We start from the raw sequence: 54,121 nt of genomic DNA, 5'->3' as shown, positions 1-54,121 counted from the left end.
CCGGGGGGATGTCAGACATGGGTTGGGTTCTCTTTTAGTACGTGGATGAGGGCGGCGAAGGTGTGCGGGGTTGTCCCGAGTATGGAGTGGGTTGGGTCGCTGCTTTCGGTGAGATGGAGGGTCCCGGTGGCGTTGGCGGCGATGTGGATGCAGGAATTGCCTTCGGGGCAGTAGGACGACTTCTGCCAGATGGGCGCGGGCATCTTGGGCTCCCTCACAGGTCCTTGACGATGGTGTGGATGAAGATCTGCGACTCCTTGGGGGTGAGGGCCGCGGATTCCATACGGTCCAGCAGTACGCGGTACTTGCGCAGTTGGGCCTCGGCGTCGAGGAACACCGGGCCGTGGGACTGGTCGAGGTTTACGGTGTCCAGCTGTGGCACGGGGCCTTCGGCGTAGTAGATCGACTGCCCGGAGCCGGGAAGGGCGCCTGTGTCGAACGGGATGACCTGGACGGTGATGTGCTCTCGTTCGTTCATCTCCAGCAGGTACTTGAGCTGATCGCGGGTTACGCGAGAGCCGCCGAACTTCATACGCAGAGCAGCCTCGTGGACGATGATCTGGTGCGGAGTCGGAGGGTCTCGGAAGAGGATGGCCTGCCGTTTGAGCCGAAATGAGACTCGATGCTCGATGTCGGGTTGCGGGAGCTCCGGTACGGCCTGGCGGAAGATCTCGCGGGCGTACTCCGTGGTCTGGAAGAGGCCCGGGATGTGCACGGTCACGGCGGTGCGCAGCCGCGCGGCGTGGTGTTCGAGCTCGGCGAGGTCGAGCAGGCCGGCGGGCAGGATTTCGCGGTACTCCTCCCACCAGCCGCGTTTGCGCTCGCCGGTCATCCCCGCGATGGCTTCGACCAGGGCCTTGTCCGAGCAGTCGTAGTGACAGGCCAGGGTGCGCACCCGCTCCGCACTGACTCCGAGCCGTCCGGTCTCCATGTTGCTGACCTGCGCCTGCTTCATGCCGAGCAGCTGGGCGGCGCCCGTGGAGGTCAGGCCCGCCTGCTCGCGCAGCTTGCGCAGTTCGGCGCCGAACCGGAGTTGACGCCCCGTCGGGTTGTTCCTCACGGCCATTCCCGCCGTTCCTCCATGCTTGTCACCCACACAGGTGATTACCTTTAGTATCCGTCGGTTTTGGGTGAAGAATATATCTAGTGAGGTTACCTTGAACCTCAAGCGCCCCGCTCAGAAGTACCCCGCTCGACGGAGCGGCCGAGGTCACTGAGCAACCGTCCAACTCCCCTCCGTGATCGGAGACTTCCGATGGCAACCGTATCCCCGTCCTGGGCCTACACCCTTACGCTCCCGCACGATCCACGCGCCCCGGGCATCGCCCGCGCAACCCTTCGAACCGTCCTCGCCGCGCACGACCTCGCCCAACTCGGCCCCACCGCCGAGCTGCTGGCCTCCGAGCTGCTCACCAACGCCCACCTCCACACCAAAGGCCCGTACGCCCTGCGGCTGCGCGCCGCCGACTCCGGGCGGCTGCGCATCGGGGTGTGGGACTCCGACCCCACCGTCCCGCCTGGCTTCGACGACGTACCCACGCGAGCCGCGGCGGACGCCGAGCACGGCCGTGGTCTGCAGCTCGTGCGGGCCTGTGCGGAGACGTGGGGCGCGTACGCACTGGACGCCACCCGGGGCGGAAAGCTGCTGTGGGCCGAGTGCGGGGAGCCGGATCTCTGAGCCGGCTCACACTGGATTCTCAGGCTGGGTGGAGGATTTCTCTCACCTCGTAGGGCAAGGCTCTTTCCGATGAACCGCCCCGCCCGTCTCCTGCTCCTCGTTGCCGTCGGTCTGCTGGCCGCCGGCTCCGTTCCTGCGGCGGTCGCGCACACTCACGGACCCCTCGGCGTCACCGCCACGGCTCCCGTGACCTCCCGGAACGCCCGGGTCGGCGTACTCATCCGGGGCGGGGCGCACTACTGCACCGCCTCCGTCGTGCACAGCGCAGGGCGGGATCTCATCGTCACCGCCGCTCACTGTCTCGGAGGGGACGGGAGCGACGGGAGCATCGTCTTCGCGCCCGGTTATCGGGAAGGGCGGGCCCCGTACGGGGAGTGGGCTGTGACCAGGACGTACGTCTCCGGTGGGTGGAAGGGGCGGCAGGACGAGGACAGTGACGTGGCGTTCGCCCGGGTCGGCAAGGGAGGCAAGGACGGCAAGGAGGTTGAGGATGTCGTCGGGGCGAACAGTCTTGGTGCGGGCCGGCAAGGGGCCGGCCGGGTCGTCACCGTCGTCGGGTATCCCCACGCCCGCGAGACGCCCGTGGGCTGTACGAACAGGCCCACCGCCTACGGCGGCAGCCAGCAGCGCATCGCGTGTCCGGGTTTCAGTGGCGGTACGAGTGGGAGTCCTTGGCTGGATTCCGACGGTCGGGTGGTCGGGGTGCTGGGTGGGCATCTGGAGGGCGGGGACACCGATGACGTCTCGTACAGCGTCGTGCTCGGAGGGGAGGCCGCCGCGCTGTATCGGACCGCCGGCCGGTGATCATTCCGTGGTGGGGTGTCCGCCTCTACACTGACGGTCGGCGGACTACCGTGCGGCGAGGGGCGGTTGACGGTGCGTAAGGCCTGGATCGTGGGGACCGTCACCGCGGGGGCGGGGCTCAGCTTCGTCATGCTGCTGGTGGTCGGGGTCTACATGACCGCCGGGAACCTCGCCAACGGAGTGGGGCAGGGGGCCCGTGGCCTGGCCAAAGGTGCCGTGCCGGCGGCCTATCAGCCGCTCGTGCAGAAGTGGGGCAATCTGTGCAGCGCCATCAATCCGGCACTGCTCGCCGCGCAGCTGTACCAGGAGAGCGGGTTCAATCCCCAAGCCCAGAGTCCGGCCGCCGCGCAGGGGATAGCGCAATTCATCCCGGGGACCTGGGCCACGCACGGAGTTGACGGCGACGGGGACGGCGACCGCGACGTCTGGGACCCGAATGACGCGATTCCATCGGCCGCGAAGTACGACTGCACACTTGCGAAGTACGTGAAGGACGCGCCCGGCGACCCGACGAAGAACATGCTCGCCGCGTACAACGCGGGGGCGTACGCCGTCATCAAGTACGGGGGCGTGCCGCCGTACAAGGAAACCCAGAACTACGTGAAGACGATCACCACGCTGGAGGACAGCTTCGCCGCGCCGGTCGGCCGTGTGGAGCCCTCGCAGCAGGCCGCCGGGGCCATCAACTACGCGCAGAAGAAGCTCGGCACGCCCTACCTCTGGGGCGGCAACGGTACCGCTGACCAGGGCGGACGCTTCGACTGCTCGGGGCTGACCAAGGCCGCGTACGAGAGTGTGGGGATCACGCTGCCGCGGGTGGCCAACGACCAGTACAACGCCGGGCCGCACCCCAAGCGGGACGAGTTGCTGCCCGGGGATCTGGTGTTCTTCTCGGACGACCTCACCAACTCCCGGGCCATCCGGCACGTGGGCATCTACGTGGGCGGCGGATACATGATCGACGCGCCTCGGCCGGGGGCCGTGATCCGGTTCGACCCGATCGATACGCCCGACTACTTCGGCGCGACCCGGGTGACCGAAGATGGCGCGAAAGCGTTGCCCACCTCTGTGTGAAACCCTCCCCTGAGCTGCGGCGATGTATCTCTCTTCGATAACGTCTGAGTGATCATTCGGTGGAGAGTGGAACGTATTGAAGGGGGCCGTGCGTTCCTGTTCTCGTAGCCGACGACGGGGGTTGATGGCGCGACGCACCGGTGGTGCGTCGGGAAGATGACGACGAAGGGCCGTAGGCACCATGGCTGGACTCGCCGAATCCGGGTCGAACCCCGACGTCGATTTGCTCTACGACATCAATGGCATCGCCAAGGACGCGCCGCACTGGTTCGACCGGGGCATGGAATTCGTGGGCGAGTGGGGGCTCCTGCTCGCCATGGTCCTGCTGATCCTGTGGTGCTGGCTCTCCGTGCGGCGGCGGGGCGGGGACGAAGCCGCCTCGTCCGTGGCCGCGCTGGTCTGGGCGCCGCTCGCCGCCGGAATCGCCGTCCTGGTCAATGTGCCCATACGGGGGTTCGTGGAGCGGCCCCGGCCCTTTGTCGACCATGAAGGGCTCGAAGTCCTCATCGGCGGCAAGACCGATTACTCGTTCGTGAGCGATCACGCGACTCTCACCATGGCGATGGGGGTCGGACTTTTTGTCGCGAATCGGAAGTTCGGGCTTGCCGGGATAGCGATCGGGCTTCTTGAAGGATTCGCCCGGGTTTATATGGGCGTGCACTATCCGACCGACGTCATCGGTGGATTCGCCCTCGGGACCGCGGTCGTTCTGCTGCTTTCGCCGCTTGCCATGGCTTTGCTGACGCCGGTTGCGCAGGCGGTGGAGCGGTCTTCTCGGGTTGGGTGGTTGATCCGAGCGCGCGGCTCCGCCGGGGGGCAGGGTGAAGTGGTTGCCGGGACAGCTCGGGCGCCGGAGTCGGAAGAGCGGGATCTGGCGGCGTAGTTGGTTCGTGTGAGCCGGGGGAGTGTGGACCGTGGTGATCTGCGGGTTCGTTGGGGCTGGTCGCGCAGTTCCCCGCGCCCCTGACGGGCGCGCCAGGCTTACGTTGCTATAGAGCTTGCGGGAACTTGAAGAAGGCCGCCGGGTCGTACTGGTGCTTCAGGGTTTTCAGGCGTGGGGCCGCTGGGCCGTAGTACGCCTTGCGCCAGTTCTTGAGGGTCGGGTCTGTGTAGTTCTGGTAGGCCGCGCCCGACGCGTGAGGCTTCATCGCTGTGTGGGCCCGGGTCAGCCAGGACTGGGCCGTGGTGCCGGGGGTGCCCGGGCGCCAGGCGCCGATGTACTGGGCCAGCATGCGGGAGCGGCGGTGGACGAAGGCCGTGGCCGTGGGGTCGACCCGGTTGATCGCGCCGCCCAGGGCCGTCAGCGCGATGCTGCCCGTGCCGCCCCGGACGCCGGCGATCTGGGACAGCAGGGTCTGGATGCCCGCCGCCGATATCGAACGGTCGAAGAAGTCCGAGCGGGCCGCGTACGTCTCGCGGCCCAGGGCGCCCTCGGGGGAGCGGCCCGGTGTCGGTCCTGGCAGGTGGCACTGGGCGTCGGTGGCGAAGGACGAGCAGCCCGCGTACACCTCCATCGCCTCCTCGTAGGAGTGGCGCTTGAGGGAGACGCTGCGGGCCGAGGCGCCGATACGGGTGGCCAGGCGGTCGACGGCGTTCTGGAGCTCGCCGTACGTGCCCAGGGAGAACGCGGAGACGGAGACCGTGGGCGTGCCGCCGGCCGCGTTCGCGAGATGGCACGACGACCAGATCTCGTCGGGCTGGTCGGGGCCCCACTCCTGCCAGGCCCTGACCACGGCGGCGGCCCTGGACCACGGCCAGGACATGAACGCCGAGACGGCCTGCGGCGCCGGATGCGTCCTGAAGCGGAGCTCGGTGACGACGCCGAAGTTGCCGTTGCCCGCGCCGCGCAGGGCCCAGAAGAGGTCCTTGTTCTCGGTCGCGCTCGCGGTGAGCTGCTTTCCGGCGGCCGTGATCAGGGTGGCCCGGGTGAGGCTGTCGCAGGTCAGGCCGTACGCCCGGGACACCACCCCGTGGCCGCCGCCCAGCGTCAGGCCCGAGACGCCGACCGTCGGGCAGGAACCCGCCGGAATCGTCACGCCCTTCGCGGCCAGCGCGCGGTAGACGTCGATCAGCTTGGCGCCCGCGCCGACCATCGCCTCGCCGCCGGAGGCCCGGACCCGGGAGAGCCTGGACACGTCGACGATCAGGCGGCCGTCGCCGGAGGACCAGCCGGCGTACGAGTGGCCGCCGTTGCGGATGGCGACGGGGACCTGGTGGGCGCGGGCGTACGAGATCGCCGTACGGATGTCGTCGGCGTGGGCGACGTACGCGACGGCGCTCGGCCTCAGTGAGTCGAAGCGGGTGTTGTAGAGCTGGCGGGCGGCCGCCCAGCTGCCGTCGCCCGGGCGGACCAGTGGGCCGTCCAGGTCCTTGGCCAGCGCCTTCAGGTCGGCCGCGGCGGAGGCGCTGGTCGTCGTGAGCGGAGGGCCGGATGTACGGGACCTGGTGGCTCCCTCGGAGGACCCCGGCTCGGACCCGCCACCGGTGCACGCGGCTGTGATCGCGGTCGCCGTGATCGCGGCGCCACCGCCGATGAACGTACGCCGTCGCATGCGCGCCTCCCGTTGGTCCCGTGGAACGAGACGGGGTTCAGGGGTGGCGGGTTCCACGGGCCGGGCCCCGGGAACGCGACAGGGCCTCGCAGGACGGTGATTCCCGGCATGCGTGCGCCCGACGCAGAGCGGGGGTGGTGGCCGGGGGGCTGTGGCGGAGGATGCCGGGGACGGCTCCGGGGGCGTACCGCCGTGTTTTCGGCCATCCTCGGAAGGGTCCGGGCGGGGTCGGGCAGGGCTGAGGAACGGGCCGAGCAGGGGCGGAGGGAGGCGAGGAGCTTCCGAAAGACGGGGTTCCGTTAGTCGGGACCCGCACGTGTTCTCCCCGTGAGCATTCCGTTACCTCACCGCACTGACGGCAGGGGTTCACCCTCCGTTCACTCACGGCAGTCGGCGGCTTCACCTGTTCTGCCTAATTTCGGCCTTACCCGGTGCGTGGTGCGTACGAAAGTCCGCTCGCGTGCCACTCGATGACAAGTAGTACGACGGCAGCCTCGTGCGGACGGAGGCTGCACCACGACCTCGCACGCCGCCGAGACGAGGCGGCTCCTGGAAGGAACTCCCGAAAGTGAAGCTTCAGCGCAAGAACCGGCTTCGCGCCCTTTCCCTCGGTGCTGTCGCCGTCTCCGGCGCCCTGGCGCTGACGGCGTGCGGCTCGGACGACACCGGTGGCGACGGCGGCGACGGCGCGAGCCAGACGGCCGGCGCCAGCTCGATCAAGTGTGACGACGCCAAGGGACAGCTGCTCGCCGACGGCTCGTCCGCGCAGAAGAACGCGATGGACGCCTGGGTCAAGCAGTTCACGGCCGCCTGCAAGGGCGTGCAGATCAACTACAAGGGCGGCGGCTCGGGCGCCGGCATCACGGCGTTCACGCAGGGCCAGGTGGCCTTCGCCGGTTCCGACTCCGCGCTGAAGCCCGAAGAGGTCACCGCCTCCAAGAAGATCTGCGCCAGTGGCCAGGGCATCGACCTTCCGATGGTCGGCGGGCCGATCGCGGTCGGCTTCAACGTTCCGGGTGTCGACAAGCTCGTGCTGGACGCCCCGACCCTCGCCAAGATCTTCGACAGCAAGATCAGCAGCTGGGACGACAAGGCGATCGCGGACCTGAACCCGGAAGCGAAGCTGCCCAAGCTCAAGATCCAGGCGTTCCACCGCTCGGACGAGTCCGGCACCACGGACAACTTCACCAAGTACCTCAAGGCCGCGGCCCCCGGCGACTGGAAGTACGAGGGCGGCAAGGCCTGGGAGGCCAAGGGCGGCCAGGCCGCTCCGCAGTCCTCCGGTGTCGCCGCGCAGGTGAAGCAGACCTCCGGTGCCATCGGTTACTTCGAGCTGTCGTACGCCAAGGACGGCATCAAGCCGATCACCCTGGACACGGGCGCCAGCGCCCCGGTCGAGGCCACCGTCGAGAACGCCACCAAGGCCATCGCGGACGCCAAGGTCGTCGGCACGGGCAAGGACCTCGCGCTCGAACTGAACTACACGACCAAGGCCGAGGGTGCCTACCCGATGATCCTCGTCACCTACGAGGTCGTCTGTGACAAGGGCAACAAGGCGGACACCCTGCCCGCCACCAAGGCGTTCCTCACCTACATGGCGAGCGAGGACGGCCAGAACCTGCTGGCCGACATCGACTACGCGCCGATGCCCGCCGAGATCATCACCAAGGTTCGCGAGACCGTCGCCGGCCTGAGCTGACCTGAGTGCGCGGTCCGGTCCCCACCGCGGGGCCGGACCTCGCACCGTCCGGTGCACCGCCGCCTGGAGCCGCCCCGCAACGGCTCCGCAGACCGGAGATCCTGATGGATATATCTACTCAAGACGCACCCCCGCCTCCCTCCACCGCTCCGACCCCGACCGAGCAGAAGCGCGCGTCCCGTGGCGCCACCCGCCCTGGTGACCGGATCTTCCTCGCGTTCTCCCGCGGGTCGGGCATCTTCCTGCTGGTGGTCATGGCCGCGATCGCGGTCTTCCTCACCTACCGGGCCTCCCTCGCGATCAGCAAGAACGAGGGCAACTTCCTCACCACCTTCGAGTGGAACCCCACGGCCATCCCGCCGGACTTCGGCATCGCGGTCCTGGCCTTCGGCACGGTGGTCTCGTCGATCATCGCCATGGTCATCGCGGTTCCGATCGCCGTGGCCATCGCGCTGTTCCTCACGCACTACGCCCCACGCAGGCTCAGCGGCCCCATCTCGTACGTGATCGACCTGCTCGCCGCCGTGCCGTCCATCGTCTACGGCCTGTGGGGCGCCCTCGTCCTCGTACCGCACATGGACGGCCTCTTCAGCTGGCTGGACGCGTACTTCGGCTGGACCGGCATCTTCGAGTGGCAGCAGGGCGCCCCGCGCTCGATGCTCACGGTCGGCATCCTGCTCGCGATCATGATCCTGCCGATCGTCGTCAACGTGAGCCGCGAGGTCTTCCGGCAGTCCCCGCAGATGATCGAAGAGGCGGCACTCGCCCTCGGCGCCACGCGCTGGGAGGTCATCCGCATGGCGGTCCTGCCCTTCGGCCGCTCCGGCGTGATCTCGGCCTCGATGCTCGGCCTCGGCCGCGCGCTCGGCGAGACGATGGCCGTCGCCACGGTCCTCTCGCCGACCTTCCAGATCCAGGCCAGCCTGCTCGACCCGGGCGGCGGCACCTTCGCCCAGAACATCGCCAGCAAGTTCGGTGAGGCCACCGAGCAGGGCCGTGACGCGCTCATCGCCTCCGGTCTGGTCCTGTTCGTCATCACCTTGCTGGTCAACGGTGCGGCCCGCGCGATCATCGCCCGCCGCAAGGAGTACTCGGGGGCCAACGCATGAGCAACGTCGTCATGGACAAGCGGCCCACCCTGAGCGGCGCCAACCTCCCCGGCTGGTCCCCGTGGGCCATCGCGGCCGGCTCCGCCGCCCTCGCGATCGGCATCGGCCTGGCCGGCGGCCTGCACAGCCGCATCCAGTGGGGCCTGATCGCCGCGATCCTCTTCGTCGTCGGTACGTACGTCATCGCCGCCCAAGTCGAGGGTCGCCGCAAGGCCAAGGACCGCATCGCGACCTCCCTGGTCTGGGTCGCCTTCCTGCTCGCCGTGGTGCCGCTGGTCTCCCTGGTCTGGACGACCGTCAAGCGCGGTGTGAAGGTCCTCGACGGCTACTTCCTGAGCCACTCGATGGGCGTGGTCGCCGACTCCGAGCCGGGCGGCGGCATCTACCACGCCATCATCGGCAGCCTGGAGCAGGTCGGTCTCGCCACGGTGATCGCCGTGCCGGTCGGCGTGCTCACCGCGATCTACCTCGTGGAGTACGGGCGCGGCAACCTCGCCCGGGCGGTCACCTTCTTCGTCGACGTGATGACCGGTATCCCGTCGATCGTCGCGGGCCTGTTCATCCTCAGCCTGATGCTGCAGTTCGACATGCAGCCCTTCGGCTTCGCCGGCTCGCTCGCCCTGGCGATCCTGATGATGCCGGTCGTCGTCCGCTCCACGGAGGAGATGCTCAAGCTCGTACCGAACGAGCTGCGCGAGGCCTCTCTGGCGCTCGGCGTGCCGAAGTGGCGCACTATCCTGAAGGTGGTCCTGCCGACCTCCCTCGGCGGCATCACGACCGGCATCATGCTGTCGGTCGCCCGTATCGCGGGTGAGACCGCGCCGGTGCTGCTGCTGGTCTTCGGCAACCCCTTCATCAACACCGACCCGTTCGAGGGTGCGCAGTCCTCGCTGCCGCTGTACATCTACCAGCAGTACGGCGCCGGCTCGACCGCCGCGTACGACCGTGCCTGGGCGGCGTCGCTCACGCTGATCGCCTTCGTGATGATCCTCAACCTCGGGGCTCGCGGCATCGCCCGCTGGAAGTCCCCGAAGACCGGTCGCTGACGCGGCCATACAGCGACCAGTTCTCCCCCTCGAAAGAAGCAGTGATTGACATGGCCAAGCGAATCGACGTAAGCGGTCTGACCGCCTACTACAGCGCTCACAAGGCGATCGAAGACATCTCGATGACCGTCGAGCCGCGCTCGGTGACGGCCTTCATCGGCCCCTCCGGCTGCGGCAAGTCGACCTTCCTGCGCACGCTCAACCGCATGCACGAGGTCACGCCCGGCGGGCGGGTCGAGGGCAAGGTCCTCCTCGACGACGAGGACCTGTACGCGCACGGGGTCGACCCCGTCTCCGTACGGCAGACCATCGGCATGGTCTTCCAGCGGCCGAACCCCTTCCCGACCATGTCGATCTTCGACAACGTGGCGGCGGGGCTGAAGCTGAACGGTTCGTACAAGAAGTCCGAGCTGAGCGATGTCGTCGAGAAGTCGCTCAAGGGTGCGAATCTCTGGAACGAGGTCAAGGACCGGCTGAACAAGCCCGGGTCCGGCCTCTCCGGTGGTCAGCAGCAGCGGCTGTGCATCGCTCGGGCGATCGCTGTCGAGCCGCAGGTGCTGTTGATGGACGAGCCGTGCTCGGCGCTCGACCCGATCTCGACCCTCGCGATCGAGGATCTGATCGGGGAGCTGAAGGAGCGCTTCACGATTGTCATCGTGACGCACAACATGCAGCAGGCGGCGCGTGTGTCGGACCGGACCGCGTTCTTCAACCTCTCGGCGGTTGGGCAGCCTGGGCGGCTCATCGAGATAGACGACACGGAGCGGATCTTCTCCAATCCGTCCGTGCAGGCGACTGAGGACTACATCTCCGGTCGCTTCGGCTGAGTCGGTTCGCTGCGGCTCGGTTCATCAAGACCCCTCGCGGTGCTGCATGGCGGTGCCACCGCGGGGTCCGATAGGGCCCGCCTCCCGGTTTACGGGGGGTGGGCCCGTTGGCTTTTCCTCGCCCCCGCCGCCCCTACAGGAACATCAGGTCGACGATCCAGAAGCTGGTTGCCGCTACCAGGGCCGCTGCCGGCATCGTGATGAACCAGCCGAGGATGATGTTCTTGGCTACACCCCAGCGGACCGCGTTCACGCGCTTCGTGGCGCCGACGCCCATGATGGCGGAGGTGATGACATGCGTGGTGGAGATCGGCGCGTGGAAGAGGAACGCCGTGGTGAACATGATCGACGCGCCTGTCGTCTCCGCCGCGAAACCCTGCGGCGGGTCCAGCTCGATGATCTTCCGGCCGAGCGTACGCATGATGCGCCAGCCACCCGCGTACGTACCCAGGGACAGCATGACGGCGCACGCGATCTTGACCCACACCGGAATCGGGTCGCCGGCGTCCTCGACATCGGCGATGACCAGGGCCATGACCACGATGCCCATCGTCTTCTGCGCGTCCTGAAGGCCGTGGCCGAGCGCCATGCCGGCCGCGGACACGGTCTGCGCGATACGGAAACCGCGCTTCGCCTTGTGGGGGTTCGAGCGGCGGAAGAGCCACATGATCCCGGTCATCACCAGGTAACCGGCGATGATGCCGACGACCGGGGAGATGAACATGGGGATGACGACCTTCTCCAGGACGCCGGACCAGATGACGCCGATGCCGCCGGCGAGCGCCGCGCCCACCATGCCGCCGAACAGCGCGTGCGAGGAGGAGGACGGAAGGCCGAAGTACCAGGTGACGAGGTTCCACACGATCGCGCCCACCAGGGCGGCGAAGAGGATCCACATGCCCCGGTTGCCGTGCGGTGTTTCGATCAGGCCTTCACTGACGGTCTTGGCGACCCCGCTGCCCAGGAACGCGCCGGCCAGGTTCATCACCGCGGCCATCGCGAGCGCCGCACGCGGTGTGAGCGCACGCGTGGAGACGGACGTGGCGATGGCGTTGGCCGAGTCGTGGAAGCCGTTGGTATAGGTGAATCCGAGCGCGACGCCGATGGTCACGATCAAGGCGAAGGTGTCCATGAAGGGGTCAGGACTCCTTGACCGCGATGGTCTCCACCGTGTTGGCCACGTGCTCGAAGGCGTCGGCGGCCTCTTCCAGGACGTCCACGATCTGCTTGAGCTTCAGCACCTCGATGGCCTCGTACTTGCCGTTGAAGAGCATGGCGAGCAGCTTGCGGTGGATCTGGTCGGCCTGGTTCTCCAGGCGGTTGACCTCGATCCAGTACTCGGTGAGGTTGTCCATGGTGCGCAGGTTCGGCATGGCCTCGGCGGTCAGCTCGGCCGCTCGCGCCAGTACCTCGATCTGCTGCTCGACGCCCTTCGGCAGTTCCTCGACGTTGTAGAGGACGACCAGGTCGACGGCTTCCTCCATGAAGTCCATGATGTCGTCGAGGGACGAGGCGAGGTTGTAGATGTCCTCACGGTCGAACGGCGTGATGAACGAGGAGTTCAGCTGGTGGAAGATCGCGTGTGTGGCGTCGTCACCGGCGTGTTCGGCGGCCCGCATACGCTCTGCGATCTCGGCCCGGCCGGACGAGTCCGCCCCGAGCAGTTCCATCAGGAGTTTCGAGCCCGTGACGATGTTGTCCGCGGAGGCGGCGAACATGTCGTAGAAGCTCGTCTCCCTGGGGGTCAGACGAAATCGCACGTGGGGTCCTCGGATTGCTTCGGTTTCGGTCAGGCTGATGCTAGGCGCATCATTCGGCCACGGCTAACCGGCCGTTCCCCAGTGTCGCCCATCGGGCACAGTGATCAGCACGGGGTCCTTCCGGCGAAGCGGCCAAGGGCCCTATACCCAGCAAAGTTCGTTACCATATACCCCGCAGGGGTACCAGTCAGCAGGAGGACGCGATGACGACCACCGAGGCCGGCGCGACGGCGCCCTCCGGGGAGATCGAGGAAGCCGCCGCAGCCGCGGAAGCCGCGGAAGTCGTGACCGACCACGATCGCGGGGTGCACGGCTACCACAAGCAGAAGGACGAGCACCTCAAGCGGCTGCGGCGGATCGAGGGGCAGATCCGGGGGCTGCAGCGGATGGTCGACGAGGACGTCTACTGCATCGACATACTCACCCAGGTCTCCGCCTCGACGAAGGCGCTCCAGTCGTTCGCGCTTCAGCTGCTGGAGGAGCATCTTCGGCACTGTGTCGCTGACGCGGCGGTCAAGGGTGGGGCCGAGGTCGATGCGAAGGTTGAGGAGGCTACGAAGGCGATCGGGCGGTTGCTTCGGACGTGAGCGTTCGGGGCGTTGAGGGCCGGTGTGGTGTCTGCGGGCCGGTGGGGGCTTGTCGCGCCCACGCGGCGGAGCCGCAGAATGTCACAGCCCCGCGCCCCTGAAGGGCGCGCCCCTTACGGGGCGCTGCCCTCGTCATGGTCGCCGTGCTTCTCCAGGAAGCGTTCTTCGGCCAGTTTCAGGACCTCGTCGATGCGGTCGGGGCTGAGGCGGTCCTCGCGGGCGGCCGAGGCCGCGATGATCAGGTCGCCGCACAGCTCGATCTCGGCGAGGGCCACGTGGTCCTGAACTGCCGTACCGCGCGCCGGAGCCACGTGCATCACCTCTTCCTGCCGTCACCGACTTCCTAGAGTAGGGAGCGGTCTACGCACGGCGCATGGCACCAACGGACCATTTCCGGCCCCGCGCATTCCGGCCTGCCTACTCGGCGATCCGCCCGGCGAAGATGTCCTTCGCGGCCGGCAGCCGTACGTCGACGGGTACCCCGAAGTCGTACAGCAGCGTCGTCGAGGCGACCGCGACCGTGCCCTTGTGCTGCCCGTTCACGAAGCTGAACCGGTGGCGGATCTTGCGGATACGGCCCTGGTCGTCGAGGTAGGCGTCGAAGGGGACCGTGGCCGTGGCGAAGCCCTTCGCCGCCGCCCGCAGTGCCGCCCGGTTGCCGGGAGAGGCGTCGCGGGCGGCCGCGGTGAGGTCGGCGGTGCCGCGGTAGTGCCGTACCGGAGTGCCGGCGAACGACATCCGCCCCACGTACGTCGCCTCGCGCGCGCCCCGCAGCAGCTCGGCGGCGGCGAACGGGTCGGTCGCGCCGCCGGTGACGAGGTTCCCGTCGGAGAGCGTGGCCGTGTCGACGCGGACCCACTTGTCGGCCGGGACGCCGGCGCCGCGGTTCTTCATGTAGAGCGCGCCGGGTGCGAGGAGCTCGGTGATCGGGCGGTGCTCGTCGATGCCGGCCGGGTCCTGCGGGAGGAGCACCTTGAGGCGGCCCACCTGGGCCTCGTAGTCGTAGACGCCCTCGCCGCGGATGGTCACGCGGGTGCCGCCGGTGGCCATCTCCATCGAGGTACTCGCCTTGGAACTGCCCGCGCCGACCAGGGTCCCGGCGGCCCGGTGGAGCACCTCGACCGGATTCGCGGCGGCGCGCGCGTCATCGGCCGCGGCCCCGTCGCCCGAGCATCCGGTGGCGCCGACCATCAGCCCCGCCGCCGCGGCGGCCAGGACGACCGCCCCGTCCCGCCGCCTGCGCTGCCGCTCCACCATCGCCTGCCTACCCCCAAGCCGGGCCGTCCGTACGCGGGCCTCTTGTCGTCCGCTTAACGACGGGTGGGGGGCGTTGTCACGCCGGGGCACGCCATGAGGAAGCGTTTACTTGAGCTCTGTACCGTGGACCGCGTGGCGCAGCAGGAATTCACCGACCCTCAGGAACACCACACGACGACCGTGGAACAGGGCCGCTTCTGCCTGGCCCGCTGCACCTGCGGCTGGAGAGGCCCGGCCCGAAGAGCCCGAAGCCTGGCCCGCACGGACGCGGAGGCCCATTTATCAGCTACGGCGTGAGGGGAACGGCCCCTGAGGCGGCGCCGCCCCGCTAGGGGCGCCCCTCAGGGGCGCGGGGAACTGCGCGACAAGCCCCCACAGTCCCGCACCAAACGAACCGACCCCCGCGCGAAGCGCAAAGCCCTAAGCGTGCCGCAACACAGCCAGCAACTCGTCAACCAGCTCCTGATCCCGCACCTGAGTAACCCGCTCCCGAGCAGCAGCCACCCGAAGCCACCGAATCCGATCAACCTCACGATTCGGCACGAAGTACCCCTCACCCACCTCGGCCGCCCAGTAACTCACCTGCTTGGGCCGCCCGTTGGCCAGGTAGTGCAGCGTGGCCAGCGGGGGCCCGGGCGCGCACTCGTAGCCCGTCTCCTCCGCGACCTCCCGAACCGCACCCGCCAACGGCAACTCGCCGCGCTTCAGCTTGCCCTTCGGGTGCGACCAGTCGTCGTACTTCGGCCGGTGGACCAGGCAGATCTCCAGTTCGCCGTCGAAGGGCGAGCGGCGCCACAGTACGCAGCCCGCGGCGAGTACGGGGTCGCCGTTCATCGCGTGCACAGGGCCTCCCATCGGGTACGGGCCATCGTGTACGGGCCGGTCCCTCCGCCGGTCACGGAGTGCCGACCGTCTCCCTCAGCCAGGCCCGCTGGAAGGCGAACCTGGCCGCTTCCACCTCGTGTCGCTGGTCCGCGTGGAGCACGCCGAGCGCGTACGCCGTCGCCGGGGCGATCCGCGGGGTGCGGGCCGCCGAGGCCGCCGCCGCGGCGGCCTCCGCGGCGTCCCGGTGCCGGTTCAGGGCCTTGCCCGCGCTCAACAGGCGTACGTTCACGGGGTTTTCGTCGCCGTGCAGGACCTCCCGGGCGTACCGGTGCAGCCGCAGCAGGAGGCGGACCTGGTGCCAGGGGGCGTCCTGGGGCTGCGGGGCCGTGTCGGCGGTGAGGCCATGGACGAGGGCCTCCGCGTTGTAGGGGTGGCCCGCGGTGATCAGGGGCAGTCCGCCGACGGCGTCCCCGAGCCGGTCCTCCGCGGCGGCGGCCAGGGGCTTGAGGTCCGCCCTGGTGGCGGTCGGGGCCAGCGGCACCTCGCTGGCCAGGACGGCGACGCTGTCGGCCACCGCGTGGAAGCGTGAGGAGCCCAGCGCCTGGAGCGCGGCCGAGTGGGCGCGCGTCCGGGCGAGGGTCAGCTGGCGTTCCAGGAGGGCGCCCGCTTTCGCCGCGCCGACCGTCAAATTGCTCTTCTCCGGGGCGAGTTGGGTGGCACGCGGACCGGTGGAGGTGTCGGGGTCGGTGGCCTGGGCCGGGAACGCCGACGAGCCCGACAGGCGGTGCAGCGCCGCCAGCAGCCGCTCCAGGCGTGCCCCGTACGCGTGCTCGCGGGCCAGCGTCCCCGACAGCCAGGCCAGTTCGGGGCGCATGCCCTCGCACCAGCCCTCGTCGAGCAGCGGGCGGAACGTGTGCAGCGTGCCGCTGATGCGGCGGGCCGAGCGGCGCAGGGCGCGCGCCGCGTCCACGGCCTCCTCCGTGCCGTTGGCCGCGGCGCCGCCTGTCTCGCGGTGCTGGCGCAGCGCGCGGAGGAACTCCGTGGCCTGGGCCTGGAGGTAGGCCGCCAGGGCGTCCCCGGCCACGGGGCCTGCCATGGGGTCAAGGTGTCGCTGTGCCACGCCGGCGCCTCCGGGCGTCTATGAGCATCTCCTGGACATTGCGCAGCGGCTGTCCGTCGGCGTCGTTCGCGTGCCGGGTCCATTCGCCGTCGGGGCCGAGGTGCCAGGAGGAGGTGGTATCGGACATGCCCGTCTCGAACAGCCGGTTGAGGGCTGCCCGGTGGGCCGGGTCGGTGATCCTGACCAGGGCTTCGATGCGCCGGTCGAGGTTGCGGTGCATCATGTCGGCGCTGCCGATCCACACCTCGGGCTCGCCTCCGTTGCCGAAGCCGAAGACCCGGGAGTGTTCGAGGAAGCGGCCGAGGATGGACCGTACGCGGATGTTCTCGGACAGGCCCGGAACTCCCGGCCGTACGGCGCAGATTCCGCGCACCCACACGTCCACCGTCACGCCCGCCTGGGACGCGCGGTAGAGGGAGTCGATGAGCGCCTCGTCCACCATCGAGTTGACCTTGATGCGGATGTACGCGGGACGTCCGGCGCGGTGGTGCTGGACCTCCTTGTTGATCCGGGCTATCAGGCCGTCGCGCAGGGACTTGGGGGCGACGAGGAGCCGGCGGTAGGTCTCGCGGCGGGAGTAGCCGGAGAGCCGGTTGAAGAGGTCGGAGAGGTCCGCGCCGACCTGCGGGTCGGCGGTGAGGAGCCCCAGGTCCTCGTACAGGCGGGCGGTCTTCGGGTGGTAGTTGCCGGTGCCCACGTGGGAGTAGCGGCGCAGGACGTCGCCCTCCTGGCGGACCACCAGCGACAGCTTGCAGTGGGTCTTCAGTCCGACCAGGCCGTAGACGACATGGCAGCCGGCCTCTTCGAGCTTCTTGGCCCACTTGATGTTGGCCTGCTCGTCGAAGCGCGCCTTGATCTCGACCAGGACGAGGACCTGCTTGCCGGACTCGGCCGCGTCTATCAGCGCGTCGACGATCGGCGAGTCGCCCGAGGTCCGGTACAGGGTCTGCTTGATGGCCAGTACGTCCGGGTCGTCCGCCGCCTGCTCCAGGAAGGCCTGGACGGAGGTGGAGAAGGAGTCGTACGGGTGGTGCAGCAGGACGTCCCGCTCGTTGAGCGCGGCGAAGATGTCGGGCGCGGACGCCGACTCGACCTCGGCGAGGTCGCGGTGGGTGCCCGCGATGAACCTCGGGTACTTCAGCTCGGGCCGGTCAAGGGCCCCTATGCCGAAGAGGCCCGTGAGGTCCAGCGGCCCCGGCAGCGGGTACACCTCGGCCTCGCTGATCTTCAGCTCGCGGACCAGCAGGTCGAGTACGTACCGGTCGATGGACTCCTCGACCTCCAGCCGCACCGGCGGTCCGAAGCGGCGCCGCATGAGCTCCTTCTCCAGGGCCTGGAGCAGGTTCTCGGCGTCGTCCTCCTCGACCTCCAGGTCCTCGTTCCTGGTGAGGCGGAACGTGTGGTGCTGGAGGACCTCCATGCCCGGGAAGAGCTCTTCCAGGTGGGCCGCGATGACGTCCTCGATGGGGACGTAGCGGTCCGGGGAGGCCTCCAGGAAGCGGGAGAGCAGCGGCGGGACCTTGACGCGCGCGAAGTGGCGGTGGCCGGAGACCGGGTTCCGTACGACCACGGCGAGGTTCAGGGAGAGGCCCGAGATGTACGGGAAGGGGTGCGCGGGGTCGACGGCCAGCGGGGTCAGGACCGGGAAGATCTGGTGGCGGAAGAGCGTGAAGAGGCGGGCCTGCTCCTTCTCGGACAGCTCGCTCCAGCGGACCAGGTGGATGCCCTCCTCGCCGAGCTGGGGGGCCACGTCCTCCTGGTAGCAGGCGGCGTGCCGGGCCATGAGCTCGCGGGAGCGGGCCCAGATCATCTCCAGCACCTCGCGGGGCTGCAGGCCCGAGGCGGACCTGGTGGCCACACCGGTCGCGATGCGGCGCTTCAGGCCGGCCACCCGGACCATGAAGAACTCGTCCAGGTTGCTGGCGAAGATCGCCAGGAACTTCGCCCGTTCGAGGAGGGGCGTGCTCGGATCCTCGGCGAGTTCGAGGACGCGCTCGTTGAACGCGAGCCAGCTGCGCTCCCGGTCGAGGAAGCGGCCCTGCGGGAGCTGGACGCCGTCCTGCACCGAGTCCTCGTACGCGTCGAGGTCGGCGTCGAGGTCGGGCTCCAGGTCGGAGACGTTGGCCGCCACCGTGTGCGGGCGGTGGGCGGCTATGGAACCGACGGAGGGCTGCGCGTGCTGTACCTGCGCCTGTGCGTTGGGCTGGCTCATGAACCCATTCTTCCGCGCCGGAGCGAATACGGGCGCGTCGGAAGGAGCGGGCGGGAGCGCGGCGGGGACGGTCGGACTCCCGTTCTCGCTCACGGATGAGGGCTCGTGCTCCGGCGGAGGCGGGGGCTCGGGCGCGGCGGGGTTCATTGACCGAGCCTCGCAAGCCTGTCTGAATCGCCGGTTACGGGGACATGACGTGCGGGATAGCGGGGGGCGGCCCCCGGACGTCCACCTGTCCGGTGTGCGTTCGGGGGCCGGGTACGTCCATACCCCCGTAAGGGGCGTACGGGACAGGGGGTGCGGAGGGTGCGAGGGGCCTCAGGGGGTTCGGCGGCGGAGGATCCAGAAGGCGGCGGCGGTGGCGAGGGCGGCGACGGCGAGTGCGATGCCGGCCTCGACGAACTGGAGCGGCCAGAAGTGGGACTCGGGGTGGTGGACGGAGTAGAACCCGGCGACCTCGGTGTCCGGAACGCAGCCGGGGCCGGGCGGGGAGTCGCCGCAGGGGACGTCCTGGGTTCGCTCGCCGGAGGTGAGCAGTACCCCGTTCTCCACCTGGAAGGCGGAGCGCGGCAGCTCGTAGTGGGGTACGCCCGTCCTGAACACGGTGGGCCACAGGTTTTCCCGGTAGTGGTCCAGGGCGTTGTAGAGGGCCAGCGTGGCGGCGAAACCGAGGCCGACGGCGGGCAGGGCCCGGCGGGTGAGCAGCCCGGCGAGCGCGCCGAGGGTCAGTCCGGCGAGGACGTAGGCGACGGCCGCCGGGCCGGTGGAGACGAAGACGTCGGTCAGGTACCAGTCGCCGACCAGGTTGGGGTCGTCGTCCCGCCGGGCCCAGACGTAGAGCAGCACCGCCGCCGTGGTGCCGGCGGTCAGCAGCAGCGCCGGGACGGCGAGCTTGGCGGCGAGCCAGCGCAACGGCGTGACGGACTGCGTCCAGGCCAGCTGGGCGGTGCCGTTCTCCAACTCGCGCCCGATCAGCGCGCCGCCCGCCCAGGCGGCGACCGGGAACATCAGGTAGGACAGGGCGGTGCCGGTGAGGCCGATGCCTTGCTGGTAGATCTCGTGGACGGTGCTCTCGGTCACCGCCTCATAGCAGGACGGCAGCCCTGTTTCCGGCGACAGGCTGCAGGCGCCCGCACCGGCGCGGGCGTCGTCCCCGATGACGTACATCCAGACCAGGACCGCCACGGCGGCGAGCAGTCCGGCGCCCCAAGTGATCAGCGCCGCGCGGTGCAGGCGCAGGACGGTCCACGGGAGACCCTTGACGGCGCCTTCGACGGCGCTTTGGGCGGTGCTTTTGACGGTCAGAGTGCTCATACGGCGGCCTCCTGGCGGTCGGCACCCGCGGCGGTGGCGGTTGCGGCCGGGGTCAGCAGGACCGGCGCGTCGGGGCTCCGGAGGTGGGCGAGGATCAGTTCCTCCAGGGTGGGCTGGGCGCGCTGCCAGGCAGGGTCGGTCGGGCCCTCGGGGCGGACCAGCGCGGTGTGGCCGCGTCCGACGGCGCGCCGCTCGATCACCGTGTGCGGGGCGAAGTCGGCGGCCGTGCCGGTGAGCAGGGCGTGCGCGGTGAGCAGGTCCTCGCTCTCGCCGCCCAGCCGTATCTGGCCGTCCTGGAGCAGCAGCAGGTAGTCGCAGGAGCCCTCCAGCTCGGCGACGACGTGGGACGACATCACGATGGTGGTGCCGTTCTCCAGGGCCTCGGCCATCAGGGCGCCGGTCAGCTGGTGGCGGGCCAGCGGGTCGAGGTCGGCCATCGGTTCGTCCAGGAGCAGCAGGTCGGGCCGCTTGCCGAAGGCGAGGGCGAGGGCCACCCGGGTGCGCTGGCCGCCGGAGAGCGAACGGACCCTGGCCGTCGGCTCCACACCGCCGGCCCCGTACGCGATCCGCTCGGCGGCCTCCTGGTCCCAGCGCCCGTGCCGGTTGAACTCGGCGCCGAGCCGCAGTGTGGCGGCGACGGTGAGGTGCGGGTGCAGGGGCTTGTCCTGGGCGACGTAGGCGACGCGGGAGCGGGCGGCGGTGGGCGCCAGGCCCAGGACCGTGACCGTGCCCGCGGTGGGGCGGAGCAGTCCCGTGGCGATGCCGAGCAGGGTGGACTTGCCGGCGCCGTTCGGGCCGACGAGTGCGCAGATCCGGCCCCGCGGGAGCCGGAAGGAGCAGTCCGCGAGGACGTTCCCCTTCCTGCGCCCGTACCGCATGCCGAGCCCGGCCGCCTCGATGGCGGTGTCGGTCATTCCTGGTCCCCCTTGGAGTGTGCGGACTGTGCGTCGAACCGGTCGTCGAGCGTGAACTGCTCGTCGAGTACGGAGGTGAGGAGCGCGGCCACGTCCTCCCGGTCGAGGCCCGCCGCGCGGGCACGGGATGCCCACACGGTCAGCTCGGCCCGGAGCGGGGAGTCGGCCGGAGTGGCTCCCAGCGAGCGCTGTACGAAGGTGCCGAGGCCGCGTCTGGCCTCGACCAGGCCCTCCCGCTCCAGCTCGCGGTAGGCCTTCAGGACGGTGTTCGGATTGATCGCGGTGGCCTCCACGACCTCGCGGGCCGTGGGGAGTTTGTCGCCCGGTTCGAGCAGGCCCAGGCGCAGGGCCTGCTTCGTCTGCTGGACGATCTGGACGTACGTGGCGACACCGCTGCGCCGGTCGATGCGGTACTCGACCACTCGACAACACCCTTTCACTAATTGAGTAGTGAAAGGGTGGTGCAAGGTGCGGGTGCATGTCAAGCGAAGGGTGGGACGGACGGGTGCCAAAGTTTCTCCGGATGCCGTGAACCGATCGGCGGGGCTCGTCCGATGAAGGGGCGTGAGGGAAACGAGAAGCGACGGGGAGCTGCTGCGGGTCATCGCGGCGGACGGTGACCGGCGCGCCTTCGAAGAGCTGTACCGGCGGTACGCGCCCTGGCTCGCCGCGCGGCTGCGCGGCCGGTGCTCGGACGCCGGGATCGTCGACGACGTCGTACAGGAGACCTTCCTCGCGGTGTGGCGGGGCAACGCCAAGTACCGCGAGGAAGGCGATGTGGCCGGCTGGCTGTGGCGGATCGGGTCGCGGCGGCTCATCGACGCCCTGCGGGGCGACGGCGCGCGGGGCCGGCTGCGGCAGACGCTCGCACGGCTGCGGCACCGGGACGAGGCGTCCGCGGAGGAACGCGTGCTCGCGGGGGTGGAGCACGGAGACCTCGCGGGCGCACTCGTCCGGCTGTCGCCGGAACTGCGGGCGGTCCTCCAGGCCACCGTCATCGACGGACTGACCACCCGGGAGGCGGCCGTCCTGCTCGGCATTCCGCCGGGGACGGTCAAGACACGAGCCCTGCGGGCCCGGAAGCAGCTGCGGGAGGCGCTGGCATGAGCGACACCAACGACGTGAGCGGAACAAGCGGAACAAGTGAGACAGGCGGCATGACCTGGCATGTGGCCAAGGACGACCTCCGCGCCTATGTGCGGGGCGAGTTGGCGGCGCCCGTGCTCTGGGCGGCCGACACGCATCTCGTCGCCTGCGCGACCTGCCGGGCGGCGCTCGCCGAAGTGAGCGACCCGGTCGCCCTGGACGAGGGCTGGGAGCGGCTCGACGCCGAACTGGACGCGCCGCGGCCCGGGTTCCTGGAGTCGCTGCTCGTCCGGATCGGGGTCCCCGACCACACGGCACGGCTGCTCGCCGCGACCCCCGTGCTGCGGCTGTCCTGGCTGGGCGCGGTCGCCGCCGTGCTGGTCATGACGGTGGTGGCCGCCAACTCCGTACGGGCCTCGGAGACCTTCACGCTCTTCCTCGCCCTCGCCCCGCTACTGCCCCTGGCCGGGGTCGCGTTGTCCTACGGGCCCGCGCTGGACCCGACGTACGAGATGACCGTCGTCGCCCCGATGCACGGGTTCCGGCTGCTGATGATCCGCACGCTCGCCGTGCTGGCGGTCGGGCTCGGCCTCAACGGCCTGGCGACGCTGGCGCTCCCCTCGTACGGACTGCGGGCGCTGGCCTGGCTGCTGCCCGCGCTCGCCCTCACCGCGACCGGGCTCGCGCTGACCCCCCGGCTGGGGCCGGTCCTCGCTCCCGGGCTGGTCGCCGGGGGGTGGGTCGCGGTGCTGGTGATCGCGGACGCGCAGACCGAGGGGACCCTCGCGCCGTACACGGTGCCCGGGCAGGGGGTGGCGGCCGCGGTCGCCGTGTTCGCCGTCGGGCTCCTCTACCTCGGCCGCGACCGTTTCGACTCGACCTCCGCGCGCACACCGTTCGCGGGCTTTCAGGACGGAGGTACGGCGTGATGTCCGACGCCAACCGCAGGAGGCTCAAGCTGCTCAAGGCCGCCGCGCTGATGGTCGCCTCGGCCGTCGTCTGGCTGCTGCACGCCGTAGCCGTCGTCCTCTCGCAGACATCCCGCCGCCAGGGATCTTCCTCCTCCTCGTCCTCCTCCGACGGCGGAGGCGACGGATGAGAGCCGCCGCTGCCGCTCTCCGGCGCCGCCTGCCGGCCGCCGCCGTCCCCACGCCTCCGCTCTCTTCCACAGGAGTCCACGCATGACCGACCTGCCCACGCCGCCCACGGTGTCCGCCGCCGGGCTGACCCTCCACTACGGCAGCACGGCCGCCCTCGACGACGTGTCGCTGCGGCTCGGCTCGGGTGTCACCGGGCTCCTCGGGCCGAACGGAGCGGGGAAGACCACTTTGCTGCGGGTACTGGCCACCGCCGTGCCCGCCGACCGGGGTGCCTTCACCGTGCTCGGGCACGACCCGGCGACCTCGGCCGGCCGGCAGGACGTGCGCAGGGCGCTCGGATACCTGCCGCAGACGCCCGGCTTCCACCCGGACTTCACGGCCTTCGCGTTCGTCGACTACGTGGCGATCCTGAAGGAGATGACCGACCGGACGGCCCGGCACCGCGAGGTGCGGCGGGTGCTCGACGAGGTCGACCTCGGGGACGTACGCGGCAAGCGCATCCGCAGGCTGTCCGGCGGGATGAAGCAGCGGGTCGCGCTGGCGGCCGCGCTCGTCGGCGACCCCGGCTTCCTCGTCCTGGACGAACCGACGGTCGGGCTCGACCCCGAACAGCGCATGCGGTTCCGGGAGTTGATCGCGTCGGCGGGCGAGGGGCGGACGGTCCTTCTCTCCACGCACCAGACCGAGGACGTGGCCATGCTCTGCCACCGGGTGATCGTCATGGCCGGCGGTGTCGTCCGCTTCGAGGGGACACCGGCCGAGCTGACCGCGCGGGCGGACGGACGGGTCTGGAGCAGCGCGGAACGGGACCCTGGCGCGAGAGCCGGCTGGCGTACGGGCACCGGGTCCTTCCGCAACGTCGGGCATCCGCCGGAGGGCGCCACCCTCGTCGAACCCACCCTGGAGGACGGCTACTTGCTCACCCTGGACGCCTCGGACGCCGCCTCGGGGGTGACCGCGTGAGCACGCTCACCGAAGCCCGTCCCCTGCCGGCCGTGGCATCCGCCGAACCCCGGCGCTGGGCGGCCGTGTTCGCCCTCGCCCGCTTCGAGGCACGCGAACTGCTGCTGCAGATCCCGGTGTTGTTCTTCTCCCTCCTCTACGTCGGCTACCTGGGCTGGCAGGTGTGGACGTCCGACCGCGAGGGCATGAACGAGTTTCCCGTGCTCCACGAGGCGGACCGCGCCACCCAGACGCCCCCGATGCTCATCGCGGTCGCCATGCTCGTCTGCGCCAACCGGGCCGTGCTGCGCTCCCGGCGGCGCGGCACCGACCGGCACTTCGACGTACTGGTCATGGAGCCGTGGCGGCGCACGGTGGCACACGCCCTGTCGGTCGTGCCGTTCGCCGTCGCCGTCGGGCTGGCCGTGGCCGGACACTTCACCTGGCAGGCCCTGAAGCCGGGCGCGATGGGGCACGGCTCGTTCGCCGAACTGGTCGTGGCCCCGCTGGCGGTGCTGCTCCTGGGCGTCCTCGGGGTCCTGCTCGCCCGGCTGATCCCGTCCTCCTTCGCCGTACCGCTCCTGGCACTCGGCGCCTTCGTCGGCACCATGCTGCTGGCCTCGGGCCTGGGCGACCCGCTCTGGTTGCGCTGGATGTGGCCGGTCGTCGCCGAGAACGAGTCCGATCCGGTGCCCTCCGACCTGATCGGCCGTCCCGCCGCCTGGCATGTGCTGTACCTGGTGGGGCTGACCGTGCTGCTGCTCTGCCTCGCGGTCCTGCTCAGCGGGGGGAGGGCGCGGCTGGTCATGGCGGTCGCCGTCGGCTCGGCGGCGCTGACCCTGACGGGTGCGGTGGCCCAGTCCGCGGGTGACTCGCCCGCGCTGACCGCGGCCCGGGTGCGGGCCTCCGTGACCCCCGAGAAGGACCAGACGTGCATACGGCACGACCGGTCGACGTACTGCGCGTTCCCCGAGTGGACCGAGCGCACCGAGGACTGGGCCGGCGCCGTCCGGCGCGTGCAGTCCCTCGCGGGCGGCGCCGCCGGCGGGACCCGGCTCACGGTCCGCCAGCGCGTCGAGGCCCGCTACGGCCCCGGCACGGACTCGTCGTTCGCCCCCTCCCGCACGCCGGGGCAGGTCACCGTCGGCACGAATTGGGGCGGCAACCGGATCCCCGAGTTCGCCGTCGGCGTCGCCTCCGTGCTGGTCGCGGGCGACGAGGAGGCGGGCGGCGAGGTGTGCGACGCCCGGACTGTCGTGGTGATGTGGCTGGCGCTCGGCACCGAGCCCGACCCGATGGCGTCGTTGCGGAACGTCCGCCTGGACGACAGCGTCTCCGGCTCCGCGATCGCCCTCACTCCGACGCACCCGCTCTCCATGACGGCCCAACAGACCGATGTCGTACGGGAGATGCTGGAGCGTCCGCGGTACAGCATCACGGCCAAGGTGAAGGCCCACTGGACGGAACTGACGTCACCGAAGACGTCCACGGCCCGGGCGGCCGAACTGCTGGACGTGCCGGTGCCGAAGGGGAAGGAAGAGAAGAACGAGGAGGACGAGTGCGGGGCGTGACGGCGGGCGCCGGCGGGGGAGTCGTCGGCCGGCGCGGCTCCGGTGGTCGCGGTCCCGGCGTGGGCTCCGGCGCGGGTGACGGGCGGCACGACCGCCGTGGCCGGGGGAGCCTGGGACGTGGGAGCAGCCGACCGGCGCCGGTCGGTGAGCCCGTGACTCGGCAGGCGCAGGCACAGGAGCAGGCGCCGGGTCCGGCGTCCCGCCCCCGGCCCACTCCCTCCACGGCCGGTATCGTCCGCGCCCTGGTCCTGCCCGTGGCCCGTACCCTCCCCTGGCTGCCGCTCGCCGCGGGCGCCACCGTCGGGCTGCTGCTCGTCGGGGTGCCGCGGCTGTTGTCGGGGGAGACCGCGGACGGGGTCGCCCTCTTGCTGCTGCGGGGCGCGGCGCTCGCCTTCGGGCTCGGGCTCGCGTTCCTGATGGACGACCCGGCCCGGCACACCACCGCGGGGGTGCCGGTCCGGCGGGCGGTGCGGGCGGGGCTGCGGGTGGCCCTCGTCGCCCCGGTCGCCGTCGGCTGGTGGACGGCCGCGCTGCTCCTCGTACCGCGGGAGGTGCGGCCGCCGGTGGGGGACCTGACCCTGGAGGCCGCCGCCACCGCCGTGCTCGCGCTCGCCGCGGGCGCCGCGGCGGTACGGCTGCGGGACGAGCCAGAGCCGGGTCAGGGCGCCGCGGCCGCGCTCCTGTTCACGGGACTGGTCGCACCACTGCTGATGTCCGACCGCTGGACGCTCTTCGTCGAGCTGGACGAGGACCGCTGGGACGAGGCCCACCAGTGGTGGGCCTGGCTCCTCGTCGGCGCCGCGCTCGTCTGGGCCGCCTGTCTGCCGGAACCCGTACGCAGGCGCCGGCTCCGGGCGGCCTTCACGGCCCGTTCCTGAGGCTCAGCGGTCCCGGGAGACCGGGCTCACGACTCCGTGCGGTACATCAGGTCCGTCTCGTACGTGGTGAACCCGAGCCGCTCGTAGACGGTCACCGCCGCCTTGTTGTCGGCGTCGACGTACAGCATCGCCGTCGGGGCGCCCTGTGCCGCCAGATGCCGGAGGCCGATCGTGGTGAGGGCCTTGCCCAGGCCGCCGCCCTGGGCGCCGGGGCGAACCCCGACGACGTACACCTCGCCGAGCCCTTCCGCCGCGTGCACCTTCGTCCAGTGGAAGCCGACGAGCTCGCCGCCGCGGAAGGCGAGGAAGAAGCCGGCCGGGTCGAACCACGGCTGGGCCTTGCGGTCGTCGAGGTCGCGCTGGGTGAGGGAGCCCTGCTCGGGGTGGTGGGCGAAGGCGGCGGCGTTCGCGGCGAGCCAGGCCGCGTCGTCCTCGCCGGGCACGAAGGTACGTACGGTGACGCCCGCGGGAAGCTTCGGCTCGGGCAGGTCGAGTGCGGTCAACGGCCGCCGCATCTGGCGCAGTTCGCGGAAGAGCGTGAGCCCGAGGACCTGGGCGAGATGCCGGGCCGCCGCGTGGCCGCCGTGCGCCCAGACCCGCAGGCGCTTGCCGGACTCCGCCAGCAGTGCGCCGCCGAGCGCCCGCCCGTGCCCGTGCCCGCGGTGCCCCGGATGGACGACCAGCTCGGCGGCCGGTGCCTCGACGGGGTCGGTGTCCTCCAGCTGCGCGTAGCCGACGAGCCGGTCCTGGACCGTCAGCAGCAGATGCCGGACTCCGGGCCGCGCGCCGCCGCTCAGCTGCAGCCGTCCCTGCTCGGACACCGCCTGCTGTCCGTCGGCCCTGGCTGCCTCGGCGAGCAGCGAGAGCACACTCTCGGTCTGCTCGGGGCGCAGCGCGGCGAGAATGTCGATCGTGCGGCCGGGGACAGCCGGTGCGGTGTCGTCGCTGGTCATGGGTACGAGGGTACGGCCTGTCCGGTTCATGGCGAAGTGCCCCGACGGGCGAGAAACCGACCTGTCCGGTTCGCGGTGAAGTGTCCTCTGCGGCAACCAGTCCGTAACCCTGAACCCCCTGTCGCGCTACGCGCGTTGACCCTAGGCTGCGCCGGGACGGGGCCCAGATCTCAGCCGACCCACAGGGGGGCACATGTCAGCCACACCTCATCCGCAACGCCGCAGACGCCGGACCACCCGGTTGCTCGCGGCCGCCGCGGGCATCGCCACCGTCGGCGCCCTGGTCGCCGCCCTGCCGGCGACGGCGGGCGAGACGGCGAAGAAGCCCGGCCACCCGCGGCCGACCCGCTACCAGGACGTCCAGCTGCTCTCCTTCAACGACCTGCACGGCAACCTGGAGCCGCCGTCGGGCTCCGCAGGACGGGTCACCGAGGTGCACGAGGACGGTCACACCGAGACCGTCGACGCGGGCGGTGTCGAGTACCTGGCGACGCACCTGCGCGACGCCCGCAAGGGCAACAAGTACTCCGTCACCGCGGCCGGCGGCGACATGGTCGGCGCCTCTCCGCTGATCTCCGGGCTCTTCCACGACGAGCCCACCATCGAGGCGCTGAACAAGCTGAAGCTCGATGTGACGAGCGTCGGCAACCACGAGTTCGACGAGGGCGCCAAGGAACTGGCCCGGCTGCAGAAGGGCGGCTGTCACCCCGTCGCCGGCTGCTACGTGGACGGCGAGACCTTCGAGGGCGCGAACTTCCCGTACCTCGCGGCGAACGTCCTCGACGAGAAGACCAAGAAGCCGATCCTCAAGCCCTACTGGGTGTGGAAGAAGAACGGCGTCAAGGTCGGCTTCATCGGCGTGACCCTGGAGGACACCCCCGGTGTCGTCTCCGCCGAGGGTGTGAAGGGCCTCAAGTTCAAGGACGAGGTCGAGACGATCAACAAGTACGCCAAGGAGCTGGAGAGGCAGGGCGTCAAGTCGGTCGTCGCGCTGATCCACGAGGGCGGCCTGCCCGCCTCGGCCGCGTACAACTACGACTGCGACTCGCCGGGCGCCGGTGACGGCATATCCGGCCCGATCGTCGACATCGCCAAGAACATCACGCCGAAGGTCGACGCGCTGGTCACCGGCCACACCCACGCCGCGTACGCGTGCACGATCGACGACCCGGCGGGCAACCCGCGCACGGTCACCTCGGCCGCGTCCTTCGGTCGCCTCTACACGGACACCACGCTGACGTACGACCGCTGGACCGGCGACATCGCCCGGACCGCCGTCGGCTCCACGAACCACGTGGTGACGCGTACCGTGCCCAAGGCGCCGGACATGACCGACCTGATCGCCAAGTGGAACACCCTCGCCGCCCCGATCGGGAACAAGGCGATCGGGTACATCTCCGGTGACATCTCCAACGTCGGCACCGAGTCCCCGATCGGCGACCTGATCGCCGACGCGCAGCTCGCGTACGGCAAGGAGCTGGACCCGGAGACGGACCTCGCGCTGATGAACCCGGGCGGTGTCCGGGCGCCCCTCACCTACGCGGCCAAGGGCAGCGAGGGCGACGGCGTGGTGACCTACGCCGAGGGCTTCACCGTCCAGCCCTTCGCCAACACGGTCAACCTCCAGGACTTCACCGGCACCCAGCTCGTCCAGGTGCTCAAGGAGCAGGTGACCGGCACGAACACGGCCGCGCCGAAGGTGCTCCAGGTGTCCGCCGGGCTGACGTACACGCTGGACCTGACCAAGACCGGCGCCGACCGTGTCGTCACCGACTCGATCAGGCTGAACGGCGCCGCCATCGACCCGGCCGCCACCTACCGTGTCGCGACGAACAGCTTCCTCGCGGGCGGCGGCGACGGCTTCACCACCCTCGGCCAGGGCACGAACGACCTGGTGGGCGGCGACGACCTGGCGGCCCTGGAGAAGTACCTGCTGGCCAACTCGACGGCCGCGACCCCGATCGCGCCGCCCGCGGCGGACCGGATCACGGTCGTCAAGTAGCCGGGTGGCGGGCCGGCGGTGACCGTGAGGTGAACAGCCGGTCGATCGTGAGGTAAGTCGCAAACCCCGGGGACGAGTTGCGGGTGGGGCCGGTGCGCATGGTCGAATCAGTCGATGCGTACCCCCCACCCGATAGCCGCGCATTCCCCGAACCCCCCGAACCAGTACAACCCGCCCAACCCCCAGAACCCACCGAACCCCTACGACGATCTCGCCGCCCTCGACGACGGACCGCTGGAGGACTTCCTCCACGACGAGCCCGACGCGGTCCAGGGCGCCGAAGAGGAAGCAGGGGAGTGGGCGCCGCCCAACCACCGCCAGGGCGGCCGCAGGACCCGTCGGCGCCGCCGAAGTCCCTTCGCCGGACTGTCACTTGCCGTGAAGGCCGTCATCGCGGTCCTCGTCCTCGTCGCCTTCGCGGGCGTCGGCGACCGCTGGGCGCTCCTGTACGCCGAGCGCACGGCGGCCGACAAGGTCAAGGACCAGCTGAAACTGAGCGCGGCACCCGAGGTCGAGATCGACGGCTTCCCCTTCGTCACCCAGCTCTTCGACAGCCGCATCGACTCCGTGTCGGTCACCGTCCCGGACATGGCGGCGGACCGGGTCTCCCTGGCGAAGGTCTCCGCCACGGCCACGGGCATCCGGATCGACGGCGGCCCGACGTCCATCCGCGGCGCCCGTATCCCGGAGCTGCACGGCGAGGTGCTGCTCTCCTTCGAGGACCTGAACCGTGAACTCGGCGCCTCCCAGGTCACGTTCACCGGTCACGGCGGCGACGAGGTGCGGGCGCGCGGCACGCTGCCCGTCGCCGGATACGACCTGAAGCTGCGGGCCGACGCGCGGATCCGGCGGGACGGCGAGCGCGGCATCTCGACCGAGGTCGGCGGAATGCGCCTGGACATCGGCGACCTGGCCACCTTCCGTCCCGGCACCCGCGAGTCCGACGGCCTGCACCTGACCCGCAAGTCCTCCGAGCGTCTCGCCAAGGAGCAGGCGAAGGGGAAGGCGCTGCTGGCCGTGCCGGCGATCGCGAAGCGGCTCGGCGTACCGGACTCCGCGATCCAGCTGGCGCTCAGCGACGACACCGAGCTCGCCGAACTCACCGGCTCCCCGCGTTTCGTCCGCGAGGTCATGAAGGTCAACCTCATCGACCTGGCCGTGGACAACCCGGAGATCCTCAAGCGCCTCGGCTTCGACCTCGCCCTCCTCGACGGCCTCTCCCGCCTCACCCGCCCCGCCCTCGTCGACCGCCTCTCCATCGGCTTCCGCCTCCCGAAGCCGCCGAAGGGCGAGCTGCGGCTGCGGGACGTACGCGTGCAGAAGGACGGGATCAGGGTGCGGGTGACGGGGCAGGACCTCGCCATCGGCAGGTAAGAAGTCCGGCAGGCGTTCAGTCGTTCGCGCGGTTGTGGCCGCTCTTCCGAGGGCGGCTCCAGCGCGTCGCCATCGCCCGCGCGATGCTCCGGTCCGGCCTAGCTCCGCGGTATGTCCTTGACGAACACGATGCCGTCGCTGTCCGCGAGGTGGGCCGGGTCGAGTGCGGCGTAACCGAACCAGGTGGACACGCGCGGGGCGGGCCGCGTGTCGCCGAGGGCGGTGGCCAGCCGCTGGGCGTCGATGACGCAGCGGTCCTCCGGGAGCGCGTACAGGAGCCCTTCGACGGTGTCCGGTGACGGGGCGTCCACTCCCCGGTGCCGGATCGTGCCGAGGGCCGTGGCCACGAAGGCGTACGCCTCGCCGAGCCGGGCGCTCACGATCGCGCCGGCGCTCCACCACTCCACCGGCGGCAGGTCCCACATCCGCATCGAGCTCTTGTCCCGCTGGAGATGGGAGTTGTGGGCGTGGACGAGTGCCGGGCCCCGTTCTGCCACGGCGAGGAGGTTGTCGGCCATCATCTGGTCCCGCAGGCCCACCAGCCGGGTCATGCGGGCCGGTGAGGCATCGGCCATCCAGTGGTGGTAGCGCAGCAGGCCGGCGGCGGTGCGCCCGTACAGGCGCGCCCGGTCCAAGTCGTCCCGCGAGGTCGCCGTGACCAGGTGCGGTGCCTGCGCGTCGAGCAGTGCCACCAGATCGTCGGCCAGCAGCCGCAGCTCCCCGGCCTCGGCCGACTGGCCCACGGACTGGGACGGGTTCATCATCACGGCAGGGTCGGTCCACCGGCCGTCGTCGCCGAGCAGGCGGTCGAGAGTGTCCGCGGTGCAGGGGAGCAGGCCCGCGTCCACCCGGGCCGAGAGGTAGGCGTGGAGTGCGGTGAGGGCCTGCCGGGGGCTCGCGGCGTGGGTGATCTCCAGCGGGCCGTCGAAGCCGGCGAAGCGGAGCCGCTCGGACGCGGGCCGGCCGTCGTTGTACTCCCTTGCCCAGCGCACGAGTTCGCGGTTGGCCGCCGAGGTGCCCAACCCCAGGTCGGGGTGGCTGAATCCGTGCTCCATGACCTCGTCGAGAGTGCCCGTGCCCGAGGTGACGTAGTCGTCCACGACCAGGCCCGTCATGCAGTCGCTCTCGATCGCGATCGTCCGGTAGCCCTCCTGCTCGACGAGTTGTCGGAAGAGCTCGTTGCGCAGGTCGAGCAGCGTGTCCTCGCCGTGGGTGGGCTCGCCCAGGGCGAGCAGCCGCGGCCGGGCCGGAAGCAGCCTCATGACGGCGGCAGCCTCGAAGGCATGGACGGTGTCCTTGATATCAGCGATGTCAGCAACCATGCCTTCAACGGTATCGTTGAACCGTCTTTTGAAACTTTCCCGCGATACGGTCGGTGTCATGGGGCGAAACCTTCAAAACGGGGAACGGCTCAGGCCGGTTGATCTGGCGCGCGGGCACGGTCTGTCCACGCAGGCGATCAGGAACTACGAGGAGGCCGGCATCCTGCCGGCCGCCGCTCGCACACCCCACGGCTACCGCACCTACACCGCGCTGCACGCGGGGGCTCTGCGCGCGTTTCTCGCCCTGGTGCCCGGCCACGGTCACCAGGCGGCGACGTCGATCATGCGGGCCGTGAACCGGGGTGCGGCCGACGAGGCGTTCCACCTCATCGACGAGAGCCACGTCCAGCTGCTCGACGACCGGCGGACCCTCCAGGCCGTGGAGAGCGCCCTCCGGGATCTGGAGTCCGCCGCGGCCGCCGCGGTGCCCGAGCCCGGTGCGGGGGCGGAGCCGGTCGCGGTGCCCGGGCCGGTCGCGGTGTCCGAGTCGGCCGCGGTGTCCGGGCCGGTCGCGAGGTCCGGGCCGTCCGCGATGTCCGGGCCCGGCGGCACGTTCATCGGGCCGCTGGCAGGGCAGCTCGGCATCCGGCCCGCGACGCTGCGCAAATGGGAGCGCGCCGGGCTGGTCCGCCCGCGCCGCGACCCGCTGACCGGGTACCGCGTCTACGACGAGGCCGACGTACGGGACGCCCGGCTGGCCCACCAACTCAGGCGGGGCGGCTACCTGTTGGAGCAGATCGCCCCGCTGATCACCCAGGTGCGGGCAGCCGGCGGGCTGGCGCCGCTGGAGGCCGCGCTGCGCGACTGGCACGGCCGGCTGTCCGCCCGCGGGCGGGCGATGCTGACCGGGGCCGCCGAGCTGGAGGCGTACCTCCGCGAGCGCGGGTGAGGCTTCGGCCGCCGGCCGAAGAGAGGCTTACACCGGCACTGTGAGGGAGGCCGTGTAGCCCTTCTCGACACTTCCCTCCACCGCCGCCATCTGCTGGTCGTAGCCGTCGCTGAAGATGCTGTCGCTCTCCAGGGAGAGTTCGCCCAGGTTCTGGACACTGCTGTCGTAGCCGTCGGTCGCGTACACGACGTCGCAGACGTCCTTCGGGAAGGCGAGCTGCGAAGTGGCCGTGATGGACGTGGCGTTGGTGGCGTCCGCCAGGCTGCCGTAGACCTCGAAGTGGATGTGCGGCCAACGGCCCGTGTAGCAGCCCGGGAAGATGCTGGTGAACGTGACCCGGCCCTTGGCGTCGGTCTCCTGGACGCCCCGCAGGTAGTTCTCCTCGGTGACGCCGTCGGTGTAGAGGGAGTAGCCGCCGTCACGGTCGCAGTGCCAGACGTAGACCGCCGCACCCTCCTTCGGTGTCTCGCAGCCCGAGGCGGCGTCGACGACGGTGAGGGTGAAGGTCAGCGGAACGCCTTCCGCCGTACCGCTCGCGGAGCCGAAGCTGGAGGTGATGTCCTCGCGGACGACGCCGCTCTCCTTGAGGACGTTCACCCCGTTGGAGCCGTCGCCGGGGAACGGGCCGGCCGTCTCGTCCGGGATGGTCTCGCAGCTCGCGTCGGAGGCCCCCGAGGAAGCGGCGGAGGAGGAAGTGGAATCAGGGGAGGAAGAGGAGGGGGACGCGGGGTCCGAGTCGTCCGAGCTGCAGCCCACCAACGGCACCAGGCTCGCGCCGGCCAGCAGCCGGATCATCTTGCGGCGGTGCAGGGTGGGCAGGTCGAAGGAGAGACCCCGGTCATGGTCGTGAAGTTCTTCGCTCATGGCTGTTCGCCTGCGCTCTCTCTTTGTCGCGTGTCGCCCGTCGCCCGTTGCTTGAGAGTGACAGTAAACGCATGACCTGTGGAACGGCAGCTCTCTTCACCGGCCCAGGGGGCGGATCCGGAAGGTCAGCCCCTCGGGGCTGCTCATCGGAACTCCCATGCCGACCGAGCCTTGCGGACAGAAGCTGACCGCAAGGCTTCCTACGGTCGTGCCATGACCCAGACACAGACGCAGCAGACGCAGACTCAGGCGCAGAAGATTCTTGTCACCGGTGCCACCGGAACCGTCGGCCGCCAGGTCGTCGCCGAACTGCTCGCCCGCGGCCACGCGGTCCGCGCCCTCACCCGTGACGCGGCGAAGGCGGACCTCCCGGACGGCGTCGAGGTCGTCCAGGGCGACCTGACCGAACCCGACAGCCTGATCCCGGCCTTGGAGGGCGTCACCGGCCTCCACCTGATCACCTTCGGCGGGGCCTATTTCGCCCCGCTGGAGACCGGCCCGCGCATCCTGGAACTGGCCCGCGCGGCCGGCGTACGCCGGGTCACCGTGCTGCACGGCGGCGGGCCGTCGCTGCTGGAGGACGCCGTACGTGCCGACGCCGGAGTGGACTGGACCGTGCTCATGCCGGTCGAGTTCATGGGCAACGCCCTGGAGTGGGCGGACGGGATCGTGGCCTCGGGCGAAGTCCGCGAGCCGTTCGTCTCCCGGCTGAGCGCCATGGTCCACGAGGGCGACATCGGCGCCGTCGCCGCGGTCGCGCTCACCGAGAAGGGGCACGCGGGCCAGGAGTACGTGATCACCGGCCCGGAGCAACTGACCGTCGGCGACAAGGTGTCGGCGATCGCCGCCGCCCGGGGCCGGGAGATCGCCCTGGTCGAGCTGACCGAGGAGCAGGCCGTCGAGCAGTGGCGGGCGGCGGGCCACCCCGAGGACGTCATCGGCTTCCTGCTCGAGGCCTACGGGAACACCCCCGAGGTGGGCCGCACGGTCCTGGACACCGTCGACAAGGTCACCGGCAAACCGGCCCGCACCTTCACCCAGTGGGCCACGGAACACGCGGACGCGTTCACGACGACGGCCCCGGTGGCCACGGCATAACCCCAGTGCCCCGGGGCGTAGATGGGGGACGGACGCGGAAAGATCCGTACGACATCGGAACGATCCGCATCACCGGCGCCGACCGCGTCCGTCCCGCCCTACGAAGCCACAGCCAAGGTGCCGCGCTGCCGCTCAGCGGGCGCAGGTGCTGCTCGGCAGTTTCTCCTCCCACTTGTCCTCGCGGCCGTCGGGCTGGCCGTTGGGCAGGAGTTTGTCGGAGGTGCCGTCGATGTAGTACCCGTACGAGTAGATGGTCTTCCAGGAGGAGTCCCGGCCGCGCCAGGTGCTCGCGGTCCCCTTGTTCCCGTTCAGCTTGTCCCAGCTGTAGTCGATGATCTGGATGACCGGGTTGACGCGCACCACGCGCTGGTACGGCTGCCAGCTGACGGACACCTGGGTGCAGGGCGGGATGGTCTTCTCGCTGCGGCGCTCGAAGGACGAGCTCTTCTCCCAGCCCCACTCGTAGTTCATGCTCCCGCCCAGTTCGCCGGAGAAGATGCCCTTGGCGAGGGAGAGGCTGATCGAGCCGCCGACGCTCTTCTTCGCGAAGGTCTTCGTCGTGTAGTTGCTGACGAAGGTCTCCTTGTCGTCCCTGGTCCCGCGGTTGCCGATCCACACGGAGGTACGGACCGTCGAGCCCTTGGTGGACCAGGTCGAGGCCTGTGCGTACCCGCACCAGCCGCGGAAGACCTCCCACGGACCGAGCGGCATCCACAGCCCGGCCCACTCCAGGTACTGGTCCCTGGTCTGGAACTCGCCCGTGTCGACGTTGTAGGCACCGTAGATGCCCGTCAGGCTGCTCTCCTGGTTGCAGAACCGCTCGACCATCAGGTCGGTGTTGCCGGGATCCGTACCCCGGATGTTGGTCGCGCCGCCCGGCCCGCTGCCCGCCGCGTGAGCGGTTCCGGTACCGGCCACGAGACCGGCCACGGCCAGCGCGGTGGAGGCCGCCATCAGCGTGACCTTCTTGAGCATGGATCTCACGTACGCACTCTCCTGCCTGCTCACCGGCGCCGAAGGACACACCGGTTCTGTCGTCTGGGGGAACGGAGTCCGGCGGCGCGGCGATGCAGGAGGCCACCGGTCAAGAGGCAGCGAACACGGCGGCCTTCCCAGAAACATCAGAGCCGGATCAAAGACACCTCAGAATCCGCGTCGCCGGGTTCTGTCTCCGGCCCTGTGCCAGTTGTGGATCAGGGGCCGACCCCGCAGGCGCGGGGACCACCGAACCGTGTTCCCGCCGTCGGATGCGGTCGAGGGACCAACCCCGCATGCGCGGGGACCACGGAGCTGACCTGGGGCTTTATGTGGTCGAGTGGCCAGCTTTACTCACTTTCGTGGATTCCGACAGGGGGGAGAAGGCCACGGCGTGTTGTCGGCTCGCCCCTCCACCAGGGCGGCGTCACTGTCCGTTCCCGGAGATGCGTCCGCCTCGGCTGACCGCGATGCGGAGTACGTCCGACAGGGACTCGGTCGCCCTAGTGAGCGCGAATCGGACGGCGCGCTCACCCGCCTCGGTGTCGGCGAGTACGGCTCTGGCTCCGGCGAGTACCTGTTCGCCGGAGTCCAGCTGGGCCTCTTCCAGGTCGTCGGCGAGCAGGGAGAGCCTGCTGTTCTGGCTGTCGGTACTGAGGTAACAGGGCCTGCCCTCCGGAGTCGTCCACGGCAGCAGACGTAGCGGGGCGGTCATGCGGCCACCTCCACTCCGTGGATGCGGCGGGGGCCGACGTCGATGCCCTGCATGGCCAGCCACAGGGCGCGCCGCCGTTGGCGTTGGAGCTTGCGCTCGTGGCGCTCGTGTGGAGTGAGCAGGTACGGGCGCACGATGGGGGTGTCCCATTCGAAGGGCCGTACTTCGAGGGTGAGTTGTCGGCGTACGGGCGCGGCGGGCGTCCCGGGTTCGTACCTGCCGGGCGGGGCGGTCGTGGGCGTCACTCGGTGTCTGCCTCGGGCGGGCAGCAGTACGCGCAACAGCAACTCGCAGAACCTTGTGACGAGTACGCCCATGTCGGTGCTCCTTCTGCAAGGGGGGCTTGACGAGCGGTGATTACCGTTCGTGTCTCGATCGTCACTGCTCCGACGTACGCTGCGGAAGAGGGCTGGTGTTGCCTGGAGCGCTAGGTAACGGTTAGGGGTGACGTGAGCGAACTTGTTGACGGGCAAGGGGATTCGGGGCTCGCCGGGCTGGGGCGGACGCTTCGGCACTTGAGAGAGAAGGCCGGGAAGTCACTGGGGCAATTGGCCCAGGAAACGGCGTACGACAAGAGCTATCTGAGCCGACTAGAGGCGGGCAAACGGCTGTCCAAGATGGCGGTCATGGAGGACCTCGACCGCTACTACGGGTCCGGTGACCTGCTGGTTCAGCTGTGGAAGGTGGCTCGGCACGACGCATTCAAGGACAAGTACAAGGAGTTCATGCGACTGGAGGCGACGGCGCGGGTCATGCACCTGTTCACGCCCGGTGTGCCTGGACTGGTACAGACCGAGGAGTTCGCTCGCGGGGTGTTGTCTGGAGCCCAGGCAACACCTGGCAACGGCGAGGAAGTTGAGGAGCAGGTGGCTGCGCGCATGGGGCGGCAACTCCTGTTGCGCCGAGATCCGGCGCCCAACGTCCGTTTCATCATCGACGAGTACGCGTTCCGTCGCCCTGCGGCCACCGCGAAAACCTGGGATGACCAGCTGCTTCGTATTGAGGCCGTCGCGATGTGGCCCGACGTCGTGCTCCAGGTGCTCCCCTTCGCCACCGGAGTGCACCACCTCATGGACGGATCACTGACTCTCCTGTGGCAGAAGGACGGAACTGCCGTTGCCTACAAGGAAGGCAACGGCGGAGGCGAGTTGATCGACGACTCGGAGGAGGTCCTGCGTCACCGTTTGTCCTACGATCGGCTTCGAGACTTGGCGCTGCCCCCGTCGGACTCGCTGACGTTCATCAGGGGCGTTCTGGAGGAACACAGGTCATGAAGCACACCCCCGACCTCAGCACCGCTGCCTGGCGCAAGTCGAGCTACAGCGATGGGGGAGCCAACAACTGCGTCGAGGTCGCCGACGGTTACCTCGGCATAGTCCCGGTCCGCGACAGCAAGACCCCGGCAGCCCGTCCGCTGGTCTTCTCGGCGTTTTCCTGGGCCGAGTTCATGGAGGGCGTCAAGCGTGAGGCGGGTGTGAACACCGTCGAGTGAAGAGGGCGGGAAACCTGGACGGGAAGGCGCGCGGTCCGGCCACGGTGAGGTCATGGCAGAGATCACGACCACAGCCCCCTTGGCGGCTCGGCAGCTCACCGCCGATCGACTCGCCGAACGTGTCGCCGCCACTCGCGAGGCACTGCGCGAGCGGATGGGCTGTCCGCTGACCGACGAGGAGCTCGATCAAGGGCCGGACGTACTGGCCAACCTGTACGCCCTGGCCGCCGAGAAGATCCGCACCCAAGGCCTGCTGTCTCCCTCAGAGCCGGTGCGGGGACGGTGAGCGCGGCTATGGTCGTAGACGTGGACACGGCGCGTCGAAGGAGGGCATCGGTCATGACTGCTCACGCTGCGGAATCCGATCCGGTCATCCCCCCCATGCCCGAGCGGACCCCGAAGGCGCTGCGCAGGGCGATCGCCGAGGACGCGCCCCAGCTCCTCCCTGACTTCGACAAGCACTGGAAGCGCGCGATCGCCGACACGTACGATCTTGGCCCTGTGCCCGCTTTCGTGGCTCGCTGGTGGTGCGAGTACGCGATTGCCCGTGATCCCGGGCTCGACGCTCACGTGCGGGACCTTCACCGTCGTGCGGCAGAAACCGACGACTTCGCTGAGGCTCAGGTCCTCCTCGAAGAGGTGTCGAAGATCCGCTACAGGACGCGGGAACTGGAGCCTGGCGAGTGACCGGTGCGTTCATGGGGCCGCCTTGGCAGATGGACTGGCGGCTCGATGCCCTCGCCACCCGGGACGCACTGCCTGAGCACGTGCGGAAGATGGTTGACGAGGCCCGCGCTGAGCTGGTCACGGCGAAGGACCCGTATTTTCGGGGAATCGATGCTGATGCCGGCTTGCCGGAAGCCATGAGTGTTGAGCCGGTGCGGTCCACCGATCCCAAGGGGTCGCGCATTCTGTACTTCGACACCTACAAAGGTTGGCTGGTCTACACCTTCAAGCGGCGCATTGAGGATCCGCAGATCGTGGTGGTGGAGATCTTCTGGCAGTGAGCGGTGCGGTTCGCTCGCTCCACCGGTGGTGATGGGCGCTGCGAGAACGTCGTTAGTCGGGGACCAGCCGCCAAAGCGAAGTCACCTCCGCGGCTCGGGCCCGGTGGAGTGGGTCCGTGGTGTCCCGGGCTCGTGGGTGCCGTGGCCTGGTGTCGGTCCTGCCCGTCACTCGTAGGCCCGCTGCCCCGATGGCGGTCAGGAGTTCGTCGCGGGTTCTGAGTCCGAGGTGTTCGGCCAGGTCGGAGAGGATGAGCCAACCTTCGCCTCCGGGACGGAGGCGGGTGGGGAGGCCGGTCAGGAAGTCGTGGAGCATGGTGCCGTCCGGGTCGTAGACGCCTTGTTCGACGGTGGAGGTCGGGCGGGCGGGAATCCAGGGCGGGTTGCAGACGACGAGATCGGCGAGGCCTTCGGGCTGCCGGGGGTGCTCGGGAAGTTCGGGAAGCTCGGGATAGAGGCCGGGGCCGGTGACCTCGACGTGGTCGGTGAGGCCCAGTCGGCCGACGTTCTCGCGGGCGCAGGCCAGGGCGCGCGGGCTGATGTCCGTGGCGATGACGCGGTCGAGGCCCCGGTGGGCCAGTACGGCGGCGAGTACTCCCGTTCCCGTGCCGAGGTCGAATGCCGTACGGGGGCCGGTGCCGGCGTCTGTCGGCCAGGGGAGTGGTGTCTGCGCGACCAGGTCTACGTACTCGCCCCTGACCGGGGAGAACACGCCGTAGTGGGGGTAGATGCGGGCCCCGAGCGCCGGCACCTCCACGCCCTTCTTGCGCCACTGATGCGCCCCGATCACGCCCAGCAGCTCGGTGAGGGAGACCACCAGAGCGCCGGCGCCGGTGCCATCGCCGCGCGGTGGGCCGTACGCCTCGGTGCATGCCTGACGTACGTCGGGAGCCCGGCGGAGGGCGAGGGAGTGGTCGTCCGCGAGCTGTACGAGGAGCCTGCCCAGCACGCGGGCCCGGTGGCCGCGGGCCTGGCGGTGGAGGTGGAAGGACTCGGCCGGGGTGGCTCCGGGCCGGGGAGGTTTCCGGTGCTCTCGGTGCTCTCGGTGCTTCCGGTCGATGCGGCGGGCCATCGCCTGCAGCAGCCGACGTGCGTTGTGGAAGTCGCCCCGCCACAGCAGCGCCGTACCTTCGCAGGCGAGACGGTAGGCGGCGTCGGCTTTCATCCGGTCGTCCGCGACGATGACGCGGCGCGGAGGCGGGGTGGCGCTCTCGGAGTGCCAGCGGGCGGATCGGGTGGTGCCGGGGCGGTCTTCGGTCCACTGGATCGTGGGCGTGGGTGTGGGCGTCGTGGACACGACGTACTCCTCGTGATCGAACGTGCGGGGGCACGAAGAGCACTTCGACGAGGAGCGATGGAGCAGGGAAGGAGCGGAGATGCAGAAAGGCAGGTAGGGCTACCGCTCCCGCGTCGAAGCGCGAGAGGAGACGTCGCCGAGAACCATGCCTGGGACGATGCCGAGTGACATGATCAGCCCTTTCCGAGGTTCATCCGAGGCCCCGAGGTCCCGAGGGATGAGGTGATCCTATTCGCCGTTGCGTGCGGGGGTATTCCGTACGAATGAAGAAGGCGCCCTCCTCGCTCAGGTGAGGGCCGGGCTCTCGGTGTACGCGTGCCCGTCGGCCCCGGGCCCCAGCACTCAGGTCCCAGCCCTCGGCTTCAGGGCGAGGTCGCGTACCGCGTGCCGACGTTCCCGACGTGCCATTCGTGGTTGCCGCCCACCCAGTTCGACAGGCCGGTCATGAAGCGGGCGATGAGCGGATGGGTGCCGGAGAGCGCGGCGGCCTGTTCCTCGAAGAGGTGGACGAGGTCGTTGTGGACTTCGATCGCCTTCTGGAAGGCATCCTCGATGGAACAGTCCTCCTCGGCGGCGATCACGGTGGGCAGGCTGTAGTGGAAGCGCTCGCTCTGCTGCTCCTTGCGCAGCGAGTACAGGTCGTTGCAGATGGTCGAGGCGTTGGAGGACAAGCCGACGGCGCGCTGTACGGCGGGCTCCGCGAAGAGGTGGGCGGGCAGCTCGTAGCCGCCGACGGTGTCGGTGATGGTCAGGCACGGGCGGAAGTTGTTGAGCTGCCGCTGTACCAGGTACTCCCACACCGCGGGTGTGCGGCGCTGGGCGATGCAGTCGCCCTCGGCGTTGTAGCCGAGGTAGAGGCCGGCGATGTCGTGTCGGTAGCGGTGGGCCTGGGCCGGGGTGGCCAGGGCGCACAGGTGGTCCATGGCCGATCGCATCGAGCGCAGGGCCGGGTGGGAGTCCAGTCCTGACCGCCAGTCGGCTTCGTAGCGGGGGGTGTTGTGGGCAGGGTCGATCGCGGACTGGGCGACGGCGAGTGCCGCGCCGCGCCGGTCCGCGCTGCCGCCGTACTCCGCTTCGCAGAAGTAGTCGTCCACGGCGTTCTCGCCGACCAGCAGGCGGGCGGCGACCATGAGGTGCTCGATGCTCGGCGCGTCCGGGTGGCACAGCACCACCGACCGTCCCGGGTCGAAGCCGAGGAGCGCTTCCCGGTGATCGGTGTCCGGGTAGAGGTCCACTTCCTTCTCGGCCCAGTCGACGAGCCGGTCGTTGATCTCGTCGGCCAGTGCGCGGTTGTCCCGTACGGCCGGCGGGCAGTAGAGACCCTCGATCCGCTGCGACGACGGCGACGGCGACGACCCTGAGGCTGACGTTGAGGCGTCGGGCGGCGGTTCCGGCGGAGTCGTGGGCGATGCCGTGAGTGATGTCGTGTCCGGCTCCACGACCGGTGTGAGGTGCAGGGAGCTGGTTCCGAGTCCGGACGGCCCGGACAGCAGGCGTGTCAGCAGGCGGGGAGAACCAGGGGTGTCCGAGGGTGCGTCGGTCGTGCCGGGATTGGGCGGGTTCATCCGCGACTCCGTCCACGGGGGAATCGACTCGGCTCGGTCCTTGACGCAGGGATAGCACGGCCCAGAAGGCGGAACAAGGGCCGTCCGGCCTCGCCGACATCGGTGCGACACCGCGTCGAACACGCAACAACCCTGCTCGCGCCGGGAATTGAAAGTCCGCACTGTCATTTGCGCACATTTACGCACTAAATTTGATCATCTGGGGTGGTTCGATTGATTTCGGTCGTCCTCGGGCGCGGAGCCTGCCGTTCCCGCAGGGTGTCCCGGGCTGTTTGCGCAGGGTGTCCGAGGTGCGGGGCCGGTGGCGCAAACGCGTGGTGTGGATGTGTCGTCGCCCTCGACCGTCGGCGACGTGCGCTGCTTGACTTGCGGCGCGCCACTCATGCGGCCGGGCCCCCGTCGCAGGAGCCTACGCGCCGTCAGCAACGCAACGCCGTCAGCAACGCAATGCCGTCGGAGGGGGCCAGGATGACGACCGCAGCGTCACCGGAGCAGTCCGAGCAGCCGGAGCAGCCTGAACAGAGCGCGGGACAGGCGCAGTTGAGCCTGGGCATAGCGGCCGCACGCAATCTGGCGACCACCACCAAGACCGTTCCGCAGATGCAGAACATCAGCTCCCGCTGGCTGCTGCGGACGCTGCCCTGGGTGGAGGTGGGCGGCGGCACGTACCGGGTGAACCGGCGTCTGGTGTACGCGATCGGCGACGGCCGGGTGACCTTCGTCCAGGAAGGAGCCGGCGTCCGGGTGGTCCCCGCGGAACTGGGGGAGCTGCCGCTGTTGCGCGGATTCGTCGACACCGCGGTGCTCGGGGCGCTGGCCGAGCGGTTCCAGCAGCGGGAGTTGGCACCGGGCCAGGTGCTGGTCGAGGCGGGGCGGCCCGCCGACCACGTCTACCTGATCGCACACGGCAAGGTGGAGAAGATCGGAACCGGCAAGTACGGCGAGGAGACCCGGCTCGGGGTCATCGCCGACGGCGGGTTCTTCGGCGGACAGGTGGTCGGGGAAGAGCCCGGCGAATGGGAGTTCACCGCCCGTGCGCTGACCACGTGCACCGTTCTGGCACTGCCCCGGCAGGCGTACGAGGAGGTCGCCGGGCAGAGCGACGGGCTGCGGGACCACGTACGGGAGCGCCAGGCCGAGCGGGACCGGCCGCAGAACAGGCGCGGCGAGGCCGACGTCACGCTCACCGCCGGGCACGCCGGTGAGCCGGTGCTGCCGGGCACCTTCGTGGACTACGAACTGGAGCCCCGTGAGTATGAGTTGAGCGTGGCGCAGACGGTCCTGAAGATCCACACCCGGGTCGCCGACCTCTACAACGACCCGATGAACCAGGTCGAACAGCAACTGCGGCTGACCATCGAGGCGTTGCGCGAGCGCCAGGAGTACGAGCTGGTCAACAACCGGGTGTTCGGGCTCCTGCACAACGCCGACTACGGCCAGCGCATCTCCACCCACTCCGGGCCGCCCACGCCGGACGACTTCGACGAGCTGCTGAGCATGCGGCGCCAGACCAGGGCGTTCTTCGCACACCCGCGCGCCATCGCCGCCTTCGGCCGTGAGTGCAACAGGCGCGGTATCTACTTCGGCGACGCCGATGTCGGCGGCCACCGCATCCCCGCCTGGCGCGGCGTGCCGATCTTCCCCCTGGGGAAACTGGAGGTCTCCGCCGAAGGCGCCACGTCGATCCTGGCGATGCGCACCGGCGAGGAGGCGGAGGGCGTGGTCGGCCTGCGCCAGACCGGCATCCCCGACGAGTACGAGCCGGGTCTGAACGTGCGGTTCATGGGCATCAACGACCAGGCCATCATCTCCTACCTGGTCAGCGCCTACTATTCGGCGGCCGTGCTCGTCCCCGACGCGCTCGGCGTTCTGGAGAACGTCGAGGTCTCCCGTACGCGCGCCTGATGCAGGCCGCTTGATACAGGCCCGGCCTGATAAGGAGCTCTCACGATGGCGATGACTCCGGAAACCTCCGCCCGCGTGGTGCGCACCGCCTATCAGCAGGCGGTCGCGGAGTACTGGAACAAGGAGAAGGACCCGGTCAATCTGCGCCTCGGAGATGTCGACGGCCTCTACCACCACCACTACGGGATCGGCGACTGGGACCCCTCGGTCCTGGAGGGCCCCGAGGAGACCCGGGACGAGCGCATCGTCGAGGAGATGCACCGTCTGGAGTCGGCGCAGGCGGACGTTCTCCTCGACCACCTGGGGACCGTCGCGCCCAACCACCGTCTGCTGGACGCCGGTTGCGGCCGGGGCGGCACCAGCATCATGGCCAACCAGCGCTTCGGCTGCCGGGTCGACGGTGTCTCCATCTCCGAGTCGCAGGTCGAGTTCGCCAACGACCAGGCCCGTAGGCGCGGCGTGGACGCCAAGGTGGCCTACCACTTCCGCAACATGCTGGACACGGGTCTGCCGTCCGGGGCGTTCCAGGGGATCTGGAACAACGAGTCCACCATGTACGTGGACCTGTTCCAGCTCTTCTCCGAGTACTCCCGACTACTGGTCCACGGCGGGCGGTACGTCTGCATCACCGGCTGCTACAACGACGTCACCGGCGGCCGCTCCAAGGCCGTCAGCCGCATCGACGAGCACTACACCTGCAACATCCACTCCCGCAGCGCGTACTTCAAGGCACTCGCCGCCAACGGCCTCGTCCCCATCAACGTCATCGACCTCACGGCCGCGACCATCCCCTACTGGGAACTGCGGGCCAGGTCCTCACTCGCGACCGGCATCGAGGACCCCTTCCTGACCGCGTACCGGGAAGGCAGCTTCCACTACCTCCTGATCGCCGCCGACAGCGTCTGAGTCCGACCGCTCCCGGGTCAGGGTCAGGGTCAGGGTCAGGGCAGCTCCGGCGGAGCCGTCGGGGCGCCGGGCAGCCGTACCGTCGCCACCGTGCCGCCGCCCTCCGCCGGGCTCAACACGACCTCGCCGCCCGCCTGTTGCACCGTACGGGCCACGATCGACAGGCCGAGGCCCGAGCCCGGGAGTGCGCGGGCGCTCGGGGAGCGCCAGAAGCGGTCGAAGACGTGCGGGAGGTCCTCGGCGGGGATGCCGGGGCCGTGGTCCCGGACGGTCAGTTCGCCGTTGGTGAGGGTGACGTCGATGGTGCCGCCGTCGGGGCTGAACTTCACCGCGTTGTCGAGGATGTTCACGATGGCCCGTTCCAGTGCGGAGGGCTCCGCCCGGACGAACCAGGGGTCGATGTCCGCCGTGATCGTCAGTTCCGGGCCGCGCAGGCGGGCGCGGCGCAGGGCCGACTCCACGATGTCCTGCAACGCGATCACCTGCACGCGGTCGGCCGGCGTGCCCGCCTCCGAACGCGACAGCGTCTGCAAGTCGCCGATCAGCGCGGCCAGTTCGGTCATCTGCGCCTTGACCGAGGCGAGCAGCGCCTTGCGGTCGGCCTCGGGGATCGGGCGGCCCGTCTCCTCGCTGCGGGTGAGGAGTTCGATGTTCGTACGGAGGGAGGTGAGGGGCGTACGGAGTTCGTGACCGGCGTCCGCGATGAGCTGTTGTTGCAGGTCGCGGGAGGAGGCCAGGGCGGACGTCATCGAGTTGAAGGAGCGGGAGAGGCGGGCGATCTCGTCCTCGCTCTCGTCCTCCACGGGGATGCGGATGGTCAGGTCTTCGGTGCGGGCCACGTGTTCGACCGCGTCTGTGAGTCGGTCGACGGGGCGGAGGCCGGCGCGGGCGACCCACAGGCCGGCAACTCCGGCACCCACTACTCCGATGCCGGACACGGCGAGGAGGAGCAGGGCCAGTTCGTTGAGGGTGGACTCGGTGCTTTTGAGGGGGTAGGCGATAAGGAAAGCGGCGTCGTCGGACAGGGTCCGAGCGCCGGGGCCCATATTGACGACCAGCGGCATGGTCAGCACCCTCACGGGTTGGCCTTCGCTGTCCGTGCCGTTGCGGAATGTCCCCTGGCCGGGTTCGGCGCTCCCGATCACCTTGGTGTCACTGCTGACGACATTCACCGTTCCCGCGGAGTTCGAGGCGACGCAGGGTGTGCCGTCCGATTTGACCAGTTGCAGGTAGTAGTCCGGCCGCTGCCAACCGGCTGGACCCGTCGGCGCCTCGGGGCAGGTACTGAGGAGCGCCTGGACGTCGGTGATCTCCTGCGACTTGCCTGCTTTGGCCCGCAAATCCTCGTCAAGCTCGTCGTACAGCTTCCCCTGCACGATGAACCAGCAAGCCACCGAAACCGCCGCCACCGCGAACGCCACCGCCGCCGCTACCAGCAACGCCAAGCGCGAACGAATCGGCAGGGACCGGAACCGCCGTACGACCTTTGTCAGTGTCTTCTTCACTCCGCCCCACCCGACCGCAGCACATACCCCACACCCCGCACGGTGTGCACGAGCCGCGGCTCCCCGCCCGCCTCGGTCTTCCGGCGCAGATACATCACGTACACATCAAGGGAGTTGGAGGACGGCTCGAAGTCGAAGCCCCACACCGCCTTCAGGATCTGTTCCCTCGTCAGGACCTGGCGGGGGTGCGCCAGGAACATCTCCAGCAGGGTGAACTCGGTGCGGGTCAGTTCCACAGCCCGCCCACCCCGTGTGACCTCCCGCGTCGCGAGATCCATCCGCAGGTCGCCGAAGGTGAGCGTGTCGTTCTCCTGGGCGCCGACCGACGCGGCCGCGTACGAACTGCGGCGCAGCAGGGCCCGTACGCGGGCGAACAGTTCGTCCAGTTCGAAGGGCTTGACCAGGTAGTCGTCGGCGCCGGCGTCGAGGCCGGTGACCCGGTCGCCGACCGTGTCGCGGGCCGTGAGCATCAGGATCGGCGTCATCGTGCCCGCGCCGCGCATCCGGCGGGCGGCGGTCAGCCCGTCCATGCGCGGCATCTGGATGTCGAGGACGACCAGGTCGGGCTGGTAGGCGGTGACCTTTTCGAGGGCGTCCGCGCCGTCGACCGCGACTTCGGTGGCGTATCCCTCGAAGGCGAGGCTGCGCTGGAGTGCTTCGCGTACCGCCGGCTCGTCGTCGACGATCAGGATGCGCTGGGGGTCACGGTCGCCTTCGGCGGGGCTCATCGCGGTCAGTTCCTCGGGTGCGGTGGGACGTGGTCGGGGCGCGTTCAGCCTCGCACGTTTCTGGGCCGTCTCGGGAGGCCGGTGGTCCGGCTGGCCTCGGAGGGGATCAGCCCCGTACGGGACGACGGCGGCCGGCGCTTCGACGGACGGCGGCGGTACGCGGGGCCGCGGCGGCCACCTCGGGCGCGCGGGGCGCCGGGGCGTGCAGCTCGTGGGCCACCTTCAGTGCGAGGTCGAGCCCTGCCGGGCCGGTCTCCGTAGCGGTGTGCTGGATGACAGTGATCATGAGGGACCTTTCAGAGTCGGCAGGGTGGAGCCCGGAATCAGGTGGTCGAGCCGCCGCGCAGGGTGTCCAGGTCGGACTTGACGGTGTTGATCGGGATGGCGAAGCCGAGGCCCACGCTGCCCGCGGTCGACGAACTGGCGTCCGCGGCCGAGTACATCGCGGAGTTGATGCCGATGATGTTGCCGTTCATGTCGATGAGGGCGCCGCCGGAGTTGCCGGGGTTGAGGGACGCGTCGGTCTGCAGGGCCTTGTACGTGGTCGTCGACGAACCCGTGTCGCCGTTGAACTGCTGGCCGCCGAACTCGAACGGCCACTGACCGCTGCCGCCGCCCTGCTGTTGCTGCTGGCCCTGGCTCTCGTCAGTGGAGACGGTGACGTCCCGGTCGAGCGCGGAGACGATGCCGCTGGTGACGGTGCCGGTCAGGCCCTCGGGGGAGCCGATCGCCACGACCTCGTCGCCGACCTTGACGCCGTCGGAGTCGCCGAGGGTCGCCGCCTTCAGACCGGAGGGCGCGTTCTCCAGCTTGATCAGCGCGAGGTCCTTCTTGCTGTCGGTGCCGACGACCTTCGCGGTGTACGACTTGCCGTCGCTCAGCTGCACCTTGATCTGGGAGGCGCCCGAGACCACGTGGTTGTTGGTGATGATCTCGCCGCCGGTCGTGATGATCACGCCGGAGCCGGTGGCCTGACCGGCGTTCGAGGTGGCGCTGATCTCGACGATGCTCGGGCTGACCGCCTCGGCCACCGCCGCGACGGAACCCTTCTTGCTGGCGGGCAGGACGCTCGTGGTGGTGCTGCTGGTCGCCACGGTGTCGCTGCCGGCCAGCTCCTGGAAGGCGTACGCGGTACCGCCGCCCACAGCCGCCGCGGCTATCGCGACGGCGGCCAGCAGGGCGAGCGGACCCTTGGCACGCCTGCGGGGAGCGGCGGAGACGGGCTCGGTGAGCAGCGCCGTGGGAGCGTACGCCGGCGGGGGCGGCCACTCCGGGTTCACGGGGGAGCTCGTGGAGGAGTCCGCGGGGTTCGCGGAAGAGGCGTACTGCTGCTCGCGGTACGCGGACTGGTGCTGGTCACCCTCGGGGTACTCGCCGCTGCGGCGGAAGCTCTCGGTCATGACTCAGAGCTTGTCGCGCGTCCATGAGAGCTCCCTGAGTGCTCCCTGAGAAGCCCGACAGAACCGCGTATGCCCGATATAAAGCCGCCGGGAGTCCAACGAGGTGGCAGCGAGGTGGCTACTTCCTGGCGGCACGTTCTCGCCATGTCGAACCACGGTCTTGCCCGCTTCTCGCGCTTTCGGGAGGCTCACGTCACCGGACGCAACACGGAGGTATACGACATGGCAGACACCGACACGGTTGTCGGGATCACGGTCAACGGCGCGAACGTGACAGTCATCGACGACATGGTCTTCGCGGCCCTGCTTCCCGAGCCCCTCCCGTCCCAATGGACGATCCTCCCGGTCAACGGCGGAATCCAGTTGCAGGAGAAGAGCACGGGCAGGTACCTCGCCGTCCCCGACACCGAGCTCTACACCCAGGCCGAGGCGAGGTCGACCGACGCCAAGACCCGCAACTCGACATGGATCGCCTACCGGATCGACGACGACAGCAACGCGGCGACGGACAAGATCCAGGAAACGGGCATGTTCCTGCTGAAGCTGGCGGACACGGACCTGTATCTCGGCCGGCAAAGCGTCGAAGATCGTTCCCTGCTGCCCAAGCGAGTTGCTCTGGTCCCCGAGCAGGAGCAGACGCGACTCGTCCTCGTGGTGCAGAACTGAAACCCCGAACGCCGTCAGGACGCTGCGCCCTGACCGACAAGGACTCCACCAGTGCCCGGTCCGCACCACGGGCCGGGCACGACCTGCCCGCCACGAACCCGCACCCGGAAACCGGCCCAACCCGCAGAGCTACCCGCGCCCCAAAAAAGACCAACCAGCCCAACCCGCGGAGCGCTCCGCGGAGCTACTCACACCCGCAAGACCGCCGCACAACCAACCGCGAAGGAAACACCTTCAACCGCTCGCGCCGCGAGCCCGCGACCCGCAGCCCCTCGTCCAGCACAAGATCCACCGCGGCCCGAGCCATCGCGGACCGATCGGAGGCGACCGTCGTCATCGGCGGGTCCGTCAGCCCGGCTTCCTTGATGTCGTCGAACCCGACCACGGCCAGCTCACCCGGCACATCGATACGAAGCTCGCGCGCGGCCCGCAGAATGCCGACGGCCTGGTCATCGGTGGAGCAGAAGATCGCCGGCGGCCGATCGGGCCCGGCCAGCAGCTGCAAGCCCACCTGATAGGCGTCGTACCGGTTGTAGAGCGCCTCGAAGAGGCGACCCTCGGTGGACTTGCCGGCCTCGTGCATCGCCCGCCGCCAGCCCTCGACGTGGTCGGAGACCGGGTCGCCGACGGTGGGGGTCTCGGCGACGCCGCCCAGACAGGCGACGTACTCGTAGCCGTGTTCGAGCAGATGGGCGGTGGCGAGCTGTGCGCCGCCTATGTCGTCCGTGACGACCGCGACGTCGTCGATCGCCTCGGGCCGCTCGTGCAGCAGCACCACCCGGGCGTCCCACGCGTCGATCTCGGCGGCCGCGTTGTCGTTCAGGGCGTGGCTGACGAGGATCAGCCCGGAGACCCGCATACCGAGGAAGGCCCGCAGATAGTGGACCTCGCGCTCGCCGATGTAGTCGGAGTTCCCGACGAGCACCATTTTTCCGCGCTCGGACGCGGCCTGTTCGACCGCGTGCGCCATCTCGCCGAAGAACGGCTGGCGCGCGTCCGGCACGATCAGGCCTATGAGATCCGTCCGCCGCGACGCCATGGCCTGGGCGACCCGGTCCGGTCGGTACCCCAGCTCCTTGATCGCGGCGAGTACACGCTCGCGCGTGGCCGGGGCGACCGGCCGGGGTCCGTTGTTGATGACATAGCTGACGACGGCGGTGGAAGTACCCGCCAGTCGCGCCACGTCATCCCGAGTCACCTTGGCCACGCGCGGAGTCTACGCGGATGGACCTACCTCTGGGCAGGCCGGACGGCGTCTTCCTGCGCCTCCGCGGCGCCCTCGACGGCGTCCACCGCGTCCAGGTGGGCCGTCTCGTCCGCATCCTCCGGCTTTGCCAGGGCTGCCCTGGCCTTCGCCTCGTCCGCGGCGCGGTCCACCTTCTCCGGCGTAACGAATCGATAACCGACGTTCCGGACGGTCCCGATCAGCGACTCGTGCTCGGGTCCGAGCTTCGCGCGCAGCCGTCGTACGTGCACGTCCACCGTGCGCGTACCGCCGAAGTAGTCGTAGCCCCAGACCTCCTGGAGGAGCTGGGCGCGGGTGAAGACGCGACCAGGGTGCTGGGCCAGGTACTTCAGCAGCTCGAACTCCTTGAAGGTCAGGTCGAGGACCCGGCCCTTGAGCTTCGCGCTGTACGTCGCCTCGTCGACCGAGAGGTCGCCGTTGCGGATCTCCATGGGGGAGTCGTCGTTGACGATCTGCTGCCGGCCCATGGCCAGCCGCAGCCGGGCCTCGACCTCCGCCGGACCGGCGGTGTCGAGCAGCACGTCGTCGATGCCCCAGTCGGCGGTGACGGCCGCGAGGCCGCCTTCCGTCACGACCAGGATGAGCGGACAGCCGGGGCCCGTGGAACGCAGCAGCTGGCACAGGCTGCGCACCTGCGGGAGATCACGCCGGCCGTCGATGAGGATGACGTCGGCACCCGGGGTGTCGACGAGTGCGGGGCCCTCTGCCGGAGCCACGCGCACGTTGTGCAGCAGCAGGCCGAGGGCGGGAAGCACCTCCGTCGACGGCTGAAGGGCATTGGTAAGGAGCAGCAGAGAGCTCATCGCACCCCACCTGCCTCGGTCGTCATACGGATGTGCACGGTTCGCTCGCCCATAACGTCGGTTCCTCCTCGGTCCCTGCGAGGACGTTTGCGGCACTGCTTCGTACTGTTGCGGCTCCCGCGCCCCTGGGCGCCGCAGCTGCGCTTTCGTGTTGCCCGCACGTTGCTTCCACGCCACTTTCGCGTCGCGTTCGCGTCCTACGGTCACGCTGGAGAGCCGTATACAGGGTTCGTATACAACGCTTCAGAAAGCGCAAAAGGACCCGGGGGCTACGCTGCCCGAGTCCTCTGCCGAGCAGAATAGCCCACATGAGCCAAGGTCCGGCAGGTCATGTGACGCGATCTTTCATTCGTCCAAACCCTGAGACGGCAGGAAGATCTTCGAAAGAGGCACTGCGAAGGTTTCTGCGCACGGTCGACGGAGTCACGATCGATGCGGCGTACGACCCCGGAAAAGGCGCGTCCAACGAGTTCGTAATCGTCCTGGCGCACGGCTTCACCGGCGACCTGGAACGGCCCCACGTAAGGCGAGCGGCGGCCGCGTTCGCGCAGTACGCGGCGGTGGTCACGTTCTCCTTCCGGGGGCACGGCGCCTCCGGCGGGCGCTCCACGGTCGGCGACCGCGAGGTGCTCGACCTGGCGGCGGCGATCCAGTGGGCGCGAGAGCTCGGTCACACCCGGGTGGCCACCGTCGGTTTCTCGATGGGCGGCTCGGTGGTGCTCCGGCACGCGGCCCTGCGCGCGGCCGCCGCCGAGGAGCCGGCGGAGCACGAGGGGCGCGCGGGAGCGCATACGGACGTGGTGGTTTCGGTGAGTGCACCGGCTCGCTGGTACTACCGGGGTACGGCCCCTATGCGGCGCGTGCACTGGCTGGTAACCCGCCCGGTGGGCCGCGCCGTCGGCCGCTACGGCCTGCGCACCCGCATCCACCACCGCGACTGGAACCCGGTCCCGTCCTCCCCGGTGGAGTCGGTGCCCCTCATCGCACCCACCCCGCTGCTCATCGTCCACGGCGACCGTGACGGCTACTTCCCGGTCGACCACCCGCGCATGCTGGCCGCCGCTGCCGGGGGCCACGCCGAGCTGTGGCTGGAGCCGGGGATGGGCCACGCGGAGAACGCGGCGGAGGACGAACTGCTGCGCAGGATCGGGGAGTGGGCGGCGGAGGCGGCCGGGGCCGCGGGCTAGCCTGGCCTTCTCCATTACTTTTTCTCTCACCATTTCTTTCACCATTGATCGAGGGACCAGATGGCAAAGGGCACGGTGCGTTACTGGGCCGCCGCCAAGGCCGCCGCGGGCGTCGCGGAGGAGCCGTACGAGGCGGAGACCCTCGCCGGCGCACTGGACGCGGCACGCGAGCGACACCCCGGCGAACTCGTCCGCGTACTGCGGCGATGCTCGTTCCTCATCGACGGTGACCCCGTGGGCACCCGCGGACATGAGACGGTACGGCTGGCCGAGGGCGGCACGGTCGAGGTGCTCCCGCCGTTCGCAGGAGGGTGACGGGATCATGAGCGACCAGCCGTACGAGGGGAACCAGCCCTACGAGGGCTACGACCCGTATCAGCAGCCGCAGGCGCAGCAGCCGTCGCAACCGCCGCAGCAACAGCAGCCCGGTTGGCCCGGACAACAGCAGCAGTACGACGACGCGGCCCGGCAGCAGTACACCCAGCAGTGGGAGGGCCAGACCTGGGAGACGCAGACCCATTCGCCGGTCACACCCGCGACGAACGCGACCGACACGGCGTATCTGCCTCCGCAGGGTGCGGGAGATCCCGCGTACGGAGCCCAATACAGAGCCCAATACGGGGCTCAGCCTCAGGCCCACCAGGCTCAATGGCAGCAGCCTGACGGCTACCAGCCCCAAGGTTTCCAGGGCCAGGCCCACCAGGCCCCCCAGGTCTCCCAGGCCCAGGTCCCTCAGGCCCAGGGCCCCGGAAACGTCGCGCCCATGACCGCGCCCCCCGAAGCAGCCGCAGCCGCCGCCTCCGCCTCCACCGGCTACGGCCCGCCCACCATCACCGGCAACGCCCGCGTCACCGACGCCCAGCGCGCCCGTGCCGAGGGGCGTTCGCCGATCATCGAGCCCGGCGGTCAGCCGGCCGTGCTGACGGCGGTGCTCGCGCTGCTGCTCGCCGGTGCGGCGGCCGTCGGGGAGTACGCGCTGGTCGTACCGCTGGTGATCCTGCAGGCCGTGACCGCGGCGGGCTGGTTCCGGCTGAACGGGATGTGGCCGGCCAGGCAGGGCATCGCGATCGCCTTCGCGGGTGCGCTCACCGCGGACGTGGCACTGCTCGCGACCGGGCGGGAGAACGCGCCCGCCGCGATCCTCGGGACCCTCGGTGTGTGGGTCCTGCTCGCCCTGGTCCTGCAACTGCGCAGCCGCGCCGAGCCCGACGAGCGGATGTACGGGCTGATGGCCGCGGTCGCCTCGGCGGCGCTGGCGATCGTCGCGGCGGGGCATCTCGGGGCGGAGCCGGATGCCGTGACGGTGGGCGGGGCGGCGGTCGCCGTGGCGATCCTGGCCCGGGCGCTGCCGCTTCCCACTCCCGCCTCGGTGATCGTCGCCCTGCTGGCGGCGGCCGGCGCGGGCGCCGTGACGGGCGGCCTGACCGACCTCGGTCCCGACGGCGCCCTGCTCGGAACCGCGGCCGGAGCCTGCGCCCTGATCGGCCACCGTGTCGCCAGCTACGACTACCCGTCCCGCTTCGTCCACTTCACAGCCGGCGTGGCCCTGCCGTTGGCGGCGGCGGCCCCGGCGGTGTACCTGCTGGGCCGGGCATTGGGCTGAGGCCGGAGGTTTACTCGCCCCCGCCGCCCCTACCCGTCCCATCCCTGGGGGCTGCGCCCCCCAGACCCCCGCTTCGGCCTGAACGGCCTTGTCCTCAAACGCCGGACGGGCTGAGTGGGCCGCGACCAGGCAGGGTGGGCGGGGGTCGGGCTGAGTGGACCTGGCCGGACTGAAAAGCAGGGCGCAGCCCGCTTTTCAGGGGCGCGGGGAACTGCGCGACCAGCCCCCCCCCCCCCCCCCCCCCCACCCCCAACTGAGATGCACACT

General features: G+C 70.0%; 58 protein-coding genes (1 of these 58 cut by a window edge). 30 read left to right on the top strand and 28 right to left on the bottom strand.

What is annotated here, in order from left to right; translation table 11 throughout:
- The 3 genes in view from AB0I18_RS28955 to AB0I18_RS28945 are tightly spaced (at most 11 nt apart) and all read right to left on the bottom strand, a layout consistent with a single transcriptional unit that may run on beyond the window.
- A protein-coding gene (locus tag AB0I18_RS28955; RefSeq protein ID WP_363108534.1) for a DUF397 domain-containing protein crosses the window boundary here: on the bottom strand, positions 1-19 show its beginning. The gene continues 227 nt to the left of window position 1, outside the view; 19 of the gene's 246 nt are visible here — the first part of the coding sequence; it begins with the start codon at positions 17-19; its stop codon lies off the left edge, out of view.
- Positions 12-203: a DUF397 domain-containing protein gene (locus AB0I18_RS28950; protein WP_363108533.1), complete on the bottom strand. Its 192-nt coding sequence runs from the start codon at positions 201-203 to the stop codon at positions 12-14. Before AB0I18_RS28950 ends, AB0I18_RS28955 begins: the two co-directional genes overlap by 8 nt.
- Positions 204-214: 11 nt before the next feature.
- Positions 215-1,066: a helix-turn-helix transcriptional regulator gene (locus AB0I18_RS28945; protein WP_363108532.1), complete on the bottom strand. Its 852-nt coding sequence runs from the start codon at positions 1,064-1,066 to the stop codon at positions 215-217.
- Between the two features lie 189 nt (positions 1,067-1,255).
- Between AB0I18_RS28945 and AB0I18_RS28940 the strand changes: the two genes are divergently transcribed.
- From AB0I18_RS28940 to AB0I18_RS28925, 4 genes are all read left to right on the top strand, one after another.
- Complete coding sequence (locus AB0I18_RS28940) at positions 1,256-1,678, top strand: ATP-binding protein (protein ID WP_363108531.1); 423 nt, start codon at positions 1,256-1,258, stop codon at positions 1,676-1,678.
- A gap of 69 nt (positions 1,679-1,747) precedes the next feature.
- A complete protein-coding gene (locus AB0I18_RS28935) occupies positions 1,748-2,482 on the top strand; it encodes a serine protease (RefSeq protein WP_363108530.1) in 735 nt (244 codons plus the stop codon).
- Between the two features lie 66 nt (positions 2,483-2,548).
- Entirely contained in the window at positions 2,549-3,556 is a 1,008-nt protein-coding gene (locus AB0I18_RS28930) for a bifunctional lytic transglycosylase/C40 family peptidase (RefSeq protein WP_363108552.1), read from the top strand.
- 181 nt (positions 3,557-3,737) lie between these two features.
- Entirely contained in the window at positions 3,738-4,439 is a 702-nt protein-coding gene (locus AB0I18_RS28925) for a phosphatase PAP2 family protein (RefSeq protein ID WP_363108529.1), read from the top strand.
- Positions 4,440-4,545: 106 nt separating this feature from the next.
- On the opposite strand, the gene AB0I18_RS28920 is transcribed toward AB0I18_RS28925, so the two are convergent.
- Positions 4,546-6,108, bottom strand: coding sequence for an FAD-binding oxidoreductase (locus tag AB0I18_RS28920; RefSeq protein WP_363108528.1), 1,563 nt, complete (start codon positions 6,106-6,108; stop codon positions 4,546-4,548).
- A 568-nt stretch (positions 6,109-6,676) separates the two neighbouring features.
- Between AB0I18_RS28920 and pstS the strand changes: the two genes are divergently transcribed.
- From pstS to pstB, 4 genes are all read left to right on the top strand, one after another.
- Positions 6,677-7,807, top strand: coding sequence for a phosphate ABC transporter substrate-binding protein PstS (gene pstS / locus AB0I18_RS28915; RefSeq protein ID WP_363108527.1), 1,131 nt, complete (start codon positions 6,677-6,679; stop codon positions 7,805-7,807).
- Between the two features lie 104 nt (positions 7,808-7,911).
- On the top strand, positions 7,912-8,916 hold the full coding sequence (gene pstC, locus AB0I18_RS28910) for a phosphate ABC transporter permease subunit PstC (RefSeq protein WP_363108526.1): 1,005 nt from the start codon (positions 7,912-7,914) through the stop codon (positions 8,914-8,916).
- Complete coding sequence (gene pstA, locus AB0I18_RS28905) at positions 8,913-9,962, top strand: phosphate ABC transporter permease PstA (protein ID WP_363108525.1); 1,050 nt, start codon at positions 8,913-8,915, stop codon at positions 9,960-9,962. Before pstC ends, pstA begins: the two co-directional genes overlap by 4 nt.
- Positions 9,963-10,012: 50 nt before the next feature.
- Complete coding sequence (gene pstB / locus AB0I18_RS28900; RefSeq protein ID WP_363108524.1) at positions 10,013-10,789, top strand: phosphate ABC transporter ATP-binding protein PstB; 777 nt, start codon at positions 10,013-10,015, stop codon at positions 10,787-10,789.
- A gap of 133 nt (positions 10,790-10,922) precedes the next feature.
- Here the strand turns inward: pstB and AB0I18_RS28895 are convergent, their stop codons facing one another.
- Positions 10,923-11,921, bottom strand: a complete 999-nt coding sequence (locus AB0I18_RS28895; RefSeq protein ID WP_363108523.1) for an inorganic phosphate transporter — start codon at positions 11,919-11,921, stop codon at positions 10,923-10,925.
- A gap of 7 nt (positions 11,922-11,928) precedes the next feature.
- Positions 11,929-12,549 (bottom strand): DUF47 family protein, encoded by a 621-nt coding sequence (locus AB0I18_RS28890; RefSeq protein WP_107015224.1) that lies wholly within the window; start codon positions 12,547-12,549, stop codon positions 11,929-11,931.
- A 203-nt stretch (positions 12,550-12,752) separates the two neighbouring features.
- Between AB0I18_RS28890 and AB0I18_RS28885 the strand changes: the two genes are divergently transcribed.
- A complete protein-coding gene (locus tag AB0I18_RS28885; RefSeq protein ID WP_363108522.1) occupies positions 12,753-13,136 on the top strand; it encodes a metal-sensitive transcriptional regulator in 384 nt (127 codons plus the stop codon).
- A gap of 113 nt (positions 13,137-13,249) precedes the next feature.
- Here AB0I18_RS28885 and AB0I18_RS28880 read toward each other — a convergent pair whose 3' ends face one another.
- From AB0I18_RS28880 to AB0I18_RS28845, 8 genes are all read right to left on the bottom strand, one after another.
- Positions 13,250-13,453 carry a hypothetical protein gene (locus AB0I18_RS28880; protein WP_363108521.1) on the bottom strand — a complete coding sequence of 68 codons (204 nt, stop codon included), beginning with the start codon at positions 13,451-13,453 and terminating at the stop codon, positions 13,250-13,252.
- Positions 13,454-13,553: 100 nt separating this feature from the next.
- Entirely contained in the window at positions 13,554-14,393 is an 840-nt protein-coding gene (locus tag AB0I18_RS28875; protein WP_363108520.1) for a hypothetical protein, read from the bottom strand.
- Positions 14,394-14,813: 420 nt separating this feature from the next.
- The gene (locus AB0I18_RS28870) at positions 14,814-15,227 is read right to left on the bottom strand and encodes an NUDIX hydrolase (RefSeq protein ID WP_363108551.1); all 414 of its coding nucleotides are present in this window, start codon (positions 15,225-15,227) and stop codon (positions 14,814-14,816) included.
- Between the two features lie 61 nt (positions 15,228-15,288).
- The gene (locus tag AB0I18_RS28865; RefSeq protein ID WP_363108519.1) at positions 15,289-16,338 is read right to left on the bottom strand and encodes a CHAD domain-containing protein; all 1,050 of its coding nucleotides are present in this window, start codon (positions 16,336-16,338) and stop codon (positions 15,289-15,291) included.
- Entirely contained in the window at positions 16,319-18,550 is a 2,232-nt protein-coding gene (locus tag AB0I18_RS28860; protein WP_363108518.1) for an RNA degradosome polyphosphate kinase, read from the bottom strand. The genes AB0I18_RS28865 and AB0I18_RS28860 overlap by 20 nt, the downstream gene beginning before the upstream one ends.
- A gap of 318 nt (positions 18,551-18,868) precedes the next feature.
- Positions 18,869-19,864: a hypothetical protein gene (locus AB0I18_RS28855; protein ID WP_363108517.1), complete on the bottom strand. Its 996-nt coding sequence runs from the start codon at positions 19,862-19,864 to the stop codon at positions 18,869-18,871.
- Positions 19,861-20,778, bottom strand: coding sequence for an ABC transporter ATP-binding protein (locus AB0I18_RS28850; protein WP_363108516.1), 918 nt, complete (start codon positions 20,776-20,778; stop codon positions 19,861-19,863). Before AB0I18_RS28850 ends, AB0I18_RS28855 begins: the two co-directional genes overlap by 4 nt.
- Positions 20,775-21,200: a GntR family transcriptional regulator gene (locus AB0I18_RS28845; RefSeq protein WP_363108515.1), complete on the bottom strand. Its 426-nt coding sequence runs from the start codon at positions 21,198-21,200 to the stop codon at positions 20,775-20,777. The genes AB0I18_RS28850 and AB0I18_RS28845 overlap by 4 nt, the downstream gene beginning before the upstream one ends.
- A 142-nt stretch (positions 21,201-21,342) precedes the next feature.
- On the opposite strand from AB0I18_RS28845, the gene AB0I18_RS28840 reads away from it, so the two are divergent.
- From AB0I18_RS28840 to AB0I18_RS28815, 6 genes are all read left to right on the top strand, one after another.
- On the top strand, positions 21,343-21,885 hold the full coding sequence (locus AB0I18_RS28840) for an RNA polymerase sigma factor (RefSeq protein ID WP_363108514.1): 543 nt from the start codon (positions 21,343-21,345) through the stop codon (positions 21,883-21,885).
- Positions 21,886-21,935: 50 nt separating this feature from the next.
- Positions 21,936-22,793 (top strand): zf-HC2 domain-containing protein, encoded by an 858-nt coding sequence (locus AB0I18_RS28835; RefSeq protein ID WP_363108550.1) that lies wholly within the window; start codon positions 21,936-21,938, stop codon positions 22,791-22,793.
- A complete protein-coding gene (locus tag AB0I18_RS28830) occupies positions 22,793-22,963 on the top strand; it encodes a hypothetical protein (protein ID WP_363108513.1) in 171 nt (56 codons plus the stop codon). The genes AB0I18_RS28835 and AB0I18_RS28830 overlap by 1 nt, the downstream gene beginning before the upstream one ends.
- An 82-nt stretch (positions 22,964-23,045) precedes the next feature.
- Positions 23,046-23,927 carry an ABC transporter ATP-binding protein gene (locus AB0I18_RS28825; RefSeq protein ID WP_363108512.1) on the top strand — a complete coding sequence of 294 codons (882 nt, stop codon included), beginning with the start codon at positions 23,046-23,048 and terminating at the stop codon, positions 23,925-23,927.
- A complete protein-coding gene (locus AB0I18_RS28820) occupies positions 23,924-25,477 on the top strand; it encodes an ABC transporter permease (RefSeq protein WP_363108511.1) in 1,554 nt (517 codons plus the stop codon). The genes AB0I18_RS28825 and AB0I18_RS28820 overlap by 4 nt, the downstream gene beginning before the upstream one ends.
- 152 nt (positions 25,478-25,629) lie before the next feature.
- Positions 25,630-26,355, top strand: a complete 726-nt coding sequence (locus AB0I18_RS28815) for an ABC transporter (protein WP_363108510.1) — start codon at positions 25,630-25,632, stop codon at positions 26,353-26,355.
- Positions 26,356-26,381: 26 nt separating this feature from the next.
- Here the strand turns inward: AB0I18_RS28815 and mshD are convergent, their stop codons facing one another.
- Positions 26,382-27,308 carry a mycothiol synthase gene (mshD, locus tag AB0I18_RS28810; RefSeq protein WP_363108509.1) on the bottom strand — a complete coding sequence of 309 codons (927 nt, stop codon included), beginning with the start codon at positions 27,306-27,308 and terminating at the stop codon, positions 26,382-26,384.
- A gap of 193 nt (positions 27,309-27,501) precedes the next feature.
- Here mshD and AB0I18_RS28805 point away from each other — a divergent pair, with 193 nt between their 5' ends.
- Positions 27,502-29,310: a bifunctional metallophosphatase/5'-nucleotidase gene (locus AB0I18_RS28805; RefSeq protein WP_363108508.1), complete on the top strand. Its 1,809-nt coding sequence runs from the start codon at positions 27,502-27,504 to the stop codon at positions 29,308-29,310.
- Positions 29,311-29,424: 114 nt separating this feature from the next.
- A complete protein-coding gene (locus AB0I18_RS28800) occupies positions 29,425-30,684 on the top strand; it encodes a DUF2993 domain-containing protein (protein WP_363108507.1) in 1,260 nt (419 codons plus the stop codon).
- A 98-nt stretch (positions 30,685-30,782) separates the two neighbouring features.
- On the opposite strand, the gene AB0I18_RS28795 is transcribed toward AB0I18_RS28800, so the two are convergent.
- Positions 30,783-32,006, bottom strand: a complete 1,224-nt coding sequence (locus AB0I18_RS28795) for an erythromycin esterase family protein (RefSeq protein WP_363108506.1) — start codon at positions 32,004-32,006, stop codon at positions 30,783-30,785.
- 58 nt (positions 32,007-32,064) lie between these two features.
- On the opposite strand from AB0I18_RS28795, the gene AB0I18_RS28790 reads away from it, so the two are divergent.
- Positions 32,065-32,895 carry a TioE family transcriptional regulator gene (locus tag AB0I18_RS28790; protein ID WP_363108505.1) on the top strand — a complete coding sequence of 277 codons (831 nt, stop codon included), beginning with the start codon at positions 32,065-32,067 and terminating at the stop codon, positions 32,893-32,895.
- Positions 32,896-32,922: 27 nt separating this feature from the next.
- On the opposite strand, the gene AB0I18_RS28785 is transcribed toward AB0I18_RS28790, so the two are convergent.
- On the bottom strand, positions 32,923-33,759 hold the full coding sequence (locus AB0I18_RS28785) for an intradiol ring-cleavage dioxygenase (protein ID WP_363108504.1): 837 nt from the start codon (positions 33,757-33,759) through the stop codon (positions 32,923-32,925).
- Positions 33,760-33,972: 213 nt separating this feature from the next.
- Between AB0I18_RS28785 and AB0I18_RS28780 the strand changes: the two genes are divergently transcribed.
- Positions 33,973-34,857 (top strand): NAD(P)H-binding protein, encoded by an 885-nt coding sequence (locus AB0I18_RS28780; RefSeq protein ID WP_363108503.1) that lies wholly within the window; start codon positions 33,973-33,975, stop codon positions 34,855-34,857.
- A 132-nt stretch (positions 34,858-34,989) separates the two neighbouring features.
- On the opposite strand, the gene AB0I18_RS28775 is transcribed toward AB0I18_RS28780, so the two are convergent.
- From AB0I18_RS28775 to AB0I18_RS28765, 3 genes are all read right to left on the bottom strand, one after another.
- Positions 34,990-35,832: a hypothetical protein gene (locus tag AB0I18_RS28775; protein WP_363108549.1), complete on the bottom strand. Its 843-nt coding sequence runs from the start codon at positions 35,830-35,832 to the stop codon at positions 34,990-34,992.
- 427 nt (positions 35,833-36,259) lie between these two features.
- The gene (locus AB0I18_RS28770; protein ID WP_363108502.1) at positions 36,260-36,547 is read right to left on the bottom strand and encodes a hypothetical protein; all 288 of its coding nucleotides are present in this window, start codon (positions 36,545-36,547) and stop codon (positions 36,260-36,262) included.
- On the bottom strand, positions 36,544-36,864 hold the full coding sequence (locus AB0I18_RS28765; RefSeq protein ID WP_363108501.1) for a hypothetical protein: 321 nt from the start codon (positions 36,862-36,864) through the stop codon (positions 36,544-36,546). The genes AB0I18_RS28770 and AB0I18_RS28765 overlap by 4 nt, the downstream gene beginning before the upstream one ends.
- A gap of 132 nt (positions 36,865-36,996) precedes the next feature.
- On the opposite strand from AB0I18_RS28765, the gene AB0I18_RS28760 reads away from it, so the two are divergent.
- From AB0I18_RS28760 to AB0I18_RS28740, 5 genes are read left to right on the top strand one after another with little or no spacing between them, the layout of a single operon-like run.
- The gene (locus tag AB0I18_RS28760) at positions 36,997-37,821 is read left to right on the top strand and encodes a helix-turn-helix transcriptional regulator (protein ID WP_363108500.1); all 825 of its coding nucleotides are present in this window, start codon (positions 36,997-36,999) and stop codon (positions 37,819-37,821) included.
- The gene (locus AB0I18_RS28755; RefSeq protein WP_363108499.1) at positions 37,818-38,039 is read left to right on the top strand and encodes a DUF397 domain-containing protein; all 222 of its coding nucleotides are present in this window, start codon (positions 37,818-37,820) and stop codon (positions 38,037-38,039) included. The genes AB0I18_RS28760 and AB0I18_RS28755 overlap by 4 nt, the downstream gene beginning before the upstream one ends.
- 52 nt (positions 38,040-38,091) lie before the next feature.
- Positions 38,092-38,325 (top strand): hypothetical protein, encoded by a 234-nt coding sequence (locus tag AB0I18_RS28750; RefSeq protein ID WP_363108498.1) that lies wholly within the window; start codon positions 38,092-38,094, stop codon positions 38,323-38,325.
- 53 nt (positions 38,326-38,378) lie between these two features.
- Complete coding sequence (locus tag AB0I18_RS28745) at positions 38,379-38,726, top strand: DUF6247 family protein (protein ID WP_363108497.1); 348 nt, start codon at positions 38,379-38,381, stop codon at positions 38,724-38,726.
- Positions 38,723-39,046, top strand: a complete 324-nt coding sequence (locus AB0I18_RS28740) for a hypothetical protein (RefSeq protein WP_363108496.1) — start codon at positions 38,723-38,725, stop codon at positions 39,044-39,046. The genes AB0I18_RS28745 and AB0I18_RS28740 overlap by 4 nt, the downstream gene beginning before the upstream one ends.
- A gap of 52 nt (positions 39,047-39,098) precedes the next feature.
- Here AB0I18_RS28740 and AB0I18_RS28735 read toward each other — a convergent pair whose 3' ends face one another.
- Together AB0I18_RS28735 and AB0I18_RS28730 are read right to left on the bottom strand one after the other, a co-directional pair.
- Positions 39,099-40,340, bottom strand: coding sequence for a class I SAM-dependent methyltransferase (locus AB0I18_RS28735; RefSeq protein WP_363108495.1), 1,242 nt, complete (start codon positions 40,338-40,340; stop codon positions 39,099-39,101).
- A 362-nt stretch (positions 40,341-40,702) separates the two neighbouring features.
- A complete protein-coding gene (locus AB0I18_RS28730; protein ID WP_363108494.1) occupies positions 40,703-41,905 on the bottom strand; it encodes a family 2 encapsulin nanocompartment cargo protein terpene cyclase in 1,203 nt (400 codons plus the stop codon).
- Positions 41,906-42,373: 468 nt separating this feature from the next.
- Between AB0I18_RS28730 and AB0I18_RS28725 the strand changes: the two genes are divergently transcribed.
- Together AB0I18_RS28725 and AB0I18_RS28720 are read left to right on the top strand one after the other, a co-directional pair.
- Positions 42,374-43,810, top strand: a complete 1,437-nt coding sequence (locus AB0I18_RS28725) for a family 2B encapsulin nanocompartment shell protein (RefSeq protein ID WP_363108493.1) — start codon at positions 42,374-42,376, stop codon at positions 43,808-43,810.
- Between the two features lie 45 nt (positions 43,811-43,855).
- Complete coding sequence (locus AB0I18_RS28720) at positions 43,856-44,716, top strand: geranyl diphosphate 2-C-methyltransferase (RefSeq protein WP_363108492.1); 861 nt, start codon at positions 43,856-43,858, stop codon at positions 44,714-44,716.
- Between the two features lie 35 nt (positions 44,717-44,751).
- Here the strand turns inward: AB0I18_RS28720 and AB0I18_RS28715 are convergent, their stop codons facing one another.
- The 4 genes from AB0I18_RS28715 to AB0I18_RS28700 all read right to left on the bottom strand — a co-directional run bounded on the left by AB0I18_RS28715 (position 44,752) and on the right by AB0I18_RS28700 (position 48,349).
- The gene (locus tag AB0I18_RS28715) at positions 44,752-46,209 is read right to left on the bottom strand and encodes a HAMP domain-containing sensor histidine kinase (RefSeq protein WP_363108548.1); all 1,458 of its coding nucleotides are present in this window, start codon (positions 46,207-46,209) and stop codon (positions 44,752-44,754) included.
- A gap of 8 nt (positions 46,210-46,217) precedes the next feature.
- The gene (locus AB0I18_RS28710; protein WP_363108491.1) at positions 46,218-46,949 is read right to left on the bottom strand and encodes a response regulator transcription factor; all 732 of its coding nucleotides are present in this window, start codon (positions 46,947-46,949) and stop codon (positions 46,218-46,220) included.
- A 106-nt stretch (positions 46,950-47,055) separates the two neighbouring features.
- Positions 47,056-47,235: a hypothetical protein gene (locus tag AB0I18_RS28705; RefSeq protein WP_363108490.1), complete on the bottom strand. Its 180-nt coding sequence runs from the start codon at positions 47,233-47,235 to the stop codon at positions 47,056-47,058.
- A gap of 37 nt (positions 47,236-47,272) precedes the next feature.
- On the bottom strand, positions 47,273-48,349 hold the full coding sequence (locus AB0I18_RS28700; protein WP_363108489.1) for a trypsin-like peptidase domain-containing protein: 1,077 nt from the start codon (positions 48,347-48,349) through the stop codon (positions 47,273-47,275).
- 222 nt (positions 48,350-48,571) lie between these two features.
- Here AB0I18_RS28700 and AB0I18_RS28695 point away from each other — a divergent pair, with 222 nt between their 5' ends.
- Positions 48,572-49,015: an I66 family serine proteinase inhibitor gene (locus AB0I18_RS28695; RefSeq protein ID WP_363108488.1), complete on the top strand. Its 444-nt coding sequence runs from the start codon at positions 48,572-48,574 to the stop codon at positions 49,013-49,015.
- Positions 49,016-49,199: 184 nt separating this feature from the next.
- On the opposite strand, the gene AB0I18_RS28690 is transcribed toward AB0I18_RS28695, so the two are convergent.
- Both AB0I18_RS28690 and AB0I18_RS28685 read right to left on the bottom strand, forming a co-directional pair.
- Complete coding sequence (locus AB0I18_RS28690; protein WP_363108487.1) at positions 49,200-50,222, bottom strand: LacI family DNA-binding transcriptional regulator; 1,023 nt, start codon at positions 50,220-50,222, stop codon at positions 49,200-49,202.
- A 23-nt stretch (positions 50,223-50,245) separates the two neighbouring features.
- A complete protein-coding gene (locus tag AB0I18_RS28685) occupies positions 50,246-51,064 on the bottom strand; it encodes a response regulator transcription factor (RefSeq protein WP_363108486.1) in 819 nt (272 codons plus the stop codon).
- A gap of 308 nt (positions 51,065-51,372) precedes the next feature.
- Here AB0I18_RS28685 and AB0I18_RS28680 point away from each other — a divergent pair, with 308 nt between their 5' ends.
- The 3 genes from AB0I18_RS28680 to AB0I18_RS28670 are packed head-to-tail and all read left to right on the top strand — an operon-like array spanning position 51,373 to position 53,854.
- Positions 51,373-52,251: an alpha/beta fold hydrolase gene (locus AB0I18_RS28680; RefSeq protein WP_363108485.1), complete on the top strand. Its 879-nt coding sequence runs from the start codon at positions 51,373-51,375 to the stop codon at positions 52,249-52,251.
- A 60-nt stretch (positions 52,252-52,311) separates the two neighbouring features.
- Positions 52,312-52,566: a MoaD/ThiS family protein gene (locus tag AB0I18_RS28675; RefSeq protein ID WP_363108484.1), complete on the top strand. Its 255-nt coding sequence runs from the start codon at positions 52,312-52,314 to the stop codon at positions 52,564-52,566.
- 7 nt (positions 52,567-52,573) lie between these two features.
- Positions 52,574-53,854 (top strand): hypothetical protein, encoded by a 1,281-nt coding sequence (locus AB0I18_RS28670; RefSeq protein WP_363108483.1) that lies wholly within the window; start codon positions 52,574-52,576, stop codon positions 53,852-53,854.
- Positions 53,855-54,121: the final 267 nt, after the last annotated feature.

The organism is Streptomyces sp. NPDC050704 (assembly GCF_040654355.1).
GTDB lineage: Bacteria > Actinomycetota > Actinomycetes > Streptomycetales > Streptomycetaceae > Streptomyces.
This window is presented reverse-complemented; position numbering and strand designations above follow the sequence as displayed.

What these genes read in the sequence shown, in the direction of transcription:
- AB0I18_RS28795 (WP_363108506.1), bottom strand. Translation starts at nt 32,006, where the DNA reads ATGGTTGCTGACATCGCTGATATCAAGGACACCGTCCATGCCTTCGAG.
- AB0I18_RS28790 (WP_363108505.1), top strand. Translation starts at nt 32,065, where the DNA reads ATGGGGCGAAACCTTCAAAACGGGGAACGGCTCAGGCCGGTTGATCTG.
- AB0I18_RS28775 (WP_363108549.1), bottom strand. Translation starts at nt 35,832, where the DNA reads ATGCTCAAGAAGGTCACGCTGATGGCGGCCTCCACCGCGCTGGCCGTG.
- AB0I18_RS28920 (WP_363108528.1), bottom strand. Translation starts at nt 6,108, where the DNA reads ATGCGACGGCGTACGTTCATCGGCGGTGGCGCCGCGATCACGGCGACC.
- AB0I18_RS28875 (WP_363108520.1), bottom strand. Translation starts at nt 14,393, where the DNA reads ATGGTGGAGCGGCAGCGCAGGCGGCGGGACGGGGCGGTCGTCCTGGCC.
- AB0I18_RS28800 (WP_363108507.1), top strand. Translation starts at nt 29,425, where the DNA reads ATGCGTACCCCCCACCCGATAGCCGCGCATTCCCCGAACCCCCCGAAC.
- AB0I18_RS28710 (WP_363108491.1), bottom strand. Translation starts at nt 46,949, where the DNA reads ATGAGCCCCGCCGAAGGCGACCGTGACCCCCAGCGCATCCTGATCGTC.
- AB0I18_RS28680 (WP_363108485.1), top strand. Translation starts at nt 51,373, where the DNA reads ATGAGCCAAGGTCCGGCAGGTCATGTGACGCGATCTTTCATTCGTCCA.
- AB0I18_RS28850 (WP_363108516.1), bottom strand. Translation starts at nt 20,778, where the DNA reads ATGACCGACACCGCCATCGAGGCGGCCGGGCTCGGCATGCGGTACGGG.
- AB0I18_RS28855 (WP_363108517.1), bottom strand. Translation starts at nt 19,864, where the DNA reads ATGAGCACTCTGACCGTCAAAAGCACCGCCCAAAGCGCCGTCGAAGGC.
- AB0I18_RS28785 (WP_363108504.1), bottom strand. Translation starts at nt 33,759, where the DNA reads ATGAGCGAAGAACTTCACGACCATGACCGGGGTCTCTCCTTCGACCTG.
- AB0I18_RS28935 (WP_363108530.1), top strand. Translation starts at nt 1,748, where the DNA reads ATGAACCGCCCCGCCCGTCTCCTGCTCCTCGTTGCCGTCGGTCTGCTG.
- pstA (WP_363108525.1), top strand. Translation starts at nt 8,913, where the DNA reads ATGAGCAACGTCGTCATGGACAAGCGGCCCACCCTGAGCGGCGCCAAC.
- AB0I18_RS28675 (WP_363108484.1), top strand. Translation starts at nt 52,312, where the DNA reads ATGGCAAAGGGCACGGTGCGTTACTGGGCCGCCGCCAAGGCCGCCGCG.
- AB0I18_RS28880 (WP_363108521.1), bottom strand. Translation starts at nt 13,453, where the DNA reads ATGCACGTGGCTCCGGCGCGCGGTACGGCAGTTCAGGACCACGTGGCC.
- AB0I18_RS28925 (WP_363108529.1), top strand. Translation starts at nt 3,738, where the DNA reads ATGGCTGGACTCGCCGAATCCGGGTCGAACCCCGACGTCGATTTGCTC.
- AB0I18_RS28940 (WP_363108531.1), top strand. Translation starts at nt 1,256, where the DNA reads ATGGCAACCGTATCCCCGTCCTGGGCCTACACCCTTACGCTCCCGCAC.
- AB0I18_RS28830 (WP_363108513.1), top strand. Translation starts at nt 22,793, where the DNA reads ATGTCCGACGCCAACCGCAGGAGGCTCAAGCTGCTCAAGGCCGCCGCG.
- AB0I18_RS28720 (WP_363108492.1), top strand. Translation starts at nt 43,856, where the DNA reads ATGGCGATGACTCCGGAAACCTCCGCCCGCGTGGTGCGCACCGCCTAT.
- pstB (WP_363108524.1), top strand. Translation starts at nt 10,013, where the DNA reads ATGGCCAAGCGAATCGACGTAAGCGGTCTGACCGCCTACTACAGCGCT.
- AB0I18_RS28695 (WP_363108488.1), top strand. Translation starts at nt 48,572, where the DNA reads ATGGCAGACACCGACACGGTTGTCGGGATCACGGTCAACGGCGCGAAC.
- AB0I18_RS28685 (WP_363108486.1), bottom strand. Translation starts at nt 51,064, where the DNA reads ATGAGCTCTCTGCTGCTCCTTACCAATGCCCTTCAGCCGTCGACGGAG.
- mshD (WP_363108509.1), bottom strand. Translation starts at nt 27,308, where the DNA reads ATGACCAGCGACGACACCGCACCGGCTGTCCCCGGCCGCACGATCGAC.
- AB0I18_RS28950 (WP_363108533.1), bottom strand. Translation starts at nt 203, where the DNA reads ATGCCCGCGCCCATCTGGCAGAAGTCGTCCTACTGCCCCGAAGGCAAT.
- AB0I18_RS28700 (WP_363108489.1), bottom strand. Translation starts at nt 48,349, where the DNA reads ATGACCGAGAGCTTCCGCCGCAGCGGCGAGTACCCCGAGGGTGACCAG.
- AB0I18_RS28755 (WP_363108499.1), top strand. Translation starts at nt 37,818, where the DNA reads ATGAAGCACACCCCCGACCTCAGCACCGCTGCCTGGCGCAAGTCGAGC.
- AB0I18_RS28705 (WP_363108490.1), bottom strand. Translation starts at nt 47,235, where the DNA reads ATGATCACTGTCATCCAGCACACCGCTACGGAGACCGGCCCGGCAGGG.
- AB0I18_RS28750 (WP_363108498.1), top strand. Translation starts at nt 38,092, where the DNA reads ATGGCAGAGATCACGACCACAGCCCCCTTGGCGGCTCGGCAGCTCACC.
- AB0I18_RS28860 (WP_363108518.1), bottom strand. Translation starts at nt 18,550, where the DNA reads ATGAGCCAGCCCAACGCACAGGCGCAGGTACAGCACGCGCAGCCCTCC.
- AB0I18_RS28825 (WP_363108512.1), top strand. Translation starts at nt 23,046, where the DNA reads ATGACCGACCTGCCCACGCCGCCCACGGTGTCCGCCGCCGGGCTGACC.
- AB0I18_RS28730 (WP_363108494.1), bottom strand. Translation starts at nt 41,905, where the DNA reads ATGAACCCGCCCAATCCCGGCACGACCGACGCACCCTCGGACACCCCT.
- AB0I18_RS28870 (WP_363108551.1), bottom strand. Translation starts at nt 15,227, where the DNA reads ATGAACGGCGACCCCGTACTCGCCGCGGGCTGCGTACTGTGGCGCCGC.
- AB0I18_RS28670 (WP_363108483.1), top strand. Translation starts at nt 52,574, where the DNA reads ATGAGCGACCAGCCGTACGAGGGGAACCAGCCCTACGAGGGCTACGAC.
- AB0I18_RS28805 (WP_363108508.1), top strand. Translation starts at nt 27,502, where the DNA reads ATGTCAGCCACACCTCATCCGCAACGCCGCAGACGCCGGACCACCCGG.
- AB0I18_RS28725 (WP_363108493.1), top strand. Translation starts at nt 42,374, where the DNA reads ATGACGACCGCAGCGTCACCGGAGCAGTCCGAGCAGCCGGAGCAGCCT.
- pstC (WP_363108526.1), top strand. Translation starts at nt 7,912, where the DNA reads ATGGATATATCTACTCAAGACGCACCCCCGCCTCCCTCCACCGCTCCG.
- AB0I18_RS28885 (WP_363108522.1), top strand. Translation starts at nt 12,753, where the DNA reads ATGACGACCACCGAGGCCGGCGCGACGGCGCCCTCCGGGGAGATCGAG.
- AB0I18_RS28895 (WP_363108523.1), bottom strand. Translation starts at nt 11,921, where the DNA reads ATGGACACCTTCGCCTTGATCGTGACCATCGGCGTCGCGCTCGGATTC.
- AB0I18_RS28765 (WP_363108501.1), bottom strand. Translation starts at nt 36,864, where the DNA reads ATGGGCGTACTCGTCACAAGGTTCTGCGAGTTGCTGTTGCGCGTACTG.
- AB0I18_RS28945 (WP_363108532.1), bottom strand. Translation starts at nt 1,066, where the DNA reads ATGGCCGTGAGGAACAACCCGACGGGGCGTCAACTCCGGTTCGGCGCC.
- AB0I18_RS28745 (WP_363108497.1), top strand. Translation starts at nt 38,379, where the DNA reads ATGACTGCTCACGCTGCGGAATCCGATCCGGTCATCCCCCCCATGCCC.
- AB0I18_RS28770 (WP_363108502.1), bottom strand. Translation starts at nt 36,547, where the DNA reads ATGACCGCCCCGCTACGTCTGCTGCCGTGGACGACTCCGGAGGGCAGG.
- AB0I18_RS28780 (WP_363108503.1), top strand. Translation starts at nt 33,973, where the DNA reads ATGACCCAGACACAGACGCAGCAGACGCAGACTCAGGCGCAGAAGATT.
- AB0I18_RS28835 (WP_363108550.1), top strand. Translation starts at nt 21,936, where the DNA reads ATGACCTGGCATGTGGCCAAGGACGACCTCCGCGCCTATGTGCGGGGC.